Source organism: Paenibacillus rhizoryzae, from assembly GCF_059686995.1.
Genome location: NZ_JCAALT010000007.1, coordinates 340,788 through 383,381, shown reverse-complemented (window position 1 = coordinate 383,381; position 42,594 = coordinate 340,788). Strand labels below are relative to the sequence as shown.

The window sequence follows — 42,594 nt, the reverse complement described above, 5'->3', positions numbered from 1 at the left end:
AGCTATATGTCTGAAGTCGTTGCCCCTTTCTTGCCATACAAAAAGCACCCCCTATAGTTTTCATCGGTTAAACACTAGGGTGTTTTTCCAATGTCCACTATAAGGGGTGCACTTCACGTTGCTGCGGGTCTCTTTTTGTTCTTGGTACGAAACGCGCCCCGCTGCCAAAGGACGGCGTAGCCGTTTCGCCTTGTGGCTGCCGAATGATTCGAATATGATGGAAGGAGTGCGTTTCAAGAAGAGAGACCTAGGGGGGCGAAGATGAACGATACCGCTTTTGATATAAAGTTATTTGAGAGCTACAAGCCGGGGTTAACCTCATATTGTTATCGAATGTTGGGATGCATTGATGATGCGGACGATGCTGTACAGGAAACCTATATTCGGGCATGGCAGAGCTGGGATCGATTCAGACAGGACTCATCCATTAAAACATGGATCTACCGCATCGCGTCGAACTTATGCCTGGACAAGCTGAGGCAAGCGAAGCGCCGTACGCTTCCCGTTGACCTGTCCGACCCGGCGGTCAAAATTGTCGAACCAAACGAAACGCTGCCGGATTCGTCCTGGATTTGGCCCTCACCCGAATTCGGAGAAAATCCGGAAGATGCTCTTGTTCGCAAGGATACCCTTCAGCTCTGTTTTATCGCACTCTTGCAAACCTTGCCGCCCCGTCAACGAGCGGTTCTTATTCTTAAGGATGTCTTTGAATGGTCTTCGAAACAAATTTCGGATACGTTGGGAATGTCGCCGGCAGCGGCGAACAGCGCCGTGCAACGAGCCAGGGAGACGATGGAACGAACGCGGCTTCGCTCCGACCAATTTAGTAAGATGGATGTCAATCCCGATCAGAATCTTCTCTCGCGGTATGTGGAAGCGTTTGAGCAATTCGATATCCATGCGCTTGTGTCGTTGTTCCATGAGGAAGGTTGTATGTCCATGCCGCCTTTCGCCATGTGGATAAGCGGGCAAGAAGATTTGTCCGCGTTTTTTGCGATTACGCGCTGGCATTGCGAGGGGTCTAAATTTTTGCCAACTACAGTGAATGGCGGTTATCCCGCTCTGGCGCAGTATGTGCCGGGTAAGGAGGCATCCGTCCTGGTGCCTTGGGGCATTCACGTGATTGAAGTGAAAGATAATCGGATAGTCCATGTTCAAAATTTCATAAATGCAAAATTATTTTCCCGATTAGGGCTTCCGGAACAAATTGACCGATGAATTCGGAGATTGGCATTCGTCTATATTAGTGAGAAACAAAATTCCCGTAAAGAGGTGTCCTACACAATGGAAACAAGCAATCCAACGAAAGTAACCGTAGAGACCGTCGTTCAAGCCCCTGTAGCAAAAGTATGGAACTATTGGACCGAGCCTGACCACATTACGAAGTGGAATCAACCTTCCGAGGAATGGCATGCGCCAAGAGCGGAGAACGACTTGCGGGTCGGCGGCAAATTCCTGACAAGGATGGAAGCGAAGGATGGCAGCATGGGTTTTGATTTTAGCGGAATTTACGACGAAGTGAAGCTGCATGAGACGATTGCCTACACATTGGGAGATGGACGGAGTGTGGATATTGCGTTCGTCGATCAAGGCGAGGCCACTAAGGTCGTTGAAATCTTCGACCCCGAGAGCACTCACCCCGTTGAATTCCAACAGGCGGGTTGGCAAGCGATTTTGGATAGTTTCAAACGATATACGGAAGCAATATAAGAATAAATCGAGGCGCCCATAAGGGCGCCTTTTTCTACATACAGGTTAGAATATGACATCGTCCCTAAAAAAGGGATTGAATATAATTGCGCGAATAATCTAGACTGGATATCAATTCAGTTTGAAAGGCCAGTTCTCGGTAGTCAAAGAGCTTACACTTGAAGGAACAGGGATAAAAGAATTTGCTGTTAAGGACATGTTTTGACTGGAGGAGATATTATAAATATTAACGAGGTTATTAAAGTCAGCGATGCATATTTACTTCCAATAGTATCAGAGTTATACGGATTAGAAGGTTATGAAGTCAAGTTGGTTAATGCGCATGACGGAGGGCGTAATGTCGTTTATACCTGTGAGAAAGAGGGCAACGATTCTATAATTGTTAGAATCGCTTTGTTAAATGACAGAACCCGGGAAGATTTTCTGGGAGAGCTTGAGTATGTCAGGTATTTATTCGAGCATGGCGGAAGTGTTTCGGATGTTGTCAGCTCTGGGAAAGGGAATCTGCTGGAAGAGATCGCTCATAATCAGCATAATTATTATATTTGCTTGTTTAAAAAGGCCAAAGGAAAAAGGCTAGTGGACAATAACTATCGGTACCGGGAAGGCGTTCCGATTACCGAATATTATTATAATTGTGGCAAAGTCTTGGGGAAACTTCACCAGTTATCGAAAGCATATACTCCAGTCCATCGCCGGTATAGTTTTAGTGATAAATTCAACGTCGAAACGATCAATAAACGGATACCAGCTACGTTTTCTTTGCTCAAGGAGAAGCTGGTACAACTCCTTAAAACCTTAGAAGCATTGGAAAGAAACCGTGAGTCTTTCGGTATGATCCATTTTGACTACAACGATGGGAATTATTCGATCGAATTCGATACAGGACAAATAACCGTATATGATTTCGATAATTCATGTTTCGGTTGGTATATGTATGACCTAGCAGATCTCTGGACAAGCGGAATGGGCTGGATAGCAGCTGAAGCGGACGCGGACAAACGCAAAAAGTTTATGGATGATTATTTCAAAACAGTCCTTGAAGGATACAGATCGGAGACTAAGATCGATAATACGATGTTGGATAGATTACCCTTATTCATCAACATAACGCTCATGGAAAATATTATGGATGCATTTGAAACGATGCAGAATAATGGCGAGGAGCCGGAGTGTGATGAGGAACTGTCGTTTCTCATAAAATGCCTGGAAGACGATATCCCGTTTAAAGGGTTTTTCCATGAGAGTTACTCGTGTGAATGAGTTTCCCAATCTATGGGCGGAACGATCATTGAGGAGAGCGAATCTAATGTACAAAGTAATCGTATCGCTCACACTGAGTTTGGCAGTCTTGCTTATTGGTGGATGCGAGAGTAAAGAGAAGGCTATACAAGAGTACGCTTCCAAAGAAAGTGTACAGCCTGTAACGCAATTTGAATGGTCGTTATCTAAAACTCCTGACCACTGGAAAGTTTCAATAACACCAAATAGTCAAATGAGAGAATATAGCATTGAATTTGATTATTTAGGAGATTCAATAGCATTTAGTCCGTCACTTACGCTTAAGGGTAGTTTGACAGTTTCGACCAGCTCGATTCAACCACATACGAAAGGGTTTACAATTAGCAATGTTCATTTCCAGGATAAGAAATTCACTCACGAATACATCCTTAAATGGGTACAGGATAATAAAGAGTACGAAGAATCTGCAGTGGTTACGATTACAACCCAATAAATGGTGACAAATCCCACATTCCTTATCTTCTGAAAGAAAATATGCTATAATCCCGCTATGCGGAAGGGAGGTGTTACGATGAGAAAATGGTTCCATATTGCGTTCGCAGTCGCAATTCTGCTCATTGCTTGTTTATGTCCGCTGCTGCATGCCGATTCCTCCTCGGATTACAATTATGCGTCCGGTCCGGCATTTACCGCAGGCGGCGACGATTACGGCTTCGGCGCGATCGAAGTTGGCGCAGCCAAGAATGGCCAACATGTGTCGCAGGTTTTCTTCTCCTTTGTTTTTCTTCTCCTTTTAGTATCCTCCTCTTCCCCCAAGGTCAGGCTTAGGTTCTATTTCCGTTCTCCCGTGCAAATCCTCAAACGGCTCTATGTACTCAACCCCGTTCGTTTTCAATCCCGATATACGAGCTTGCTCTCTGTTCATCTATGATTTTATAGAATGAAAGGGAGTATTTGAATTGTCCAAAACATTAAAAAGCTTGCTGCCGTTTATACTGACGGTTCTTTTCGTGCTGGCATTGATCACATCGACGCTTCCGAATATCGTCGGAAATTTAAAGCTGGGCCTCGATCTTAAGGGCGGCTTCGACATCCTCTATCAAGTAAAGCCTATCGATTCCAAACAGCAAGTGACGAAGCCGCTGCTGCTCGCGACAGAGCGGATGATCGAGAAGCGCGTCAATATTACGAAGGTGTCCGAGCCGGAGCTAACAATCGAAGGTGCTGATCGGATCCGCGTCCGGATCGCCGGCGACGCCGACCAGACGAAGCTGAGGGAGCTGATCGGCCAGCCGGCCTATCTCAGCGTTAAAGACGACCAGGGCCGCGTCGTGCTGAACGGCGGCGATTTGCTGCCAAACGGCGCGAATACGGGGTTTGATTCACTGAATCGGCCGGAGGTCATTGTCAAATTCAAGGACCCGGCGAAGCTGAAGCAGGTTACGCAGGACAATCTGGGCAAAACGCTTACGTTTCTGATGGACGACAAAGTTGTATCGGAAGCTGTCGTACAAGCTGTTGTCGGAGACGGAGTCTCCGCCATAACAAGCGGCGATCAGGACTCTTCAGTCGAGCTGAAGGACTTGTTGAACGCCGGATCGCTTCCCGCCCGCCTAGTCGAGCTGCAGGTCGATACGATCTCGCCCGGGCTCGGAGAGGAGGCGCTGCATCACACGCTGCTTGCGGGCGGCATTGCGGTCGCGGCGATTGTCGTCTTTATGGCTGCGGTTTACCGGCTCGCGGGGATGGTAGCCAATTTGACTATCGCCTGCTTCGCCTACATCGGCCTAGTTGCACTCGATTGGATGAACGCGTCGCTGACATTGTCCGGTATCGCCGGCTTCGTGCTGGCCATCGGCATGGCGGTCGATGCGAACATTATTACTTACGAGAAGATCAGAGAAGAGCTGCGGGAAGGAAAAAGCTTGCGCTCCGCCAGTCGCATCGGCGCGCGTGCTTCGATGGCTACGATTGTCGACGCGCATGTGACGACGCTCATTGCCGCTCTTATTTTAATGATTTTCGGTGACGGCTCCGTAAAAGGCTTTGCGATCGTACTGACAATGACAATCGTCGTCAGTCTGCTCACTAATGTATACGGTTCGAGGCTGTTCCTGTGGCTGCTGCTTAGAGGAGAGGCGCTCCGCAGCATCGGCTGGTTCGGCGTGCGCATTGTCGGCGGCAAATCCGATAATACCGCGCGGTATCCGAATCTCGTCAAACGCAGAAAGCGATATTTAAGCCTCTCCGCGTTTATTCTGGTACTGGGATTGGCGGCGATACTAGTCAGAGGGCTGGAGCTCGGAGTGGATTTCAAGTCGGGGACAAGACTGGAGCTGGAGATTGGAGCACCGTTTGAACCAGCGGACATCGCGGCGGTAATTCACGATGTCGTTCCGTCCGTTGACATGAAGCCCATCGTCAAGGCGGGCAACGGCAGCGGTTCCTCTGCTGTTACGACGTTCGGCAGCGTGTTGTCTCCCTCCCAGCTCGAATCGATCGAGTACAAGCTGCGGCAGCTGTATGGGGAGCAGGTGTCCGGACAGGAATCGACGGTCGATCCCATCGTTGCCGGCGAAACGGTGAAGAAGGCTGGTTACGCCGTTATGATGGCTGCCGGAGCGATTGTGCTGTATACGGCACTTCGATTTCATTATTTGTACGGCATCGGATGCATCATCGCCCTCGCCCATGATATTTTAATTCCAATCGCACTGTTCTCCGTATTCGGGCTGGAGATCGATCTTACCTTCATCGCGGCGCTTTTGACGATTATCGGGTATTCACTCAACGATACGATCGTTATTTTCGACCGGATCCGCAGCAATATGAGGAAGGAACGGCCCACGACCGCGGAGCAGCTGGAACAGCTCGTAAACGCAAGTTTGTGGCAGACGATGCGGCGTTCCGTCTTCACGGTACTTACTGTTTTCTTCGCCGCATTGGCTTTGTTCGTTATGGGCGGGGAAAGCATAAGGCTGTTCTCGCTCTGCCTGCTGTTCGGTCTTATATGCGGAACGTATTCCTCGATCTTCATCGCCGCGCAAATATGGATGATGCTGTACAAGCGAACTCGTCTTGGGCCGCATCCTAAGCCGTAAATGAAAGAACAGGCCACCGATTAATCGGTGGCCTGTTGTGTTGCGCTAACGGGGAATATTTATGCCGCAAGGACAACCGAAATTCCTTACTCCTGCGGAATCGCACTTTCATCCATAAAGCCGATTTCCCATTGATGGCCGTCTAGGTCCAGGAAGCTTCTTTGATACATAAAGCCGAGATCCTGTGTGTCGTTTGCAATATGGCCACCAGCTGCAATCGCGCTGTCAACTAACTTGTCCACTTTTTCGCGGCTCTCGACCATTAATGCAACTAAGACTTCGGTCGTTTTGGATGCATCGGAAATCTCTTTCTTGGTGAAGGTCTTGAAATACGCTTCAACCAACAACATGGAGTAGATGTTTTCTCCGATCATCATGCAAGCTGCATTGTCGTCAGTAAAGTTTGGGTTGAATTCAAAGCCTACCGCGGTGAAAAACGCCATAGATTTCTTCAGGTCTTTTACCGGTAAATTAACAAACATGCTTTTGGCTGTTTCTGCCATTCCCATTACCTCAAGTATACAGAGCACTATGGTAAATTGCATGTTAAACCACCTGTGATCCCTGGAATGAACGATTTAATAAACCAAAGCAGCCGACTAGGAGAGGCGCGTAAACAAGGCAATACTGGAACAAAACCTTATTCAGTTGCGTTATAGGGTATAGCAAAACATTCGATATTCGGGGATATGGCTTTTGGATTCCAAGCATGTTAGATGTATCTTTAAAATACTTATCGGCTGTGGAGGAAAACATGAAATTGCTGGCATACGTTACTCGCGCTTTATTAGCGCTCGCAACACTCGGCGCGCTGCTGTTACTCGCCCTCTCATTTTTATTCAACGATACCGGCGAGTCAGCTTTTACGCTGCTAAAAATTTGGGGAGGATATTCGCTTGTCGGACTCATCCTTATCATCGTGAACGAGATGATGTTACGAACTGCGTTCGCCAATCCTTCGTTTCGGAGGACTTATTGTCTTTTTTGGGCATGCGTCGCGGGCGTAGGAGTGTTTGCTTGGGCGATATACGTCTATTTCTAAAAACACGGAATGGTATCTCATGCGGTCTTCAAATGGTGTCATTTATGTTGCTAGTAAATGGACCGTCGACTTTACTGGCAACTTTGAATGTATTGGAGTTGAGACTGAGATGAGTAAAGACAAGCTAGATAGAAGGAAAGTACGCAGGCAAAAACGGAGGGCGGCTCTCAGTAATCGTTACGAAATAGACAAAAGTGATGCGCAAGTCATTCTGGACGCAGTGTTCTCCTACATAAATGACCGTCGTCACGAGCCGCGTATGCGATTATTAATAGTTAGCAGGGATCAAGGGGAAACTTGGACAGATGAATTCATAAACATAGCTGTTACCGACCCCGATTCCTCCACCTTAAAGGTAGGAGATTGGGTTAAAGAGAGGGGAGAGGCAACGATCTATGTAATCGTAGCTAATGAAGGCGAGAATAAAATCCATGGCGCTTTCCAAGACGATCCTGACTCTCCTCTATTCCTTCCAGAAGGTCACTTGTATCAATATGCTTTACCCTACACGTAATCTAAACGGATCCAAGTCATGAAACCTGGATCCGTTTTTTTTTATCAAAGTCTGTTTCATCAGGACAATAATGCCCTCGTAAGGAGAAGATTACCTCATAGAAACTCTATTTCAACACTCGTATGATAAGACTAGTCCACATTATAGAAAGTAATGTTCAAGAAAATGATTACAGGGTGAACAAAGAAGCGAGATTTCGTTTTTGCACGGTTTCGTGAAAGCGCTAACATTTTGTCGATTGTTGACGAATGCGCTTTTACAAGAATGTGCACATGGTATCGTGGAGGTGATGCGAGCGAGCAAAAGGGAAAAGGGGTGTCAGACCACACCTAAAATACATTAGATATGGAGGAAATTTTAGAATGATAAAAAGACGGTTATTAGCCTATGTGCTTGTGACAGCGATGCTATTCACTTTGTTTTCTCCACCTAAGTCAGTCAGCGCGGCATGGGGAGATGCCGTACAGCTTTTGACCGTAAATGCAGGTGTAGATGGTAATACGGCGACAGCAACCAATGCGCCGGACGGACAGACAGCGTGGAGTTTAAACACCGGAACCTCTAAGGGAGGTGGTCCTTGGGATAACCTATTCACGCCGAGCGTGTCGCCTCTAAAGGATTTGTCCGCTTATAGAGACGGCTATTTCGTATTCGAGATGTACATTCCCAATGTGAGCTTTAAAAATATGCAAGGAAATAATTGGCTCGTCGTCGTCAGCGACAGTAATCCCTCTGGGGACAAGTTTAACGTCGATTCTCGCCTACAACTTAATATAAGCGGGGTCACAAGTGCAGCGGTGGGTACATGGGCGACGGTCTATACGAAGTTATCGTCGACAAGTGCGGTAGCTGGGAATTTCAATGACGCCTGGCTAGACAAAGTAACTAGACTGGCCATGCATCTGCAATGGGATGCGAGCGTCCCTAGCACCCCCGTTTTCATTAAAAACCCGCGTTTCCAGAAAAGTACGTTAGGCGTTCCGCTTTCACCGTCATCGGTTCCCGCACTTGACGTAGCGACACGAACGGTAACTGCCAACGCGCCGGCTAGCGGGCAAGCCGTGGAATTTGCAATAAGCGAGGACGGGATCGCTCCCGGAAGCGGTTGGGTGGATGGAAATAACAACGGTAGTGTTTATACGTATCAATTTGCCACATTACCTTCAGCAGACACCTATTATGTATTCGCGCGTACGAAAGCAGACAGCAGTTATACCTTCATCGGCGCATCGACAAGAACGACAGTAACGTCTATTGACGAACAAACATTGGTAGATACAGTGGCGTCGTCCCTGACATGGGATACGATTAAAGGCAGTAATACGCTGGATAGCGATGTGAAATCACCGCTCAATCTCTCGACAGCTATAGGAACGACGAACGTAGCATGGTCTTCGGACAATGCGGCAATAAGCAGCACCGGAAGCGTGGATCGTTTAACTAATAGAGGAGTAGACAAAACCGTAGTGCTCACGGCGACAATAACCAAAGGTGCCGCAAGTGCTTCGAAAGCGATTACTGTGACGGTGAAAGCTGTGCCGGCCGCGGTCAACGCTCGGGTTGCGACGTATTTCCCTAATGCAAATGAGGGAGCGAATGCAGTTGCGCCGGACGGAAATAATGCGTTTAAGTTAGGCGCGGGAAGAATCGGCGCAGGCGCTGAACGGATTTGGGATGCCCGCTTTATTAATAGCAGCGGCAATCAGGATTTAATAGGTTACGCGAATCAGTATTTTGTGTTTGATATGTATGTTACTCATGCGGACCTATTGAATTTTAGTGGGAATAACTGGATTGCCATAGCGGCTGGCGGCAACAATCTTGACACCAATTCGCGTCTTAACCTTAACGTTAGCGATATGAGAAATGGACCTGCTAACGGATGGATTACGGTAGCTGCGCAATTATCGGCGGCAAATTCGTCGAATGGTTTCAATCCCGTTAATCTGGACAGGGTAGAAGCCGGGAGATTGCAAATGCAATGGCCATCTGTGCCCCAAGGCGACATCTATATCAAGAATCCGCGCTTCCAGAGCACATTGGATTCGCCGAAACCGATTCCCGCAGCTGTCGAGACAGCAGACAGCGTTACGTTATCGTCGTCGGCGCCGACTAACGGTCAGGCTGTGCAGTTCGCTGTCAACACCACCGGCACCGCTCCTGCGGAAGGCGATTGGCTGGCGGGTACGCTCCTTACAGGCGTATATTCTGCGACCATTGCAAAACCGACAGGCAACACCTATTATATGTTCGCACGCACGGCTCAAAGTACGCAGTATCCATTCGCAGGAACACATACTAGAGTTAAAGTGGAGCCTATTGACGACAATCAAGCCGTAACGGACGCTGCGGCTCATCTGACATGGGACACGATCAAGAATGCCAATGCGAATCAATCCGAGGTAAGATCGGCGTTAACGCTTCCGACAACGGGGGCGAACGGCACGGTTATCGCATGGTCGGCTAATCCGGGAGGCATCATAGATACCGCAACTGGCAACGTCACCCGCGGCCCTGACGAAGACAAAGCCGTAACCCTTACGGCGACAATAAGCAAAGGCAGCGCAACGCCTGTTCAGGTACCATTTGCTTTGACAGTAGCCAGCACGGCAAACGAGCTTGCCGAAGTGTTCATTGACTTCAACGATTCCGGTTCATTTATTCAATCGGGCAACAAGCTTCAAGGCAATGGCGTAGGCATCAGCCTCAACGGAGATAGTGTGAATGTGGAAAGAGTAACTCAAAGCGCTGTTGACGCCGTGAAGGTTGGCGACTTTATTTACGTTATTGTAGACGATGATCGGCTTAAGCAGGTAAACAAGGTCGAACTCGCGGTCACCTACTGGAGACCGAGCGCAACCGGCGGTATTTCTTTGCACTACAACACCATCTATCCTGGCAGTTTCTCCGGATTTGATGCCTATAGATCGGCCAGCATTCCGGCGGCTGGAAGCGGCAGCGCTTGGGTAACTTCAAAGGTTGTGCTTAACGGAGCTAACTTTGCGATAGGCGCGCAAAATCAAGGCGCGCACCTCCGTTTCGCTACGGCAGGAGCAATCATTCAGAGCATACGTATAACTGAAATTCCGCCAACGGACGCAGAAGCGGTACAACTTGCTGCGGACGCGCTCAATTGGGATGCGATCAAGGGTACAAATACGAGACAAGATCTGGTTGAAACGGATTTGACACTTGCTGCGGCGGGTTCGACGAGAACAAACATTGTATGGACATCGACTAATAACACGGTAATTAGCAGCAGCACCGGCGCGGTAGCACGTCAAGAAAACAATGAAGCCGTAACCCTCACGGCGACAATAAGCAAAGGTACGGCAGCACCGGTTGTTAAAACCTTTCCTATCATCGTTCGCGGAACGGGTACCGGTAACGATGTGGATGCAGTACGTCATATGATCGACAAACTGACATGGGATTCTATCAAAGGCGTGAATGCTGATCAGACTAATGTGTCGACGAACCTCGTTCTTCCGTCGATGGGCGAGAATATGACGGATCTTACATGGACGACGTCCGACGCTACTCGCATAACCGCTGCAGGCGCGATCCCGACGAACCGTCCGGACGACGGCGGTACCGTAACGCTCACGGCGACGGTATCAAGAGGCCCGGCAGCCGCTCCCGTATCCGGTACTAAATCGTTCGTGTTGACGGTTCCGGACAGATACGATTATGCAAACTATATGAGAACGGCAATCGCGCAGGAATACGACGCGAAAGATTGGGCGATATCGGACTATAACGTCCTGGCTTTCGGCGCGAAAACAGAAGCGATGGCAGCAACGGAACACTTAGTGAACGTCGATAACAGAGAGGCCTTCCAAGCGGCGATCGACGCGGCTTATAATGATGGCGGCGGCGTAGTTTATATTCCGGCAGGAACCTATGCGTTCCGTACGGAAACGACCGGCACGGTTAGCGTTCAAAGCGCGAACGGCAATACGACCTACGAATATAAACAAGTTTTGAATTTGCGGGCGGGCGTACAGCTCCGCGGCGAATGGGATAACCCGGATGCGGATCATTACGACGGTAAAATCGACGGCACCGTATTAGCCGTATATGCCGGCAGGGGTACCGCCAATTATGACACGTATGTGGATTCCGACGAGCGTGAGAATCAAACAGGCGGGAAAAAGGTAGCCAACGTGTCCGATCGATTTATCGACATGGAGCAAGGTACAGGCGTAACGAACCTTTCGGTCTGGTACCCCGAACAGGATCTTACTGCTGAAACCGTAGTCGAAGTGAGAGGCGAGGACGGTCAGAAGACAGGGGACACGGAAACGATTCATGGCATTCCGTATCCGTGGACGTTCTATCAAAGAACCGGAAACAGCGTGACGCTGGATAACGTGACTCTCGTCAACTCTTGGGGAGGATTCATCTCCCTGCCCAGCGAGATGCATTATGTTCTGAACAGCAAGATAACGGCTCTCTACAAGGGCATCGTCATTCACACCTGTACGGACATCGGGCGTATCGAGAACGTCGACATCGACCCAATATACTGGGCGAATTCAGGACTTGCCTTGGCACCGAGTCTTTCGGATGCGAAAGCCTATACAAGAGGGAACGCTACCGGATTTATGATGCATCGCTCGGACTGGGAATATATATCCGGTCTGCGCGTTTCAGGGTATAAGACAGGGATGTGGATCGGAAGAGAACCGGGCGGCAACGAATCTCCGAACGCGCAGTTCTATGGCGTAACGACAGAAGACTGTCAAACCGGCATCTTTATTGACAGCGTTAACGGTTTCGGGCTGTTGATCTCGAGTTCGGAATTCGGAGGCGACACCGCAGCCTATTTCAATGAGCGTTTCGACACTTCCGTTCAATTCAACGGAGTTGCATTCAAGGGTCCGATTGTAAGCAACGCCAGAGGCGGAGTGATCTCCTTCGAAGATAGTTCATTCGACGAATATGACGATTACGCTCTGAACTTCCTTAATCGCGGCAACGCATTGGTCAGTCAGAGCAACTTCAAACAGGCGTACAAACATGCACATCTCGGATCAAACTTCGGATCGTTCAAATCGGTGAACTCCGGGTATAACCTTAACATCGAGAGCGCTAACCTTGCCGATCGCATCGATGACCTTAATCTTGACGTTAAGACTGACGGCAATAACACTACGGTTCAAATCGTTAACGACGTTGAGTATCTGTTTGAACCTATTCCGAAAGACATAAAAACAGATATTGACGTACACCCGCGACCGGCATCGAACGCAGTGCTTAGACTTGACCTCCCGCGCTCGTTAACAGGCAACGCGCCGACCGTGGACATATCCGCAAAACTGCAGGCTGCTCTTGACTATATTAAAGTTCATCACGCAGGCGGCACGGTCTATTTACCAGGCGGAAGATATAGACTGGATCATCCCGTAATCGTTCCCGAAGGCGTGGAAGTCAGAGGAACGTGGGACGTACAGCACCATACGCAAGGCGGCGGCACGGCGATATTCACGACTTACACCGGTGGCGATGAGGGAGAAAACGGAGCTTCTCTTATTCGGCTTGAGACTAACGCAGGTCTCAGAGGACTTAGCATTACCCAGGCGAATATCACCAGCGTCAACCTCAACAATCCTGACCAAACGATTAAAACGCCGTTCTTGGTGCAAGGACAAGGCGCAGGCGTATATGCCATCAACTTAACGATCCCGATCGGGGATAAAGGCATAGACCTGGCTTCCTATCGAACCGACGGTCACTATGTAGATTATTTAGGCGGTACCCTCTTAAGAGCGGGCATCTGGGTCGGAGGAGGCTCGGAGGGGGGATTCATCAGAAATATGCAACTCAATCCGCATTACGCTTTGAGACTTCCGGGAGATCAAGGCTATACGGCGCCTTCCGGCGATGTGTACGGATTCGTGCAAAGATACCTCAGCGCGCTCAAATTTTCCGACGTCGAAGACGAGACGATCTTCAACAATTTCGTTTACGGTTCGGTTTACGGCGTACACTTCCTGAAGAGAGACTTGGGGAACGGCGAATATGCGTATCCTGGAAAATTGACGATGATCGGGCACGGCTCGGACGGATGCGCGTATTCGTTGTATGTGGAAGACGCGGACGAACACACCAAAATCATCGCGATCAACTCGGAATTGGTTAATACGAACATCGCGACGGAGCCGGACAGAGCGTACGTCAGAATGGGCGATACCCCTAATACCGCAAAAATTCACCCTGACGCTGAACTTGTTCTGTACAACAGCGCGTTCTGGGGAAGCCCGAGCATCGCAGGCGCGGTAGTAAATAACGGTATCGTTCGTTTCCAGCAAGCAAACTTCACTCAGCTGCCCGGTAACAATCCGGGTATAGACGTCCGCGGCGGGAAAGCGAAAGTATACTCCTCTTACTTCCAGCCGTCAAAGGACGGTCAGAATAACAATGTGTATGCGATGCTGCGAGACGGAGGCACGTCGATCGAACTAAGCAACAATTATTACTCATCCGGTTTGAGAAATAGCACCCCAGCCGGCAATCCGTATGGCATTTACGGCTCGGATTTATTGGCGGAACCGTTTGTGTTTAACTTCATCCAAAACGGAGATCAGAAACAATTCAACTTCAAGTATAATGTCAGAGGGAAAGCCTCCGCGCCCGGGACATTGACGATGGTTTCCCCGGCTGCTTATGCCGGAGAATTCACTCCTATCCCATTCAACTCGCTTGCGGCAGGCGAATCCGTAACCGTAGATTTACCGTCGTATGTTGCAGGTCTGATCACGTTCAAGCTTCAACTCGAAGACGGAAACGAATACGCCTATACGGTAAAATCCGATGCGGCTTACGCTGAAAAGGCAGGCTCTGCCGGTGCGGAAAATCCGGCCAAGAGCGCAGCGACTCCGGCATTCGTAATGGACACCAAAGATTATGTAACGGCGGGAACGTGGAATAGTCCGCAAGATCTCAGCGCAGAATCGCGTTTCGCCTGGGACGACGACAATTTATACGCGTACATTGTCGTTACGGACGACGTGCACTTCAATAGCCAGACAGGCGGGAATATATGGAGAGAGGATAACTTGCAGTTAGGCGTTGATTTACGCAATCCTGTAACCGACAGCACTACGCGGAATGAATTGGGATTCACGCTCAACAACGACAACGAAGTGATCAAATGGGGCTGGACTCGTCCTTCAGGCGGCAATGCGCCGACTGCTCCGATTACGGATATCGTGGCAAAGATCACGCGAGACGAAGAGACTAAAACGACGATTTACGATTTAAAAATTCCGTTTAATACGCTATATCGTAATCCTGCATCGGAGCTTGCGAACGGAAGAATCGGCGTATCGATCATGCTCAATGAATCCGACGGCCCGGATGAATCCGACGGCTCCAGAGGCACATTCGAAGTTGCAAGCGGACAATTAAAGAATTCAGAAATATTTACGGATTTATTTCTGTTAAGCGATGGCGAATACAACGAAAGGCTTGAAGCATCGGCAACGGTTGCCGTTTCGAAGGCTCTCGAGTCTGGATCAGCTGCCGATATCGCTATGGCTCACAACTTTGTCGCTATTATGGCAGACGGCAGTGCTAAGGCAAAGTTAATGGCGTTAATTGCGCCTCCGGCCACTGTTATCGGCGCGACGCCAACGGCTTTCGTAGAAAAACTCAAAGGTAATCGAAATAACTTGACTATCATGGTTAGGGAACAATATTCCGACGGTTCGTTTGTTGACATCAAAAAAACGTTCTCGATCGAAAATAACTCGAAAGGTACGTATGAAGTAGGCGAATATAAAGTCTATGTTGACACAAAAGGAAACACGCAAATCCGTGAAATCTATATTGTGTCTCCAAAGCCGGGCCCGCGCATTATATAACCTAACGATAGTTGAATCAAGACACGAAGGAAGCCGGTCATATGACCGGCTTCCTTTTCTCAACTAACGAGTAAAATTCATATTGTAGGTAGAAATCCTCATTCACACCTTGTATCCATAATTGGTAATATTAGAGCGAATCAGCTGAGCAGACACAATTGAAAGTCTTGTTCGGCAATTGAAAATTGGCTTTAGATAAATGACCTAATAAGAATGGAAAGGATATCTAAAGAATGAAGCTTTTCATTGAAAAGTTTAATAATCAATCACTAATAACCTTAGCCTTAGTGGTATCATTCATCAATTATTTTTTTATCGTTCTTTTACTGGCATCTCTTTGCGATACCGGGAATGAATTAACTGGGGCGCCTGCCTCAATGTTTATCTATTTTTTAGGTGGGCCAGTCGCAGCTTTTTTTCTTAGTCTATTCACTTTATTGCTGTTATGGTATCTGAAACGCAGGAAGATTAAATTAATCTCCGAAATAATTGTAATGTTTCATTTATTGATTTTTTCTTTACTGAGTTTAGGTATCGGTGTGGTACTTTTGACGTACGGCCATTTATTAAACTAACGGGTACAAGTGCTAGCTAGCGTTCAAAACGCGAAGAAACAGCCTACATAAGGCTGCCGTATCTTAACTAAAGGGGAACGATAGCTCCATACACTTTGGACGAAGCTGCCAGCACGATTGGCAGCCGCAGTTAGTGCAACGAATGCTGCTCCTTCTCGTATGTATCTATGAGGTGAATTTGGAAAATAGATGAAAGGGAGTAATTAATTGAAGAAAATAATCGGCGTTATCTTTATATGTATAGTTGTACTAAACGGCTGCACAGACAAAATGAATTATTATACCGATATGGAGAAAAGTAATGTTCCAGACATTAATAATGCCCAAGATATTGAGTTTATCTACGAATACAAGGGACATACCGAAAATTGGGCAGCCGTTTATTTCGTGTACAAAATGAAAAATAAGGATAACCACAAAACAAAACTGTTATTAAAGTACATTGGAAAGAAGTCTAAACCAACCGGTCAGTTAAGCTACACATATGATACAAAAGGTGGTGGAGGCGGAAGCGCAAGCGTACCTATTTCCACTTATGAATCAAAAACCGGAATTTTTAATCATTTAGGTTCTTCAGAGAGTAATGGATTCTTAGCAGCCAAAGATTCATCCGTTAAGTTGCAGGTAGATTGGAATGGAAGTACAGAAGTGTTTGAACTGAACCCTGTGTTGAATTGATGAAATGTTTGTAGAATAAGGAGGAGATGAGAGTGGATAGGAAAAACTTGGAAATTACACCGTTGCCAGATTTCGAAAAAGAAATCGGTAAGTGGATATGGTGTCTGGAGGATGTTCGGCGAACGATTGTAGAAAAAATTTCAGGAATAAGTCAGCGGCATCTCGATGCCAAACTAAACGGCCACTCGATCGGATCGTTGTTATATCATATCGCGTTAATTGAAGCGGATTGGCTCTACGAAGACGTTCTTGGCTGTGATTGGAATCCAAAGATACTTTCTTTGTTTCCTCAAGAAGCCCGTAATCAGGATAGTACTTTGACACAGATTGAGGGACAGAACTTAAAAGAACATTTAAATCGTCTACAAGCTGTACGCGATGAATTGCTTTTCCATTTTCGTGCTATGGACTTAGAGGATTGGCGCAGAGCAAGAAACCTTACTCATTACGATGTAACACCTGAGTGGGTTGTCTACCATCTCATTGAACACGAATCGCATCATAGGGGACAGATTTTTGAGAGGCTGCCGACATTTTGATCAGGCAGCCTTAATTAGCAGTTAGATATCCAGTTTACGCGTACCGATCCATTTAACCATCTCAGGATCGCGATGTGAGAAGAACAGGCTTTGTTTCGTATCTAACGTAGCAATCGACTCCATATCGGCTTGATCTAATTCGAAATCAAAAATATGGAAGTTCTCGATCATTCTTTCTTTACGAACCGACTTTGGAATCACGACGACTTCTCGTTGCGTTAACCAACGCAATACGACCTGAGCTACGGATTTAGTATGCTTCGCTGCTATAGCTGACAATACTTCATTCTGGAATAAGTTATTTTTGCCTTCAGCAAATGGTGCCCAGGACTCGATTTGGACGTTATGCTCTTTCATAAATGTTGCATTTTCGAATTGCTGGTTGAAAGGATGTGTCTCTACCTGGTTAACGGCAGGAGCAACTTCGTTATCAAGCATTAGATCGATTAGACGATCCTCGTGAAAATTACTGACTCCAATTAACAAAAGCGGAGTTGAAGTTAAACATAAGTTTACTGCTCCGCAAGGCTGGGGTTCATCGTACGAAACGGAGTCGAAGCAAGACCATTGCCAAACCTATAGCGATGGTCTTTTTTGTGCTTCCTGCTTACACGCGTGGGATTTATTCCGTTTTCTTGCCTCTTTTATCACTTTCTTCACTTATTTTGTACTTTCAAAAAAAATCGGTAGTTTTAAAAAATATCGATATATCAAATAAAGAAGACATCCTTCATACTCTTCTTCAGCTGGAATAATTTGAGAAGATTTCAATCGTGGAGATTAAGGCTTCCCGAGAAGGAGGTGAGTTAAAAAGAGATCGATTAATGTATTAGCTCGCTTTCTCATCCAAGACAACAGCGTGCTTTTACTCGAAGACCCAACAAATACATGTTGGAAGGTGTGGATTTATGCGAAGGCTTTCCGTTAAATTAGTTTCCCTCCTATGTTTGATCGCTCTACTTACCGGTTTATTTCCTGTCGTCTCGTTCGGCGCGACCCAATCGTTCTTTGCGCCTGCTGAAACATCCGGCAGCATCTCCGTCAAACTGTACCCGATGGAAAATGTCACCTCAGGACAAACGAAGCTTGTTACGTTCGGCGTACCGTTTCCAAGAGGCTCCATAACGCCTGCGAATATATCGAAAATTCGCGTGCTGAAGGGCGGCACGGAAATCCCCGCTTACGTTGAAATGCAAACGCCATGGCGCAGCATAACAAACTCTTCTCTGGATGGGGCTTCCGTTCGGGTTGCGCGCATCCAGATTCAGAATACGTTTGCTTCCGTTTATCCGAATTCGGAGACGATAACAGTGGAATGGGGTCTCAACAACCGGAGCCAGAACATTTCAACACTTACGAATCCGAGATCGGCATGGCATCAAGTGACGTCGGGCACGTTCGTAGCATCGGACAATGTTTACGAGCCAGACGTTTATGCGGTGCTGCCGAAAGACTTTCTTGCTGAAGGCGTACTGAAAGGAACGCGGATGAGCACGTTCGACAGCAGCATAACCGAGTCAAGGGACAATCCGACCACGATGGATGCAACCGAGCATTGGACGGGTTACACGGAGATGGAGCATGCATTCAAAAACAACTTCTACATGCTCATCAATGAGGATGATCCTGCCGTTATCGCCGGCGATTCCGGCTCCGGCTACAAGAGCGACTACAAAACAAACTACGATCCATGGCTTTATGACCGCGCGGCAACGATGTACACGCTATACATGCGGAGCGGATCGTTGAAAGCACTGCGAGAGGCGGTGCGGCATACCGACTTTTACAAAACGAAAATTTATCCGGCCACAACGACGCCTTCCCGTGCCGTCGGGCTATTCACGTTAAAAAATCCGGATCCGAACGGCTGGCCGGGCGGCAACGGGGCCATGTACAGCTACGACGAGTCGATGGCTTATACGTACTGGCTGACGGGCGACAACGATATGCTGACCTACATCCCGCTGATCGTTCAGGCGCATGAAACGAATGACGAGCCAACACGGTGGGATCCGAGCTTGGGGACTTGGACCGAACGGCATACGGCTTTCCGGTTGCTCGCCAACCTGATCGCTTACGAGGTTACGGGCAACACGACTTACAAGACCAACGTGCAAAATCAAACGGCTGATTTCATCTGGCATCAGAACGGTGCGGGCGGGCTTATACCGGCAAACCGCGTCGACGGCGGACTGTATCATTACGGCAGCCAGCATGGCGACGGCGTAACCGGCGATTTGATCGCTTCGACCTGGATGAGCGTGCTGACCGAAGATGCAATGATCCGCGCTTACGCATTCACGGAAGATTCGAATATCGCTAATTTTGTGAAGCGCATAGGAACCTTCCTGAATAACGCTTCGCGTTCCGATGCTTATCACGCCTACGATACTTATGTCGGAGCGCTTCGCTATCCGGATTATATGGTGAAATATGACGGCACTTCCGATGCGCTGGACGGCGGGCGCGGAAGCTCAAGCGATCCGACCGGCGGTACGACGATCGAGCATGACCTGGAGGTGGGGAACGCGATTTTGTGGGCTGACTACTTCGGCCAGCTGCTCGGCGGTTCGCCAAATACGACCTGGGAATCGGCTGTAAACGACCTATACTACGGCTACGATATCGGCGTCAACTTCTGGATTCGCCCGACCGGTCCATCAGCGGGAAAAACCGCTTACCGGATTACGCCAAACCGCAAGTGGGGCTGGGAGTTCCGCACAACCGGCAGCTTCACGTGGCTGGCATCCCAACTGCTGTCGGGCTCCGGCCCTGGCGATACGACACCTCCGACGGTATCGATTACAGCGCCAACAAGCGGCCAAACGGTATCGGGCACGATAACGCTGTCTGCAAACGCCTCGGATAATGTAGGCGTCGCGGGCGTACAATTCAAGGTCGACGGTACTAATGTCGGCACCGAAGACACGTCTTCACCGTTTTCGATCTCGTACGACACTTCGGGCTTGGCGGCTGGCTCGCATACGATTACGGCGGTAGCGCGTGATGCTGCGGGCAATACGACGACGTCGTCCTCGGTGTCCGTGACTAAAAGCGCGGCTGCCGATACGACGGCGCCGACGGTATCGATCACAGCGCCAACAAGCGGCCAAACGGTATCGGGCACGATAACGGTGTCGGCAAACGCCTCCGATAATGTTGGCGTCGCAGGCGTCCAATTCAAAGTCGATGGCACCAATGTCGGCACGGAAGACACGACTTCGCCGTATTCGATCTCGTATAATACGACATCGCTTACAAACGGCTCACATACGTTTACGGCTGTAGCGCGGGACGCTGCGGGCAATACGACGACATCCTCCTCGGTACCTGTAACCGTATCGAATAGCGCCACGGGAACGGTCACCTTCCAGCAAGGAGTGAGCGGCTACTCCGGCGCGAAGGATGTGTCACTCACTTCGCAATACAGCGGCAACGGCGGCAATATTATCAGCGGCACGTTGAAAGTATTCGATCAAACCAGCCAGACAATGCCATATGAAATCGATTCGCTGCTGCGCTTCGATAGTATTTCGATTCCGGCCGGCAAAACGGTCGCGTCGGCAAAGCTGACACTCAAGATGAATACATGGGCGACCGGCTTTACGATGGAAGGCCGCTACATGCAGACGGATTACGATCCGACTTATTCGCTCATCGGGTGGCAGAACCGCAAGTCCGGAGCGCAATGGGCGACGGCAGGTGCAAAAGGCAACGGGACCGATTATGTGTCCGGCAAATCGTTTGCGATAACCAGCTTCACGGCGACCGGTGATCAGGTGATCGATATCACCCTCGATCCTGCAGTCGTACAGGGCTGGCTGACCACACCGTCCACCAATCAGGGCGTTCTGCTGTATATTGATAATCCAACTAATATTGCGGTTGATATCTACTCCGCGGAAGACGCCACAACGGCAAACCGGCCGAAGCTGTCGATCACGTACCAGTAAATTAAAAAATGGCCAAGGAGTAATCTTCCTTGGCCATTTTTTTCTGCGACGGTATGATGATTTAAGATCGATGACGATATTATTTTTGTCGGGGCGATATGCAAAGGTTCACTAATGAAAACGAAACCATATACCCTATATGCCGTACAAGTTATGATGATTGGGAAAGCTGTTAAGGGGATATGTTTCTTTCATTCTATTTATTCTGACGTTCATCACAAATCATGATACAATTCAACGAGTACAAAACGGATATCGGATCACGATAGCTGAAGAATCATCGTGAAGAATTAGCAGACACAAAAGAAAAGGTGGTACATATGAATAGGTTCAATATTATTCGTCCGATCATGCTGATTGCGGTTGCGCTCGTAACGAAGAGTTTGGTCACCAATCTTTGTATGGTGCTAGGAATGAATTCCGAGTTAGCCAAAAACTTGGGTTACATAGCCATGTTGATCGCCGGGCTCCTCGTCTTTTCCAGAATTCGGAGAAATCAGAAATAGGATTATAATTCCAAAAGAAAAGAGAATTGCGCCATGATTCCTATAAAAAGAATGGAAGTGGAGGCCAAGCTCCGGAAATTCGTCGGGGACGAGGTTTATATCCACAGCGAAGCGACGTCGTTCATGTTCGTCCGCAATTTCAAGGTACGGGTAACGCATGCTTTTATCGCAGGGGAAGGGTCTTTCCGCGCTGCGCTTCGGTTCGACGGCCACGGCTGGCTGCGGATGGAAGCGCTCACTCATTTCGAGGTGGACGGGCAGGGCCGTCTGCTGCTGGCTGGCTATGACGACAGAGGCCGCATGAACGTCGCGCTGCACCTAGGAAGGGAGCCGTTTCCGGAATGAGCCATGAACAAGTGCGGAATCGCAAGCTTCTTGCGGTGCTCGCCCATCCCGATGACGAGTCGTTTATTTGCGGGGGCACGCTGGCGAAGTATGCCGCAGAAGGCGTCGAGATCACGTTAGTAAGTGCAACGAAGGGCGATATGGGCCGCCGAATGGGGAACCCGCCTTATCTCAATCGCGAAACGATGGCTGCCGCCCGGGAGCAGGAACTGCGGGAAGCCTGCGACTGCTTGGGCATCGGCAGGCTGATGTTCCTCGGCCTCCGTGACAAAACCGTTGAATTCGAAGACGAAGCATCGCTAATCGAGCGCATTGAAGCGATTATCCGCGAAGTAGAGCCGGACGTTGTGCTGACGTTCCATGAACGGTATGGCGGTCATCCGGACCACTGCGCGATCGGCAAGGCCGCGACAGCCGCCTTCCGGCGTTCAGCTGATAAAGGAGCGCTGTACTTTATTACGTTCGGCGACGCGCTGGAGCGTCCGGAGCATTTCGGATACACCAAGAAGGACGTCGTCCGTATCGACGTTCAGGCTCACAACGAAGCTAAGCTCGCCGCGTTCCGCGCTCACCGCTGCCAGACCGAAATCGACGAATGGGTATGGCAATCCGATAAAGCGGCGCTGTCCCATTTCGGAAAGCATGAGTATTTCCTGAAAGGGGACGTCAACGCGCCGCAGCGGGCGAGCGACGATTTGTTTTGATTATGTACTCTCGCCAAGCGCGGACGCGGCCAGCGTCTGGATGACCGAGCTGTCCATCGGCGGGTTGTGCAAGCCGGCTCGGACGTCGCGGTAGTAGCGTTCCAGCGGATTCGCGCGCGATAGGCTGGTGCCGCCAACGATCCGCATCGCCAGGTCGACGACGCGGATAGCGTTGTTCGTGACCGTATATTTCGCCAGGCCGAGCTCCGCCTTCATTGCGGTCCGTTCCGTCGGTTCCTTGTCCCATCTGTCGGCCGCCGCATACAACAGGGTGCGGGCAGTGCGAAGCTCGACCTCCATCTCCCCGATCGATTGTTGAACGGAAGGGAGTGCGGCTATCGGCTTATCCAAGGAATTAGGCTTATACGAGCGGGCGAATGCCAGTGCATAGTCGCGCGCGGCCAGGGCGATGCCCATATAGCAGGCAGGAATATGCAGCAGCCAACCGCCTCCGTCATCCGTGCTTTTGCCTGTTAGCCGGCTGTCCGCGCTAGCGAAAGCGCCGTCCAGCACGACGTCATGGCTGCCTGTCGCACGCATTCCGATCGTGTCCCATGTCTCGACAATCGACACCTGGTCCGAACGATGAACGAGAAAATCGGCCGTGCAATCTTCATCCGGGAGATAGGCGGAAACGACGAAGCGGTCGAGAATCGGCGACAGCGTGCTGAACGTCTTGCGTCCCGTGATCCGCCAACCGCCGTCCGCGGCAACCGCGATCGTCTCCGGCCGTCCGCCGCGGCTCGGGCTGCCGGAGGAGGCTTCGCTGGCGAACGTGTTAATCATCGTCCCATCCTTCACGATGGAGCGGCATAGTGCTTCGAACGTCTCCGCCGGCCACTTACCGGTCGTACGCAAATGCATGACCTGGCCGAGATGCCAGCCTACGGCAAGCGCGGTTGAGCCGTCCCCGTAAGCGAGCCGTTCCTGCAGCAGGACGAACTCATACAGAGGGATTTCATCGCCACCGAAAGCGCGAGGAACTGTCAGCTTTAGATAGCCGTTCTTCTGCAGGTCGGCGAAATTATCGAATGGAAACGAGCCCTCGCGATCGTACCGGGGCGCTCGCTCTGCGAACAAGGTTGCCAGCCGCTCGACAAGCGCAGCTCGGTTACGTTCTTCATCGTTGCGAATGGGGCTGTCAATGAATCGTTTCATCATGGCTCACTCCTTCTCCTAGTAGTATAGCAACCCAATCAAGGGTAGTGCGAGCAGTAGGTTTGCGCTGACCAGCCATGAACAAGGCGGCCTCCGAATTTTCGGAGGCCGCCTCTCGTTGCTGAATTACTGGAAGCCTAATATCGGATGCGGCACGTACAGCTCTTCCAGTTCACGGATTTCGCCGGAAGTGAGCGCAAGCGATAGCGCCGCGGTCGCGTCATCCAAATGGCCGGGCTTCGTCGCGCCGATGATCGGAGCAGTGACCGCGGATTTGCTTAGCAACCAGGCCAGCGCTACCTGGGCCTGCGGTACACCGCGCTCAGCGGCGATGCGTCCGACACGTTCTACGATTGCGCGGTCCGACTCTACAGCGGACGTGTACAGCGTCTTGCCGAATGCGTCTGTTTCCGAGCGTTCGCTAATTTCGTCCCAGCCGCGCGTTAAACGGCCGCGTGCCAGAGGGCTCCACGGGATGACGCCTACGCCTTGATCCTGGCAGAGGGGAAGCATTTCACGCTCTTCCTCGCGGTACAGCAGATTCAAATGATTTTGCATGCTGACGAATTTGGTCCAGCCGTGCTTCTCTGCCGTGAACTGCGCTTTGAGAAACTGCCAGGCGTACATGGACGAAGCGCCGATATAGCGGGCCTTGCCGGACTTGACGACGTCGTGCAGCGCTTCCATCGTTTCTTCCATCGGCGTATGAGGGTCCCAGCGGTGAATTTGATAGAGATCGATATAGTCCGTGTCGAGTCTTCTCAGGCTGTCGTCGACTTCGCTCATGATTGCTTTGCGCGATAAGCCGGCGCCGTTCGGGCCTGGCCGCATGCGACCGTGAACCTTGGTCGCAATGACGACGTCCTCGCGCCGGGCAAAATCCTTCAGCGCGCGACCGACGATTTCTTCGCTAGTGCCGTCCGAGTAGACGTTTGCGGTATCGAAGAAATTGATGCCGAGCTCAAGCGCTTTGCGAATAAAGGGGCGGCTCCGCTCTTCGTCCAGCGTCCATGAATGCGATCCTCTTGACGGTATGCCGTAGCTCATGCACCCTAGACATAGTCTGGATACTTCCAGGCCGGTATGGCCCAGACGGGTGTAGTCCATATTTCGATTCCTCCTCTAATTTCATCGCTTGGCGAATGGAGTCTGCTAATCTCGCTGTTGACTCTATCGTAACGCTTTTTCGATGGGATCACAATTTTGCTAATGAAAGGAACCTCTTCATCAGTTCGTCAAGCGGAAATAATCAACGTTCACGGTACCCGCCGACATCGATGGATCGAAGCGGACCTGCTTAATCGTGCCGGTCCAGGATGCATTCGTCCCAAGATCGATGACGTAGTCGCGATAACCGCTGTTGGGCACAAGCGGAACGACCACTTGCTTCGTTCCGTTCCATACCGTATCGGACGTTGTGCTTGCAAAAAATACTGCTTTAGCAAGGTGTATTCTGGAGTGAACTTTGTCTAACTGTTGCACTCTCGTGGAAGGATTGCTTGAAACGGAGGACGAATATGTTCATTTAAGATAAAACGGAGTCTTATTGCTAGAGGGGAACATACATAAAACAGGATAATTAGCATAAAGAGGAGGATGAAGAATGGAGAAACATCGAATGAACACGATCGACGAATATATAGCACAGTTTACCGGCGACACCCAAGAGATCCTTAACAAGCTGAGACAACTCATTCGCAATTGCGCACCGGAGGCGACTGAAAAGATCAGTTATCAAATGCCGACGTTCGCATGGAATGGGAATTTGGTGCATTTTGCAGCATTCGAAAAACACATTGGATTCTATCCTACCCCCAGTGGAATTGAAATGTTTAAGGAGGAACTTTCACCTTATAAAATGGCGAAGGGATCGGTTCAATTTCCGATTAACAAGCCAATACCCTACGATTTAATTAAGAGAATTGTGGCGTTCCGTGTTAGTGAGAACCAGCGAAGCCAGTAAACACCAAGAAACGGCAGCCTTATAAGGCTGCCGTTTCTCAATGAACGTAAATTATTTGGAACCGTAATAAAATTGACAATCAGCCTTCTTATATTGTTCGTTTTTGGTAGATGTAACGATATGTTCATCATGCGATTTAATAATGACGCCTGAGTCTAGGAGTTCATCTTGTTGGAATATTACGATTGGACGAGTGAAAATTCTCATTCTTTCGAAGTCTGCATGTGTATTTAGCTGACGTATTTTAGGCATAGGTCCTCCATCGAGTATGACGATTAAACCAATGTACATCGCGATGAGAGATGAGTCAAGAAGGAGGTTCATTCAATTGATAACAAGACTATCTGTATTATTGTTCCTATTCGTCCTATCTATTTTTAGTGTATCGACGGTTAAAGCCGAGTCTGGCTCCACGAACATTCCATATTATGATGCAGGTTCATTCATAAAGAGTGACGGTTCATACTGGATTTGGGGTAGGGACCAATTAGTTCCAACTCATGTGCAAGGTATTTCAGACGTTAAGAAGAGTTTTGGCAATTTTTTTGTGAAGAACGATAATACAGTTTGGTATTGGAAGGATCAAACACTAAATGATCTGAATGCTAATTTAGTTCAAGTTAAAGAATTGGACGGCGGTTATGCACAAGCAGAGGATTCTTTTGGAATGGCCGTTCGTGATTTAAAAGGGAATGTCTACTTTATTCCATGGGTGGATACCGACATTTTCGGCTACGATTTTCGGCTTGTAAAGAAGATAGATGTCGATAATATTACAGACCTTACGAGTTTTGATAAGACTGCACCCTATATGGGTGGAAGGAATTGGGTATTCCTGAAGGATAATGGAACTGTGTGGGCGTATAGTGGTTTTATGCCACGCCCAGTTTCTGCTGTTAAAGGATTGGATGACATGATAGATATTTACCGTAACCATGCGTTAAAGAGTGACGGGACTGTTTGGTATTGGACCAGCGAACCTAATGAATCTGCTGCACAAGTGAAAGGTTTAGCCAAAATCAAGTCAATTTTACCGGATTTCTACTCCAGCATGTTTCTCGACGATCAATCAAGACTTTGGTTCTGCGGCACTTATATAAACAGCTCCAATGAGGAACTTACAAAACAGCAAACACCGGTAATGATATCTTCCGTTCATGATGTCAAGGACGCTGTAACCATTAGGAACTCTTTAATTGTTTTGACACACAGCGGAGAGGTATACGAAACGCCGATAAACCAAAATCAAATGACGGAAAATCCAAAGTTCAACTTACTTGCTACTAATGCAGTAAGTATTAAAGCGGCTGTAAGTCATATCATCATGCAAAAGAAGGACGGTACCTTGTGGGGATGGGGAATAAATACCAATGCAGAACTTGGCGCAGGTAGCAATATCCCTTTTTCAAAAACGCCTGTACCAGTAGGTCCGCCATTATCGTTAGAGGTCAATGGTGAGGACGTATTACTGACCAGTGGTGTAATCATACGGAACAATCAATCTTTTATCCCGCTTCGATCCCTACTTGTCATGCTTGGTGCAAACATAAGTTTTGAAACCAATAGTAAGGTTGTTGTGGAAAGTAAAGAAGGAAGCTCGCCTCTAATCCGTATATCGATAAACGTGAAAAATGGAGAGATCTCCTTAAATGAAAAGAAGATGGTATCCCAAACAAAAGCCTTCGTGCTTAATGGGACTTCGTATGTCCCTTTGAAATTTATGAGTGATCAACTTGGAGCAGCCGTTATGTGGTCTCCTAAGGATAACAAAATATCCATCGTATACTGAGTTGGAGGCCATCATTATGTCGAAAGCGGTTGAAGGTGTCCACTGCTTCCATTAGAATAGGAGGACATCAGCAAGAGGAAAGGCGTTCATATGTGGAAGTATACGTATCATCTATTTCGCGATCTATCTCCGGGCGTTAAGCGATTTATTGCCACGGAAAGTCTGTTTGGCATCGGGGCAGGGATCTTCAGTCTCATTCTCAACCTGCATCTGCTTGATCTTGGATTCTCCAAAGGCGCCATCGGTCAAATTACGTCGCTCGGGGCGCTTACCATTGGACTTACAAGCTTACCGGTCGGGCTCATCGTGCAGCATGTCGGACGTAAACGAATGCTGGTTATTGGGATGCTGTTCTCTTTTATCTCGCTCGTGGTGTTCGGCTTAGGTACGAGCAGGGCGGCGGTCACAGTGGCACAGCTCATCTGGTCGCTTGGCGTTACAGCCATTGTAAATTCGGAGATTCAACTGATCTTCCAATATTGCAAAAGCAAGAAGGAAGAGACGAACGCTTATTCCCTGCTTTTTGCCATATTCACGCTGTTTACAGGGATCGGCACGCTGCTTGGCGGGTATCTGCCGAACTGGATTCATGGCAGTACGACGGTCTATCAATATGCTTTCTTCGCAGCGGCAGGCTGTTTTGCACTTTCTGCAATACTGAGAGGGATCTTATTGCCATCGCCTGACGAAGCACCCAAAGAAGGGCAAGTGAAACAGAAGGAAGACGCGAAGGCTGAAGCAGGCAGACGGCAAAAGAAGCGGCATGCCGTTTATTTTCTGCTTGCTCTCTCGCTGCTCATCTTCAATTCCGGCTTCACCTACGGGCTGCTAAGCCCGTTTCTGAATGTCATACTCAAATTCCGTTTTGACATGAATGATGACACGATCTCCGGTTTGCTTGCGCTGTCCGGTTTCTTCTTCTTCATCGGTTCCATCATTATGCCGTACGTCATCGAGAAGCTGGGAAGCCGAAGAAGCTTCATCTTCCTGTTTCTCTACAATATCCTGATTGTGGCGCTGATGGCTGTAGCTATACCGGCGGCACCATTCGCGATTCTGCTCCTGCTGCGCGGGACAGGCTTCACGATGCTTAACAACATCATAGACAGCGAATCGATGTCCGCGGTAGCCGAGGAAGACCGCAACTTATTCGCGGGCATGCGAACGGTATCCCGCAGCGTCGGCAATACGATTGCTTCCTATTGGGCAGGGTACATCCTGGCGGGTGATCATTATTTGCTCCCCTTTGTTCTGACGGCGGTAGCTACGCTGCTTGGTTTTATCGGGTATACGTGGTTTATTCAAGGGATGCTGGAGCGAAGAGGGAAGAGCGATCCGGCGAGGCACGAACCTGTTGAAGCGTAGGCGCCTGATCGCGTAAAGGCAAGCTCAAACGGAAATAAACGGCAAAGGCGCGATCAGCCTTTGCCGTTTATTTGTGCATCTAGAAATAGATCCGTCTTGGCTTTCATGGCCGAGACGATCATCTGTTTGTGACGAACCGCGAGGAGGAGCACTTGTGCTTGCTGCTTGCGTGAGAGCTGATTGAAACGGTGATCTTCCTTCAGATAGGCACGAACGATTGCCCAGCTGGAGGGGGTTAACCGTTTCAGCGCACCTGCAGAAGCAGAGGCTGTAGCTGGTTCAGTCGCGGGCGGCTTGCGAGCGAAGCGCTGCAGCCAGGTCTGAAGACCGGCGCCGAATTTGGATTCATCGACGATGCAAGGTGCCGTCAGTTTCTTCGTATGGCTGCGCAAATACTCGTAGCGGTCATTGCCGAGTACGATTCGATATTGGCCGTCTTTGCGGTCTTTCTGCACGACGATGAGATGCAAGCCATCCCACATCAAATGGCGTAAATAGCGAAGGCGGGCGGTCATGCCGACAGGCAAGCCGGGTTTGATTTTGCTCAGCGGGATGTAGCGGACTGTGAAACGCATCATGATCCCCTCCCTTATTGGAGGATATGGGGAGCATCCGTTGTCCTAGTCCTGACAGCACGCGCTTACTTGCCTTTGCGAGACAAAGCGGCAAGCGTGTCCCATTGTTCATCCGTGACATCGGCAAGTCCATTGAACTGGCCGGCGCCTTGCAGCCATTCTCCGCCGTCGATGGTCACGACTTCGCCGTTAATGTAACCGGCGTAATCGGAAATCAGATAAGCGGCGAGATTGGCAAGCTCCGAAGGATCGCCGACTCGCCCGAGCGGAATTCGGCTGAGCAGCCGCTGCTCGATCTCCGGCGTAGGCATCAGGCGCGACCAGGCGCCTTCAGTTGGGAAAGGGCCCGGCGCGATAGCCACCTGCCGGATTCCGTAAGGTGCCCATTCGGCGGCAAGCGAGCGGGTGAGTGCAAGCACGCCTGCTTTGGCCGCGGCGGAAGGCACGACGTAACCCGATCCGCTGGTAGAGGAGGCGTAGGTGGTCACGATATTGAGCATCGTTCCGGCTCTACCTTGCGCAATCCAGCGTTTACCGAGTTCCAGCGTTGCGTAGAACGTGCCATGCAGTACGGTTCCGAGCACGGCGTCAACTGCGCGGTGGGAGAGACGTTCGGTCGGACTGATGAAATTGCCTGCAGCATTGTTGACTAGGACATCAATTTGTCCGAAGTGGCCTTCCACCGCATCCATCAGCGCTTGCACGGCAGCGGGATCCCGAACATCGCAGCATTGATAAAACACAGGTGCCGAACCTCCGGAGCTCATTTCCGTACTGGCTTGCTGCAACACTTCCTCACGGCGCCCGGCGATGGCCAGTTGAGCGCCGAGGGCAAGAAACTTTTCTCCCATCGCACGGCCAAGGCCGGTGGCTCCGCCTGTAACGAGCACGACTTTCCCCTTCAATAAATCAGGTGCAAAAGGTCCCATAAGCCGATTCTCCTTTAATATCAGACATGCGGCAATTATGGTTATAGGTATGTTTGCTCGGCAAGCGGCATGCCTGCCCGCGTTCCAATGTTACGTGGCGATCTGGCGAAGCTCCGGGTAGTCCTCCAAATAACCCGCATGCTTCAGCTCAAGCAGCGCTTTGCGAATCGTTGTCTCATCTTCATCGGACTGATCGGATAGGGCAATCAGTTCGGCTACGCTAGTGCTTGGATGTTCTTTGCAGTAAGTGAGCAGCCCTTTTGCCGACCAAGACAGTCGATCGTCTTGAAATTCGCCGATTAAGTGTCGGAACACTTTATGGGAGATCAGCTTCTGCTCGGTAAGATCCTGCATCGCTTTAATGACCTGCTTGATGGTCATTCGGCCTTTACGGGCCATGTCGGGCACGCTCAAGGATAACGAGTCTGACGCGCCGGAACTGAGCACGATATAAGTCATTTGGGCATAAATATCGAGATTGGGCATCGAAAAAATTTCACCGGAAACCGTGAAGCTGCGCGCAGTGGCTGCAGAGGATTCTTGCGACATATTGATCTTCCTCCATTTGGCAGAATATATGGCATGTCTATACAATACGCGCGCGCAGTCAGGAATCAGGGGTATATGAAAAGTTTCTAACCTTATTTGCCGATACAATTTCGCGCGGCGTTGTGCGCCATGCGGTGAAGCGCATTGTTGGTTTTATGACGGCGCATATGTTTAATGCTGATCTGGATATTCGGATACAAGGCGCGCAAACGATCAAGGGTGTCATGAATCGCATCCCGAACAACGGCATAACGGGCATCGGCAAAATATGTCTTCGACAGCAGCCGCACGATGGCATGACAATCGGTGAAAACGACAGCTGATTTGGGCATAGGCTCGAGCTGCACATCTGTTAAGGAACGTGCTAGCCATTCCAGGCTAAAATGAATCGCCTGCAGCTCACCGTAATCGGAGCCGAGGGCATAATCGTACTCAAGCCGCTTAGCTTGCACATGCAGGGAACGGTTGAAAACAAGTGTGCACGCAACCGCATGAACATGCTGCTCAGAACCGGAATAATCACAATACAGCGAAACCATGCCCGAATTGACAAGGTTCGCCCGGACTGCAGGCGTGGCATAGGCTTGTCTGGTTAAAGCATCCATTGTAGAATCCATAACGCGTTCGATTTGCTCCTTCGGAATGATCTCTCCACGGAACCGTGAGATGCAGGGGAGTGGCGTTGCCGCCTACAATGGTTAGCATGGACAACAAAGCTGAGGGACAAAACAATGCCTGTGATAAAACAGGATCGAAAAAAAGGGACACCCGATACAGCATCGGTTGTCCCTTTTCTAGGTTTGTCGTTACTATCGCCACCCGCAAACTACGGCAAATCTAGCAGCGTCTCAAACTCCGATAGATCCTCGCTATATTCTTTATAGATTCGCCTCCAGCTCATGACTACTTCATCAATAATCATAATTAATGCTGGATCGAATTGCGTTCCGCTTGCTTCTTTGATTCGCTCAATCGCTTCGTTGACCGATGCGGCTTGGCGGTACGACCGGCTAGACGTTATCGCATCGAATGTATCGGCTATGCTTAATATCCTCGCCTCTAGCGGAATATCAAGACCTGCTGCTCCGGTCGGATACCCTTTGCCATCCCACCGCTCATGATGATAGAGTACGCCCGGTTTTAATTGTCCGAGTCCGGGTATTTTCTCTACCATCCGGCCTCCAACAACCGTATGCGATTTGATGATCTCATACTCTTCGTCCGTGAGCTTGCCTGCCTTCGTCAGCACGGACTCGGGAATGTTAATCTTCCCGATATCATGAAGCAAGCCGGATAACCGAAGTGTCTGCATACGCTGCTTATCCTGAAACTCGGGAAGTCTTGCAGCCAATTCGACCGCGTATTTGCTCACTCGCTCGCTATGTCCGAACGTATAGCTGTCTTTGGCCTCGATCGACACGATGAACGTTTTGACAACCTGCTCGATCGTGGTTTCCATCGAATGGATAATCAAGCTAACCTGATTGTTGTACAGCTGATCCAGTTGTTTCGGCAGCAAGTAACTGAACGTTGCGAGGACCATATAAAGGAGTGCCCGATTAGAGATGTCGATGGAATCAAACACGCCGCTGACAAGCGGATGGTACAGATTTACACCTAACATCATGGCAAATCCAACAGTCGAATAAAGGAACAATATCCGTAAATTACCATACATGCCCGCCAGAATAGGGATGACCAGAAAATAGCCCCATGCCTCTCTGTAGCCGGAGCCGAAATATAAGCAGCAAATGACAAGAACGCTAAAGGAGAGAACGATATGCTGCATAATAATCGGCTTTATTTTGATAAACCGGTTGAGAAGCAGTATAACGGCCAGAACAGCAACAGGAATGAGCAGAAATTTGATCTCCGCTCTCGAATAAGGCATATGAAGCATACGAAAAACCGAATTCCATCCGATGCTCAGAAGCAAATAGATGAGTGCGATCTTCAGTATGTTTAAGCTGAGATTTCGCTGGTGTGTTTTGTAATATGAAGACAGTAGTTTTTTTCGTTCGCTCAGCATACGTCCATCCCGTCCGGAGTAGTAGACTCCAATTCGTAAATCAATTAATCTCTCATTCTCTTGCACCTCTATGAATACGACAAACGTTTGGTATAGTGGATATATAATCCATTTGAACTAGGAGTTGATCGATGAAGAGAGAAAAGTCCTACATAAACCCTCAGTCATGCCCCATTCATCCTCAGCATGAGATATGCAGATTATTAAAATCAGTGTATCACTCAGCATTCGACAATAAAAGACCAAAAGCAGGAAGAAGTAACCGTTTCAATGAATAAAAATGTGCCGAAACACCGTACATAAAACAAAATAAGAGGAGTGTTTATTTATGAAAACAGATTCTCAGTATTTTTACAGCGTTGCAAGAGGGAAATTGCGCGAAAAAGCGATTAAGCTGCATGTCGAACGGTACCTTGAAGTCGGATTTTTTAACAAAAATGAGAAGGATCCCTATCAAGCCAATTCTACGTATTTCACCTCTCAACCTATCGGAACTGACGAGGTAGTAGGCGTAACTCGCTTGATTTTCGAAAAGCTGGATGAACTGCCAACTTTGCAAAACTTTCGCATTTTTGATATTGAGCGCATTAAACTCCAGCAGCTTGAAGTCATTCGGTACGCCGAGCTGAGCGCATTCACCAAATTGCCCGCACATGACGTAGCACTTGGCTTGCTGAAGACCGCCTTGCAATATTCGCTTCATATCGGCATCACGCATTGGGTTTGCTGTGTAGATGAGAGAGTCTATAATTATATGAATCGGATCTTCAAATTCCCGTTCCGACTGATCGGGGAACCTCGCGTTTACTTGGGCTCGAATACGATCCCATGCGTGTTAGTGCTGGATGATGTATTAAATACGGTTAGAGAAGAGCGTCCCGCATTGTACGACTACTTAGTTGAACAGGAAGCTCGCTACTTGGAGGTGCTTAATTAATGAAAGAGCAATTTGTTCGCAACTTAGGAATTATGTCCGAAATCGACGTGGATAAGCTTCAGCGTTCGACGATTGTGATTGCCGGCTGCGGCTGCATTGGCGGCTTCTCGGCCGAGCTGCTGGCGCGTATGGGTATTGGCCGACTCGTGTTGGCCGATCCCGATACTTTTGACATCTCCAATATCAACAGGCAGTGCGCAGCAACCCATCATACCGTCGGGATGTCCAAAGTAACTGCATTGAAAAATCATTTGCTTGCCATTAATCCGGACCTCGAAATTATCGAGTTTCCAAACGGGGTGAGTGAAGCGAACGTCGACGAATTCGTTCGAGACGCCGATTATGTCATCGATGCGATCGATTATTTCGCCTTTCACGATGCAGTTGCTCTCCACCGAGCAGCCCGTAGCCATGGTAAGTATATTATTACGGCAGCGGCACTTGGGTTCGGCACTACGGTACTCACTTTCGCGCCGGATGGGATGACGATTGAACAAATCGCCGGCATTCCGGAAGATATGCCGATCGAGCAACTAAGAGGCGCAACATTCCCGCCATCCAGCTATGCCGATAAGCTGCCTTCTTACGTGACGGTTGACCACCTCCAAGAATGGCTGACGAATAAGACAATCCCGACGATCAGCGTTGGACAAGCTTTAGGTCCGGGTGTTCTCGTATCGCAGCTCGTTCTCCATCTGCTTGGCAGAAAGCAGCCGCTATTAGTGCCGGAATCGTTTCAACTGCAATTTGAATTGTAGGAATCCGCATTGACCAAATTTTTCCTTTGACTTATAGTGGAGTTAATTTAAAGAAGGTGAGTGATCGCTATGAAAATGCGTCCATCCCAATACCAAACGGTGCGGAAGGGATAATGGAAGAAGAATCCCTTTCGTGAACATTCAAACTCATGGAGGGAAGCATACATGTCGTATAGCTATTATGGAAAATTATGCACGGAGGTTTATGATTTAACGAAGCGGGTCGGCCAGTCTCTAGGCGGCGATTTGGAGTATTACCAAGAACGGTTAAGCTCCTGCAAAGGAAGAATTCTCGAAGCGATGGTAGGCTCGGGGCGCGTCATCATTCCATTGCTGGAGGCGGGACTGCTTGTTGACGGCGTGGATTATTCGGCCGAGATGCTGGAATCTTGCCGGAAACGGTGCGCAGACAGAGGGCTGAATGTTCAATTATTCGAATCGAATCTCGTCGAGCTTGACTTGCCCGATCGCTATGAAGCGATCATTATTCCGGGCGGCTCATTCTTATTAATTGAGAATCGAGAGGACTCCATTGCTGCATTGAAGCGATTGTACGAACATCTGCAGCCGGGCGGTCGTCTGTTGCTGGATCTATTTCTGCCGGATACCAACTTTGAAAGCGGCGGGTTCAGCGGATCCTCGACCTTTCGTTTGCCGGACGGCGATCTGATCACGATGGAGGGCAAACTGCTGGAAGCGAATCTATTCGATCAGTACAAAGTGTCCCTGTTGAAGTACGAGAAGTGGCGCAAGGGTGCTTTGATCGAGACGGAGCTGCAGCGTTTTGCCCTACGGTGGTACGGCGTTAACGAGTTTAAGCTCGTGCTGGAGAGCATCGGTTTCACAGATGTGGTCGTGTCAGCAGACTATGAATATGGTCGCTCCCCTAGCAACGGAAAGCAGAGTTATGTGTATGAGGCAATAAGGAAGTAAAAGAGAGGGCTGTTTCAAAAGCGGGTTTGTGGCTTTTGAAGCGGCTCTTTTTTATTGTCCGCGGAGATAGGAGGTGGATAGGCGGGAAGGAATGTGAGAGTTCGATTTCGGAACACTCGGGGTGAAATAAGTGAGGTTTTGCGGTTGAGAGTTCGATATCGAGACTCTCAGCCTTTGATGAGTGTGAGATGGGGAGGTTAGGAGAGGTGAGAGTTCGAATTCGGAACTCTCGATGCGAGATAAGTGGGTTGTTATGGTGGAGAGTTCGATTTTGAGACTCTCAGCCTCTGGCGAAGGCGAGAGTTAGGAGTTCTGAAGTACGAGAGTCGGATTTCACGACTCTCAGCGTCTAATTAGTGTGTTTTCGTTATTGAGAGTCGGGTTTTCCGACTCTCAGCCTTTGGCGAAGGCGAAAGCAAGGTTGCGCCTGCCGACAGAGGTTTTGGGAGTCTAGTCGGTTTTCATAATGTTGGCGTAGAATTGCTTCGAGGATGTGAACAGTCCTTTAAGCGCGGCGTTCAGCTGTTTTTTATCGCGGGAAGTGAGCGCCGCGAGGATGGCGGACCGCTGTTTGACGCTGTTTTCTTTGGCGCCCGGTACTCGGAGCAGCTTCAGGCTCGTTTCTCTTCTGAGATGGATGCTCATTTGCATCAGCTTGTTGAAGATCCGATTATCGGAGCGTTCGCCGATGCGAAGGTCGAAATCATCAAGCAGCTGGAGAAAAGCTTCCGCCTCCATATGAACCGATTCCGACATACGGGCAAGCTTCTTATCGAGCAGAGCAAGCTCCTCTTCGGTGAGCTGTCCGGCGGCGGAAAGGTAAACCTCGGTCTCGATCAACTGCCGTGCAGCATAAACCTCATCGAGGTTATGCTTCTCCCGGTGAAACATCCACGCGATCGTATCCGAAGGGATCGGCTCCTCCTGCTTATTTACAAAACTGCCTTCACCCGCTTTGATGGTGATAAGGCCAATAAGTGCAAGCGCGCGAAGTGCTTCGCGGACTCGCCCGCGGGTGACGCTGAACCGCTCGGCAAGCTCACGCTCATTAGGCAGCTGCGCTCCGGGCTCGAGGTGACCGTTCGTAATAAGCTGAGCAATTTGCTCCATAATTTGTTCGGTGACCGTTAATCGTTTGACGGGTTCAATCTGTATCATAAGAGGTAGTCTCCTTAGTCGGCACATAGCATTGAAAATTTGCATTGATGGAAGATGATGGTTCATGGTAATCTGGTCTCGTGGTACTACCAGAGAACCGATTCTCACCAAAGCTTAACACGAATCAAAAACCGAGTAAAGAACAGGCCATAATCCGCTGCGCTTCATTCCATCAATCGTGGTACTACCAGAATACCGCTTAATACAGGCTGAACAGATGAAAGGTGATGACGAAGTGACGACAACATTACGAGGCATTACATGGAACCATAGCAGAGGGTATGTGCCGAAGGTGGCGACCGCGCAGCGTTATATGGAAACGCATCCAGGCGTGGAGATCACATGGGAGAAAAGGTCGCTGCAAGAATTCGCGGACGCACCAATCGAGCGGCTCGCCGAGCAATATGACCTGCTCATCATCGATCATCCTTGGGCCGGTTTTGCAGCGGACAAAGGGATATTGGTTCCGCTGGAGCAGCATGTGTCAGCGGATTTTCTCGCTGATCAAGCGCAGCATACGGTCGGCCGCTCGCATGAAAGCTACCTCTTCGATGGCGTGCAGACAGCATTCGCGGTAGATGCGGCGACCCCGGTAGCTTCTTATCGGCAGGATTTGCTGGCGGCGGCTGATGAAAAGGTACCGCGGACATGGGAGGAGCTGCTTGCTTTAGCGAAGAAAGGCCGGGTCGCTTTTGCTGGGATTCCGGTCGATACGTTGATGAATGTCTATATGCTCTGCGTCACGCAGGGTGAGGAGCCTTGCAGCATTAACGATGAACAAGTAGTGAGCGAGGAAACCGGCGTCAAGGCGTTGGAGCTGCTTCGTGAATTAACGGGTTTATGCTCGGAAGATATGTTGAACTGGAATCCAATTCGGGTGTACGAGGCCATGTCCGCAGGAGATAACATCGCTTATTGCCCGTTCGCTTATGGTTACTCGAATTACGCTCGCGTGGGGTATGCGCGGCATTTGCTTCATTTTGCCGACATGGTGTCGCTTGGTTCTCATGGACCGCTTCGGTCCACGCTTGGCGGAACCGGAATCGGCGTCTCGGCACGCTGCGCTAATATAGATTTGGCGGTTGAATATGCGGCCTACATGGCTAGCCCGGAGATCCAGCGAACCGTATTCGGGGAAAACGGCGGGCAGCCCGGACATCGTTCGGCTTGGGTCGACGAGGAGTTGAATCGGCGCACGAACGGGTATTTCCATGCAACATTGCCAGCGCTGGACCGCGCCTACTTGAGGCCGCGATACAGCGGCTACTTGGAATTTCAAGATCATGCGGGCGATGTGGTGCGGGACTATATCATTTCCGGCGGGCGGCCGCAGGAAGTCCTTGAGCGTCTGAACGGGCTTTACCGGTCATCCAGAATGGAGGCGGCGAAGTGAAACCATTAGAGGGATTGCTGGTTTTGGATTTCAGTCAGTTTCTGGCAGGTCCGTCGGCTGCGCTTCGGCTCGGTGATTTGGGTGCGCGGGTAATCAAGATCGAGAGACCGGGGACCGGGGAATTGAATAGGCAGCTGTCGATCAAGAATCAGATGGTGGACGGCGACAGTATGCTTTTTCATACGATTAATCGTGGAAAAGAGAGCTATGCGGCGAACTTGAAGGACAGCGAGGATGCAGCAAGCGTAAGGGCATTGATCGCGCAAGCGGATGTGCTTATTGAGAATTTTCGGCCGGGCACCATGGAGAAGCTTGGACTAGGCTATGATGCGGTCAAGGAACTGAACAGCGGCATCGTGTATGCCACTGTGACGGGTTACGGACAGGAAGGACCGTGGCGGGATAAGCCCGGGCAAGACCTGTTGATTCAATCTTTATCCGGACTTGCATGGCTGAACGGCAATGCGGACCAGCCGCCCGTACCGTTTGGGCTCGCGGTCGCGGACATGTTCGCAGGAGCTCACCTGGCGCAAGGAATACTAGCCTGTCTAGTGCGTCGAGGACGAACCGGCCTAGGGGGACGAGTGGAAGTCAGCCTGCTGGAATCGGCGCTGGATCTCCAGTTTGAGGTGCTTACGACACACTTGAACGATGGCGGCGAGCTGCCGCAGCGAAGTGCGGTGAACAATGCTCATGCCTACTTGGGAGCGCCTTATGGCATTTATGAAACGAAAAACGGTTATTTGGCACTCGCAATGGGATCGGTAGTGCGGCTCGGAGAGCTGCTGGCCTGCGAAGCGCTCGCGGCCTTTCAAGATCCAAAATCGTGGTTCATACAGCGAGATGAAATTAAACAAATTCTCGTAGCGCATATCCAAACGCGAAGCACCGAAGAGTGGCTGCAAGTATTGGAGCCGGCGGACTATTGGTGCGCAGATGTGCTGACGTGGGAGCGGTTATTTGCTCATGAAGGGTTTAAGGCGTTAGGTATGGTGCAAGAGGTAGGGCGAGAAGATGGCAGCCGTCGACTTCGGACGACACGTTGTCCGATTCGGATCAATGGCGAGCGGTTGTTTGATACGACGGCTGCGCCGAAGGTCGGGGAGCATAATGCGGCAATCGAGCAGGAATTTCAACTTCGCAATGCGGAGTAGTTAGAGGGCAGCAGCCTAACGGAGGCGAGAGAGTTTGATCGATTTTAGCAGCTTTAGCGAGGCCGCACGCGCCAAAATACAACAGAACCGTCCGCTAGATGGACTGCTCGTGCTTGATTGTGGGCAGTTTCTGTCTGCCCCTTCCGCCGCGCTAAGGCTGGCCGATCTTGGCGCACGCGTGATCAAGGTGGAGCGGGTGGGAAGCGGAGATATTTGCCGCCGATTGTATATTTCCAATATGGAGCTGGATGGCGAGAGCACGCTGTTCCATTCCATTAACCGCAATAAAGAGAGCTTCGCTGCCGATCTGCGCGATCCGGTCGATGCAGCTGAAGTCCATGCTCTCATCCGGCAGGCGGATGTGCTCATTCAAAATTTCCGCCCAGGCGTCATGGAGCGGCTCGGCCTGCATTACGAGGCCGTCAAGGCGATAAATCCGGCCATTGTATATGGAGAAATTACAGGCTACGGGAACGAGGGTCCGTGGGTGGGCAAGCCGGGTCAGGATTTGCTGGTGCAATCGATGTCCGGCTTGACCAATGAAGGAGGCACTCGCAGCGGTTCGCCGATGCCGCTCGGACTGGCGGTCACGGATATGATTGCCGGTGCGCATCTGGTTCAAGGCCTATTGAGCTGTCTTGTGCGAAGGGGAGTGACCGGTGTCGGAGCGAGAGTAGAGGTGAGCCTGCTGGAATCGGCGCTCGATCTGCAAGTAGAGTCGTTGTCCGCGTATATGAATCGCGGAGATGGAAGTGCGCAGCCACTATCCCAGCCGTCAACGCACCTGCAGTCTCATCCGCTATTCACTGACTACCACCTCCCAAGCGGCATCTATGCCACAAACGACGGCTATGTTACCGTACTGCCGCGGGAGCAAGACGCATCTAACCCAGCAAACCCAGCAAACCCAGCAAACCCAGCATTTATTGCATCCCTCCTGCACGCCGCCCACACTATGACAGCCCAGCAGCTAACCACTGCGCTGGAGCGTGCCGGCTACGAGGTCGCACAAGTGCTGGATTGGCGGCAGCTGCTGGAGGAGGACCATGTGAAAGGACTGAATATGGTTCAGTCGATCACCAGAGGCAATGGAACTACGATGCGGACGACCTGCTGCCCGATCCGTATAGACGGCATGCAGTTCCGTTCGGAGAAAGGCTCGCCGAAGGTCGGCGAGGATACTGCAGCAATCCGGAAGCAGTTGATTGACCCTACCACTTAAAGGAGGTTGACTCCGAAGATGATAAGAATCGATTCGCACCAACACTTTTGGCACTTGGAGAAAGTTGCCTACCCGTGGCTGGACCCCGCTTTCGGCACGATTTGCCGCACGATTGAGGCCCATGAGCTTGAACCGCTTCTGAAGGAAGCGGGGATTGATAAGACCGTGATTGTGCAAGCGATGAACAGCTACGAAGATACGGAATATATGCTGCAAGTGGCGCAGGAGAAGGACTGGGTGGCCGCTGTCGTAGGCTGGGTACCGCTCAATATCCCTGAAATTGCAGATAAGAAACTCAAGCAACTCAAGCAGAATCCGTATTTCAAAGGCGTCCGTCATTTAATCCACGAGGAAAAGGACCCGGACTATATCATTCGCGATTCGGTCATAGAAGGTTTGCGTGTGCTTGCCTCTTACGACTTGGCTTTCGATCTCGTTGCCGTATTCCCGAATCATCTCAAGCATGCGCCACGATTGGCGAAAGAAGTACCCAACCTCAGAATCGTCATCGATCATCTGGCCAAACCGCCGATCAAGGACAAAATAATGGGCGAGTGGGCGGAGCAGCTCGCGCGTGCAGCACAGTACGAAAACGTCTACGCCAAGGTGTCGGGGCTGAATACGGCTGCGGATCACGACAACTGGTCTGCCGAGGATTTGCAGCCGTACATCGATTACGCCAAGGAGCAGTTCGGTGCGGGCCGTCTTATGTTCGGCAGCGACTGGCCTGTCGCGAACTTAGCCGGTGATTACGGCAAAGTATGGAGAGAAACGAACCGCGCCATCGCCGCTTTTTCAGAAGCGGAGCGGGATGCGATCCTCGGTGGAACTGCGGCGAAATTTTATCAAATCAAATCATAGGAGGCTCTGCAAGAATGCAGCGATATGGAAGCGTCATTCAAGTGAAACCCGAGATGCTGGAGGAATACAAACGGCTGCATGCCGCCGTTTGGCCGGATGTGTTAGAGCGTATCAAGGAGAGTCACATTCAGAATTACTCCATCTATTACAAGGACGGCTGGCTATTCAGCTACTTCGAATATACAGGTGAAGATTACGAGAAAGACATGGCCTTGATCGCCGCCGATGAGACGACGCAGCGTTGGTGGGACGTATGCAAGCCATGCCAGCAGCCGCTCGCGACCAGGCGCGAAGGCGAATGGTGGGCGGATATGGAGGAAGTATTTCATCTCGACTAACATGACTTAGGAGGAGCGAATGCGATGAGAAGCTTATTTTATGACGATTATGAGATAGGGTCTGCAAGAAGCACGTTCGGACGCACGATCACAGAGACGGATATTGTACTGCACGCCGGCCAAACCGGCGATTTCTATCCGCATCATATGGATGCGGAATGGTGCAAAACGCAGCCGTTCGGCCAACGAATCGCGCATGGCACGTTGGTGTTCAGTGTCGGCGTCGGCATGTCCGCAGGTGAACTGAATCCGGAAGCATTCTCCTACGGTTACGACAAGCTGCGTTTCACGAAGCCGGTATTTATAGGCGATACGATCTCGGTGCGCATCACCGTCTCGGAGAAACGGGATTATCCGAAACGTCCGGAATACGGCGTCGTTGTGGAGCATGTGGAGGTCATCAATCAGAATAAGGAAACCGTTCTGGTCTGCGATCATCTGCTGCTGGTGAACAGAAACAAGCCGGGTTCCCAATAAACGGAATCTATCGAGCAAACGGAAACGATTGACCATCTGCTAGACAAAATAGTATGGTAAGCTTGCAGCACCATCAGAGGGGCTAGGAGGCTTCTGCATGTTCAACGTCATGATTGTTGAAGACGAAATGCTCGTACGTTTAGGGTTTAAAAACTCCGTGCAATGGGACAATTACGGGATGGCCGTATGCGCAGATGCAGCCAATGGCAGGGAAGCTTGGGAGTATTAC

Annotated in this window: 36 protein-coding genes and 2 pseudogenes (1 of these 38 cut by a window edge); 27 read left to right on the top strand and 11 right to left on the bottom strand. The window is 49.9% G+C overall.

The window, feature by feature from the left end; all coding sequences use genetic code 11:
* Positions 1 to 258 precede the first annotated feature (258 nt).
* The 6 genes and pseudogenes from AC6ESO_RS22465 to secF form a co-directional block, all read left to right on the top strand.
* Positions 259 to 1,218: pseudogene (locus tag AC6ESO_RS22465) on the top strand (sigma-70 family RNA polymerase sigma factor); the annotation flags it as partial.
* A gap of 66 nt (positions 1,219 to 1,284) precedes the next feature.
* Entirely contained in the window at positions 1,285 to 1,710 is a 426-nt protein-coding gene (locus tag AC6ESO_RS22460) for an SRPBCC family protein (protein ID WP_497093348.1), read from the top strand.
* Positions 1,711 to 1,911: 201 nt separating this feature from the next.
* A complete protein-coding gene (locus AC6ESO_RS22455; protein ID WP_497093347.1) occupies positions 1,912 to 2,973 on the top strand; it encodes a phosphotransferase enzyme family protein in 1,062 nt (353 codons plus the stop codon).
* A 46-nt stretch (positions 2,974 to 3,019) separates the two neighbouring features.
* A complete protein-coding gene (locus AC6ESO_RS22450; RefSeq protein ID WP_497093346.1) occupies positions 3,020 to 3,445 on the top strand; it encodes a hypothetical protein in 426 nt (141 codons plus the stop codon).
* Between the two features lie 78 nt (positions 3,446 to 3,523).
* Positions 3,524 to 3,883, top strand: a complete 360-nt coding sequence (locus tag AC6ESO_RS22445) for a hypothetical protein (protein WP_497093345.1) — start codon at positions 3,524 to 3,526, stop codon at positions 3,881 to 3,883.
* 28 nt (positions 3,884 to 3,911) lie between these two features.
* On the top strand, positions 3,912 to 6,053 hold the full coding sequence (secF, locus tag AC6ESO_RS22440; RefSeq protein ID WP_497093344.1) for a protein translocase subunit SecF: 2,142 nt from the start codon (positions 3,912 to 3,914) through the stop codon (positions 6,051 to 6,053).
* Positions 6,054 to 6,139: 86 nt separating this feature from the next.
* On the opposite strand, the gene AC6ESO_RS22435 is transcribed toward secF, so the two are convergent.
* Positions 6,140 to 6,556 carry a VOC family protein gene (locus tag AC6ESO_RS22435; RefSeq protein WP_497093360.1) on the bottom strand — a complete coding sequence of 139 codons (417 nt, stop codon included), beginning with the start codon at positions 6,554 to 6,556 and terminating at the stop codon, positions 6,140 to 6,142.
* A gap of 251 nt (positions 6,557 to 6,807) precedes the next feature.
* On the opposite strand from AC6ESO_RS22435, the gene AC6ESO_RS22430 reads away from it, so the two are divergent.
* The 5 genes from AC6ESO_RS22430 (at position 6,808) to AC6ESO_RS22410 (ending at position 17,269) form a co-directional block, all read left to right on the top strand.
* The gene (locus tag AC6ESO_RS22430) at positions 6,808 to 7,095 is read left to right on the top strand and encodes a hypothetical protein (protein WP_497093343.1); all 288 of its coding nucleotides are present in this window, start codon (positions 6,808 to 6,810) and stop codon (positions 7,093 to 7,095) included.
* 109 nt (positions 7,096 to 7,204) lie between these two features.
* Positions 7,205 to 7,609 (top strand): hypothetical protein, encoded by a 405-nt coding sequence (locus tag AC6ESO_RS22425; RefSeq protein WP_497093342.1) that lies wholly within the window; start codon positions 7,205 to 7,207, stop codon positions 7,607 to 7,609.
* A gap of 362 nt (positions 7,610 to 7,971) precedes the next feature.
* On the top strand, positions 7,972 to 15,477 hold the full coding sequence (locus AC6ESO_RS22420) for an immunoglobulin-like domain-containing protein (protein WP_497093341.1): 7,506 nt from the start codon (positions 7,972 to 7,974) through the stop codon (positions 15,475 to 15,477).
* 782 nt (positions 15,478 to 16,259) lie between these two features.
* Complete coding sequence (locus AC6ESO_RS22415; protein WP_497093340.1) at positions 16,260 to 16,730, top strand: hypothetical protein; 471 nt, start codon at positions 16,260 to 16,262, stop codon at positions 16,728 to 16,730.
* 32 nt (positions 16,731 to 16,762) lie between these two features.
* A complete protein-coding gene (locus AC6ESO_RS22410) occupies positions 16,763 to 17,269 on the top strand; it encodes a DinB family protein (protein ID WP_497093339.1) in 507 nt (168 codons plus the stop codon).
* A gap of 21 nt (positions 17,270 to 17,290) precedes the next feature.
* Here the strand turns inward: AC6ESO_RS22410 and AC6ESO_RS22405 are convergent.
* Positions 17,291 to 17,749: pseudogene (locus tag AC6ESO_RS22405) on the bottom strand (aldo/keto reductase); the annotation flags it as partial.
* Positions 17,750 to 18,177: 428 nt separating this feature from the next.
* Between AC6ESO_RS22405 and AC6ESO_RS22400 the strand changes: the two are divergent.
* From AC6ESO_RS22400 to AC6ESO_RS22390, 3 genes are all read left to right on the top strand, one after another.
* Positions 18,178 to 21,222 carry an Ig-like domain-containing protein gene (locus AC6ESO_RS22400; RefSeq protein WP_497093338.1) on the top strand — a complete coding sequence of 1,015 codons (3,045 nt, stop codon included), beginning with the start codon at positions 18,178 to 18,180 and terminating at the stop codon, positions 21,220 to 21,222.
* A 539-nt stretch (positions 21,223 to 21,761) separates the two neighbouring features.
* A complete protein-coding gene (locus AC6ESO_RS22395; RefSeq protein WP_497093337.1) occupies positions 21,762 to 22,073 on the top strand; it encodes a DUF1806 family protein in 312 nt (103 codons plus the stop codon).
* Positions 22,070 to 22,777 carry a PIG-L family deacetylase gene (locus AC6ESO_RS22390; RefSeq protein ID WP_497093336.1) on the top strand — a complete coding sequence of 236 codons (708 nt, stop codon included), beginning with the start codon at positions 22,070 to 22,072 and terminating at the stop codon, positions 22,775 to 22,777. Before AC6ESO_RS22395 ends, AC6ESO_RS22390 begins: the two co-directional genes overlap by 4 nt.
* Here the strand turns inward: AC6ESO_RS22390 and AC6ESO_RS22385 are convergent, their stop codons facing one another.
* The 3 genes from AC6ESO_RS22385 to AC6ESO_RS22375 all read right to left on the bottom strand — a co-directional run bounded on the left by AC6ESO_RS22385 (position 22,778) and on the right by AC6ESO_RS22375 (position 25,417).
* Positions 22,778 to 23,935: an acyl-CoA dehydrogenase family protein gene (locus AC6ESO_RS22385; RefSeq protein ID WP_497093359.1), complete on the bottom strand. Its 1,158-nt coding sequence runs from the start codon at positions 23,933 to 23,935 to the stop codon at positions 22,778 to 22,780.
* Positions 23,936 to 24,061: 126 nt separating this feature from the next.
* Complete coding sequence (locus AC6ESO_RS22380; RefSeq protein WP_497093335.1) at positions 24,062 to 25,042, bottom strand: aldo/keto reductase; 981 nt, start codon at positions 25,040 to 25,042, stop codon at positions 24,062 to 24,064.
* A gap of 120 nt (positions 25,043 to 25,162) precedes the next feature.
* Positions 25,163 to 25,417, bottom strand: a complete 255-nt coding sequence (locus tag AC6ESO_RS22375) for a hypothetical protein (RefSeq protein ID WP_497093334.1) — start codon at positions 25,415 to 25,417, stop codon at positions 25,163 to 25,165.
* Positions 25,418 to 25,553: 136 nt separating this feature from the next.
* Between AC6ESO_RS22375 and AC6ESO_RS22370 the strand changes: the two genes are divergently transcribed.
* From AC6ESO_RS22370 to AC6ESO_RS22360, 3 genes are all read left to right on the top strand, one after another.
* The gene (locus tag AC6ESO_RS22370; RefSeq protein WP_497093333.1) at positions 25,554 to 25,898 is read left to right on the top strand and encodes an iron chaperone; all 345 of its coding nucleotides are present in this window, start codon (positions 25,554 to 25,556) and stop codon (positions 25,896 to 25,898) included.
* A 328-nt stretch (positions 25,899 to 26,226) separates the two neighbouring features.
* Positions 26,227 to 27,687 carry a stalk domain-containing protein gene (locus AC6ESO_RS22365; RefSeq protein ID WP_497093332.1) on the top strand — a complete coding sequence of 487 codons (1,461 nt, stop codon included), beginning with the start codon at positions 26,227 to 26,229 and terminating at the stop codon, positions 27,685 to 27,687.
* Between the two features lie 90 nt (positions 27,688 to 27,777).
* Positions 27,778 to 29,052 (top strand): MFS transporter, encoded by a 1,275-nt coding sequence (locus AC6ESO_RS22360; protein ID WP_497093331.1) that lies wholly within the window; start codon positions 27,778 to 27,780, stop codon positions 29,050 to 29,052.
* 53 nt (positions 29,053 to 29,105) lie between these two features.
* Here AC6ESO_RS22360 and AC6ESO_RS22355 read toward each other — a convergent pair whose 3' ends face one another.
* The 5 genes from AC6ESO_RS22355 to AC6ESO_RS22335 all read right to left on the bottom strand — a co-directional run bounded on the left by AC6ESO_RS22355 (position 29,106) and on the right by AC6ESO_RS22335 (position 33,134).
* Positions 29,106 to 29,630, bottom strand: a complete 525-nt coding sequence (locus AC6ESO_RS22355; RefSeq protein ID WP_497093330.1) for a hypothetical protein — start codon at positions 29,628 to 29,630, stop codon at positions 29,106 to 29,108.
* Between the two features lie 62 nt (positions 29,631 to 29,692).
* Positions 29,693 to 30,556, bottom strand: coding sequence for an SDR family oxidoreductase (locus tag AC6ESO_RS22350; RefSeq protein WP_497093329.1), 864 nt, complete (start codon positions 30,554 to 30,556; stop codon positions 29,693 to 29,695).
* Between the two features lie 90 nt (positions 30,557 to 30,646).
* Positions 30,647 to 31,105, bottom strand: coding sequence for a hypothetical protein (locus AC6ESO_RS22345; protein ID WP_494819961.1), 459 nt, complete (start codon positions 31,103 to 31,105; stop codon positions 30,647 to 30,649).
* Positions 31,106 to 31,197: 92 nt separating this feature from the next.
* On the bottom strand, positions 31,198 to 31,722 hold the full coding sequence (locus tag AC6ESO_RS22340; RefSeq protein WP_497093328.1) for a hypothetical protein: 525 nt from the start codon (positions 31,720 to 31,722) through the stop codon (positions 31,198 to 31,200).
* A gap of 209 nt (positions 31,723 to 31,931) precedes the next feature.
* On the bottom strand, positions 31,932 to 33,134 hold the full coding sequence (locus AC6ESO_RS22335) for an HD-GYP domain-containing protein (RefSeq protein WP_497093327.1): 1,203 nt from the start codon (positions 33,132 to 33,134) through the stop codon (positions 31,932 to 31,934).
* A gap of 328 nt (positions 33,135 to 33,462) precedes the next feature.
* Here AC6ESO_RS22335 and AC6ESO_RS22330 point away from each other — a divergent pair, with 328 nt between their 5' ends.
* The 3 genes from AC6ESO_RS22330 (at position 33,463) to AC6ESO_RS22320 (ending at position 35,762) form a co-directional block, all read left to right on the top strand.
* Positions 33,463 to 34,071 (top strand): N-acyl amino acid synthase FeeM domain-containing protein, encoded by a 609-nt coding sequence (locus AC6ESO_RS22330; RefSeq protein WP_497093326.1) that lies wholly within the window; start codon positions 33,463 to 33,465, stop codon positions 34,069 to 34,071.
* On the top strand, positions 34,071 to 34,829 hold the full coding sequence (locus AC6ESO_RS22325; RefSeq protein ID WP_497093325.1) for a ThiF family adenylyltransferase: 759 nt from the start codon (positions 34,071 to 34,073) through the stop codon (positions 34,827 to 34,829). The genes AC6ESO_RS22330 and AC6ESO_RS22325 overlap by 1 nt, the downstream gene beginning before the upstream one ends.
* Before the next feature lie 165 nt (positions 34,830 to 34,994).
* The gene (locus AC6ESO_RS22320; protein ID WP_497093324.1) at positions 34,995 to 35,762 is read left to right on the top strand and encodes a class I SAM-dependent methyltransferase; all 768 of its coding nucleotides are present in this window, start codon (positions 34,995 to 34,997) and stop codon (positions 35,760 to 35,762) included.
* 450 nt (positions 35,763 to 36,212) lie between these two features.
* Here the strand turns inward: AC6ESO_RS22320 and AC6ESO_RS22315 are convergent, their stop codons facing one another.
* Positions 36,213 to 36,920, bottom strand: a complete 708-nt coding sequence (locus AC6ESO_RS22315; RefSeq protein WP_497093323.1) for a FadR/GntR family transcriptional regulator — start codon at positions 36,918 to 36,920, stop codon at positions 36,213 to 36,215.
* A gap of 235 nt (positions 36,921 to 37,155) precedes the next feature.
* Here AC6ESO_RS22315 and AC6ESO_RS22310 point away from each other — a divergent pair, with 235 nt between their 5' ends.
* The 7 genes from AC6ESO_RS22310 to AC6ESO_RS22280 all read left to right on the top strand — a co-directional run.
* Positions 37,156 to 38,313, top strand: a complete 1,158-nt coding sequence (locus AC6ESO_RS22310) for an ABC transporter substrate-binding protein (RefSeq protein ID WP_497093322.1) — start codon at positions 37,156 to 37,158, stop codon at positions 38,311 to 38,313.
* Entirely contained in the window at positions 38,310 to 39,467 is a 1,158-nt protein-coding gene (locus AC6ESO_RS22305) for a CaiB/BaiF CoA transferase family protein (protein ID WP_497093321.1), read from the top strand. Before AC6ESO_RS22310 ends, AC6ESO_RS22305 begins: the two co-directional genes overlap by 4 nt.
* A gap of 34 nt (positions 39,468 to 39,501) precedes the next feature.
* Positions 39,502 to 40,689, top strand: a complete 1,188-nt coding sequence (locus tag AC6ESO_RS22300) for a CaiB/BaiF CoA transferase family protein (protein ID WP_497093320.1) — start codon at positions 39,502 to 39,504, stop codon at positions 40,687 to 40,689.
* A gap of 18 nt (positions 40,690 to 40,707) precedes the next feature.
* A complete protein-coding gene (locus AC6ESO_RS22295; protein ID WP_497093319.1) occupies positions 40,708 to 41,550 on the top strand; it encodes an amidohydrolase family protein in 843 nt (280 codons plus the stop codon).
* A gap of 14 nt (positions 41,551 to 41,564) precedes the next feature.
* Complete coding sequence (locus AC6ESO_RS22290; RefSeq protein WP_497093318.1) at positions 41,565 to 41,888, top strand: L-rhamnose mutarotase; 324 nt, start codon at positions 41,565 to 41,567, stop codon at positions 41,886 to 41,888.
* A 24-nt stretch (positions 41,889 to 41,912) separates the two neighbouring features.
* A complete protein-coding gene (locus AC6ESO_RS22285; protein ID WP_497093317.1) occupies positions 41,913 to 42,365 on the top strand; it encodes a MaoC/PaaZ C-terminal domain-containing protein in 453 nt (150 codons plus the stop codon).
* A 97-nt stretch (positions 42,366 to 42,462) separates the two neighbouring features.
* Positions 42,463 to 42,594, top strand: the beginning of a protein-coding gene (locus AC6ESO_RS22280; RefSeq protein ID WP_497093316.1) for a response regulator transcription factor. 1,497 nt of this gene lie beyond the right edge of the window; only the first 132 of its 1,629 coding nucleotides appear in the window; the start codon lies at positions 42,463 to 42,465; the stop codon falls past the right edge of the window.

Coding starts and splice junctions, on each gene's coding strand:
- AC6ESO_RS22290 (WP_497093318.1), top strand. CDS start 41,565: ATGCAGCGATATGGAAGCGTCATTCAAGTGAAACCCGAGATGCTGGAG.
- AC6ESO_RS22430 (WP_497093343.1), top strand. CDS start 6,808: ATGAAATTGCTGGCATACGTTACTCGCGCTTTATTAGCGCTCGCAACA.
- AC6ESO_RS22335 (WP_497093327.1), bottom strand. CDS start 33,134: ATGCTGAGCGAACGAAAAAAACTACTGTCTTCATATTACAAAACACAC.
- AC6ESO_RS22345 (WP_494819961.1), bottom strand. CDS start 31,105: ATGTCGCAAGAATCCTCTGCAGCCACTGCGCGCAGCTTCACGGTTTCC.
- AC6ESO_RS22325 (WP_497093325.1), top strand. CDS start 34,071: ATGAAAGAGCAATTTGTTCGCAACTTAGGAATTATGTCCGAAATCGAC.
- AC6ESO_RS22355 (WP_497093330.1), bottom strand. CDS start 29,630: ATGATGCGTTTCACAGTCCGCTACATCCCGCTGAGCAAAATCAAACCC.
- AC6ESO_RS22390 (WP_497093336.1), top strand. CDS start 22,070: ATGAGCCATGAACAAGTGCGGAATCGCAAGCTTCTTGCGGTGCTCGCC.
- AC6ESO_RS22420 (WP_497093341.1), top strand. CDS start 7,972: ATGATAAAAAGACGGTTATTAGCCTATGTGCTTGTGACAGCGATGCTA.
- AC6ESO_RS22320 (WP_497093324.1), top strand. CDS start 34,995: ATGTCGTATAGCTATTATGGAAAATTATGCACGGAGGTTTATGATTTA.
- AC6ESO_RS22425 (WP_497093342.1), top strand. CDS start 7,205: ATGAGTAAAGACAAGCTAGATAGAAGGAAAGTACGCAGGCAAAAACGG.
- AC6ESO_RS22330 (WP_497093326.1), top strand. CDS start 33,463: ATGAAAACAGATTCTCAGTATTTTTACAGCGTTGCAAGAGGGAAATTG.
- AC6ESO_RS22340 (WP_497093328.1), bottom strand. CDS start 31,722: ATGGATTCTACAATGGATGCTTTAACCAGACAAGCCTATGCCACGCCT.
- AC6ESO_RS22315 (WP_497093323.1), bottom strand. CDS start 36,920: ATGATACAGATTGAACCCGTCAAACGATTAACGGTCACCGAACAAATT.
- AC6ESO_RS22350 (WP_497093329.1), bottom strand. CDS start 30,556: ATGGGACCTTTTGCACCTGATTTATTGAAGGGGAAAGTCGTGCTCGTT.
- AC6ESO_RS22295 (WP_497093319.1), top strand. CDS start 40,708: ATGATAAGAATCGATTCGCACCAACACTTTTGGCACTTGGAGAAAGTT.
- AC6ESO_RS22460 (WP_497093348.1), top strand. CDS start 1,285: ATGGAAACAAGCAATCCAACGAAAGTAACCGTAGAGACCGTCGTTCAA.
- AC6ESO_RS22380 (WP_497093335.1), bottom strand. CDS start 25,042: ATGGACTACACCCGTCTGGGCCATACCGGCCTGGAAGTATCCAGACTA.
- AC6ESO_RS22360 (WP_497093331.1), top strand. CDS start 27,778: ATGTGGAAGTATACGTATCATCTATTTCGCGATCTATCTCCGGGCGTT.
- AC6ESO_RS22370 (WP_497093333.1), top strand. CDS start 25,554: ATGAACACGATCGACGAATATATAGCACAGTTTACCGGCGACACCCAA.
- AC6ESO_RS22285 (WP_497093317.1), top strand. CDS start 41,913: ATGAGAAGCTTATTTTATGACGATTATGAGATAGGGTCTGCAAGAAGC.
- AC6ESO_RS22395 (WP_497093337.1), top strand. CDS start 21,762: ATGATTCCTATAAAAAGAATGGAAGTGGAGGCCAAGCTCCGGAAATTC.
- AC6ESO_RS22450 (WP_497093346.1), top strand. CDS start 3,020: ATGTACAAAGTAATCGTATCGCTCACACTGAGTTTGGCAGTCTTGCTT.
- AC6ESO_RS22435 (WP_497093360.1), bottom strand. CDS start 6,556: ATGGCAGAAACAGCCAAAAGCATGTTTGTTAATTTACCGGTAAAAGAC.
- AC6ESO_RS22385 (WP_497093359.1), bottom strand. CDS start 23,935: ATGAAACGATTCATTGACAGCCCCATTCGCAACGATGAAGAACGTAAC.
- AC6ESO_RS22445 (WP_497093345.1), top strand. CDS start 3,524: ATGAGAAAATGGTTCCATATTGCGTTCGCAGTCGCAATTCTGCTCATT.
- AC6ESO_RS22400 (WP_497093338.1), top strand. CDS start 18,178: ATGCGAAGGCTTTCCGTTAAATTAGTTTCCCTCCTATGTTTGATCGCT.